The organism is Aeromonas sp. 602396 (genome assembly GCF_049173735.1).
Classification (GTDB): Bacteria; Pseudomonadota; Gammaproteobacteria; order Enterobacterales; family Aeromonadaceae; genus Aeromonas; species Aeromonas veronii_A.
Genome location: NZ_JAAKSD010000007.1, coordinates 55,978 through 111,975, shown reverse-complemented (window position 1 = coordinate 111,975; position 55,998 = coordinate 55,978). Strand labels below are relative to the sequence as shown.

Annotated in this window: 56 protein-coding genes and 1 tRNA gene (2 of these 57 cut by a window edge); 32 read left to right on the top strand and 25 right to left on the bottom strand. The window is 58.1% G+C overall.

All coding sequences use genetic code 11. The annotated features are described in order from the left end of the window. Window positions 1–475: the 5' portion of a peptide deformylase gene (gene def / locus G5229_RS10855; RefSeq protein WP_216952294.1), read on the bottom strand. It extends 38 nt beyond the left edge of the window; the window shows 475 of its 513 coding nt (coding positions 1–475); the start codon lies at window positions 473–475; its stop codon lies beyond the left edge, outside the window. Window positions 476–583: 108 nt separating this feature from the next. Here def and G5229_RS10850 point away from each other — a divergent pair, with 108 nt between their 5' ends. The 9 genes from G5229_RS10850 to G5229_RS10810 all read left to right on the top strand — a co-directional run bounded on the left by G5229_RS10850 (window position 584) and on the right by G5229_RS10810 (window position 7,351). Further along, window positions 584–1,678, top strand: coding sequence for a LysM peptidoglycan-binding domain-containing protein (locus G5229_RS10850; protein WP_421209097.1), 1,095 nt, complete (start codon window positions 584–586; stop codon window positions 1,676–1,678). Between the two features lies 1 nt (window position 1,679). After that, on the top strand, window positions 1,680–2,795 hold the full coding sequence (gene dprA, locus G5229_RS10845; RefSeq protein WP_421209096.1) for a DNA-processing protein DprA: 1,116 nt from the start codon (window positions 1,680–1,682) through the stop codon (window positions 2,793–2,795). Next, a complete protein-coding gene (locus G5229_RS10840; protein ID WP_227341765.1) occupies window positions 2,788–3,261 on the top strand; it encodes a DUF494 family protein in 474 nt (157 codons plus the stop codon). Before dprA ends, G5229_RS10840 begins: the two co-directional genes overlap by 8 nt. 55 nt (window positions 3,262–3,316) lie before the next feature. Then, complete coding sequence (locus G5229_RS10835) at window positions 3,317–3,874, top strand: type I DNA topoisomerase (RefSeq protein ID WP_005339702.1); 558 nt, start codon at window positions 3,317–3,319, stop codon at window positions 3,872–3,874. Between the two features lie 74 nt (window positions 3,875–3,948). Further along, window positions 3,949–4,452 (top strand): 5-(carboxyamino)imidazole ribonucleotide mutase, encoded by a 504-nt coding sequence (purE, locus tag G5229_RS10830; protein WP_005339704.1) that lies wholly within the window; start codon window positions 3,949–3,951, stop codon window positions 4,450–4,452. 135 nt (window positions 4,453–4,587) lie between these two features. Then, on the top strand, window positions 4,588–5,148 hold the full coding sequence (locus G5229_RS10825; RefSeq protein WP_421209095.1) for an L-threonylcarbamoyladenylate synthase: 561 nt from the start codon (window positions 4,588–4,590) through the stop codon (window positions 5,146–5,148). A 112-nt stretch (window positions 5,149–5,260) separates the two neighbouring features. After that, the gene (hemF, locus tag G5229_RS10820; RefSeq protein ID WP_421209094.1) at window positions 5,261–6,169 is read left to right on the top strand and encodes an oxygen-dependent coproporphyrinogen oxidase; all 909 of its coding nucleotides are present in this window, start codon (window positions 5,261–5,263) and stop codon (window positions 6,167–6,169) included. A gap of 103 nt (window positions 6,170–6,272) precedes the next feature. Next, window positions 6,273–7,094, top strand: coding sequence for a shikimate dehydrogenase (gene aroE, locus G5229_RS10815; RefSeq protein ID WP_421209093.1), 822 nt, complete (start codon window positions 6,273–6,275; stop codon window positions 7,092–7,094). Then, window positions 7,091–7,351 carry a DUF1488 domain-containing protein gene (locus G5229_RS10810; protein ID WP_019445781.1) on the top strand — a complete coding sequence of 87 codons (261 nt, stop codon included), beginning with the start codon at window positions 7,091–7,093 and terminating at the stop codon, window positions 7,349–7,351. Before aroE ends, G5229_RS10810 begins: the two co-directional genes overlap by 4 nt. A 776-nt stretch (window positions 7,352–8,127) precedes the next feature. Here G5229_RS10810 and yihA read toward each other — a convergent pair. Next, entirely contained in the window at window positions 8,128–8,784 is a 657-nt protein-coding gene (yihA, locus tag G5229_RS10805; protein WP_421209092.1) for a ribosome biogenesis GTP-binding protein YihA/YsxC, read from the bottom strand. 142 nt (window positions 8,785–8,926) lie between these two features. On the opposite strand from yihA, the gene G5229_RS10800 reads away from it, so the two are divergent. From G5229_RS10800 to hemN, 4 genes are all read left to right on the top strand, one after another. Beyond that, window positions 8,927–9,544, top strand: a complete 618-nt coding sequence (locus G5229_RS10800; protein WP_005339710.1) for a c-type cytochrome — start codon at window positions 8,927–8,929, stop codon at window positions 9,542–9,544. 836 nt (window positions 9,545–10,380) lie between these two features. Then, complete coding sequence (gene yihI / locus G5229_RS10795; protein ID WP_421206328.1) at window positions 10,381–10,968, top strand: Der GTPase-activating protein YihI; 588 nt, start codon at window positions 10,381–10,383, stop codon at window positions 10,966–10,968. 11 nt (window positions 10,969–10,979) lie between these two features. Beyond that, window positions 10,980–11,420 carry a DUF2489 domain-containing protein gene (locus G5229_RS10790; protein WP_216954465.1) on the top strand — a complete coding sequence of 147 codons (441 nt, stop codon included), beginning with the start codon at window positions 10,980–10,982 and terminating at the stop codon, window positions 11,418–11,420. A 31-nt stretch (window positions 11,421–11,451) separates the two neighbouring features. Further along, window positions 11,452–12,825 carry an oxygen-independent coproporphyrinogen III oxidase gene (hemN, locus tag G5229_RS10785; RefSeq protein WP_216952278.1) on the top strand — a complete coding sequence of 458 codons (1,374 nt, stop codon included), beginning with the start codon at window positions 11,452–11,454 and terminating at the stop codon, window positions 12,823–12,825. A 718-nt stretch (window positions 12,826–13,543) separates the two neighbouring features. Here the strand turns inward: hemN and G5229_RS10780 are convergent. The 3 genes from G5229_RS10780 to G5229_RS10770 form a co-directional block, all read right to left on the bottom strand. Continuing rightward, window positions 13,544–13,912 (bottom strand): CopG family transcriptional regulator, encoded by a 369-nt coding sequence (locus G5229_RS10780; protein ID WP_216952276.1) that lies wholly within the window; start codon window positions 13,910–13,912, stop codon window positions 13,544–13,546. 1 nt (window position 13,913) lies between these two features. Then, entirely contained in the window at window positions 13,914–14,561 is a 648-nt protein-coding gene (locus tag G5229_RS10775; RefSeq protein WP_216952274.1) for an AAA family ATPase, read from the bottom strand. Between the two features lie 106 nt (window positions 14,562–14,667). After that, on the bottom strand, window positions 14,668–14,844 hold the full coding sequence (locus tag G5229_RS10770; protein WP_421209091.1) for a hypothetical protein: 177 nt from the start codon (window positions 14,842–14,844) through the stop codon (window positions 14,668–14,670). 747 nt (window positions 14,845–15,591) lie between these two features. On the opposite strand from G5229_RS10770, the gene arcA reads away from it, so the two are divergent. The 4 genes from arcA (at window position 15,592) to G5229_RS10750 (ending at window position 20,415) form a co-directional block, all read left to right on the top strand. Then, window positions 15,592–16,812, top strand: coding sequence for an arginine deiminase (arcA, locus tag G5229_RS10765; RefSeq protein ID WP_043850716.1), 1,221 nt, complete (start codon window positions 15,592–15,594; stop codon window positions 16,810–16,812). A gap of 62 nt (window positions 16,813–16,874) precedes the next feature. After that, entirely contained in the window at window positions 16,875–17,801 is a 927-nt protein-coding gene (arcC, locus tag G5229_RS10760; RefSeq protein WP_005339719.1) for a carbamate kinase, read from the top strand. 79 nt (window positions 17,802–17,880) lie between these two features. Further along, complete coding sequence (gene argF / locus G5229_RS10755; protein ID WP_421209090.1) at window positions 17,881–18,885, top strand: ornithine carbamoyltransferase; 1,005 nt, start codon at window positions 17,881–17,883, stop codon at window positions 18,883–18,885. 123 nt (window positions 18,886–19,008) lie between these two features. Continuing rightward, on the top strand, window positions 19,009–20,415 hold the full coding sequence (locus tag G5229_RS10750; protein WP_120416203.1) for a YfcC family protein: 1,407 nt from the start codon (window positions 19,009–19,011) through the stop codon (window positions 20,413–20,415). A 131-nt stretch (window positions 20,416–20,546) separates the two neighbouring features. Here G5229_RS10750 and G5229_RS10745 read toward each other — a convergent pair whose 3' ends face one another. The 5 genes from G5229_RS10745 to G5229_RS10725 all read right to left on the bottom strand — a co-directional run bounded on the left by G5229_RS10745 (window position 20,547) and on the right by G5229_RS10725 (window position 23,456). Further along, the gene (locus tag G5229_RS10745) at window positions 20,547–21,038 is read right to left on the bottom strand and encodes an arginine repressor (RefSeq protein ID WP_005339728.1); all 492 of its coding nucleotides are present in this window, start codon (window positions 21,036–21,038) and stop codon (window positions 20,547–20,549) included. Window positions 21,039–21,238: 200 nt separating this feature from the next. Next, window positions 21,239–21,703, bottom strand: a complete 465-nt coding sequence (gene pyrI / locus G5229_RS10740; protein ID WP_005339730.1) for an aspartate carbamoyltransferase regulatory subunit — start codon at window positions 21,701–21,703, stop codon at window positions 21,239–21,241. A gap of 15 nt (window positions 21,704–21,718) precedes the next feature. Then, window positions 21,719–22,639, bottom strand: a complete 921-nt coding sequence (gene pyrB / locus G5229_RS10735; protein WP_005339735.1) for an aspartate carbamoyltransferase — start codon at window positions 22,637–22,639, stop codon at window positions 21,719–21,721. Next, window positions 22,620–22,814 (bottom strand): hypothetical protein, encoded by a 195-nt coding sequence (locus G5229_RS10730; protein WP_133249581.1) that lies wholly within the window; start codon window positions 22,812–22,814, stop codon window positions 22,620–22,622. Before G5229_RS10730 ends, pyrB begins: the two co-directional genes overlap by 20 nt. Window positions 22,815–22,913: 99 nt before the next feature. Next, window positions 22,914–23,456 (bottom strand): hypothetical protein, encoded by a 543-nt coding sequence (locus tag G5229_RS10725; protein ID WP_335865244.1) that lies wholly within the window; start codon window positions 23,454–23,456, stop codon window positions 22,914–22,916. A gap of 201 nt (window positions 23,457–23,657) precedes the next feature. On the opposite strand from G5229_RS10725, the gene G5229_RS10720 reads away from it, so the two are divergent. Then, window positions 23,658–23,734, top strand: a tRNA-Trp gene (locus tag G5229_RS10720). A gap of 144 nt (window positions 23,735–23,878) precedes the next feature. Here the strand turns inward: G5229_RS10720 and G5229_RS10715 are convergent. Beyond that, complete coding sequence (locus G5229_RS10715; RefSeq protein ID WP_421206333.1) at window positions 23,879–24,751, bottom strand: LysR family transcriptional regulator; 873 nt, start codon at window positions 24,749–24,751, stop codon at window positions 23,879–23,881. A 100-nt stretch (window positions 24,752–24,851) separates the two neighbouring features. On the opposite strand from G5229_RS10715, the gene G5229_RS10710 reads away from it, so the two are divergent. Next, a complete protein-coding gene (locus tag G5229_RS10710) occupies window positions 24,852–25,349 on the top strand; it encodes a lactoylglutathione lyase family protein (RefSeq protein ID WP_005339743.1) in 498 nt (165 codons plus the stop codon). A gap of 207 nt (window positions 25,350–25,556) precedes the next feature. Beyond that, the gene (locus tag G5229_RS10705) at window positions 25,557–27,449 is read left to right on the top strand and encodes a methyl-accepting chemotaxis protein (RefSeq protein WP_421206335.1); all 1,893 of its coding nucleotides are present in this window, start codon (window positions 25,557–25,559) and stop codon (window positions 27,447–27,449) included. A gap of 65 nt (window positions 27,450–27,514) precedes the next feature. Here G5229_RS10705 and G5229_RS10700 read toward each other — a convergent pair whose 3' ends face one another. The 6 genes from G5229_RS10700 to G5229_RS10675 form a co-directional block, all read right to left on the bottom strand. Beyond that, window positions 27,515–27,979 (bottom strand): gamma-glutamylcyclotransferase family protein, encoded by a 465-nt coding sequence (locus G5229_RS10700; RefSeq protein WP_042031904.1) that lies wholly within the window; start codon window positions 27,977–27,979, stop codon window positions 27,515–27,517. Then, entirely contained in the window at window positions 27,976–28,623 is a 648-nt protein-coding gene (gene pcp, locus G5229_RS10695; protein WP_421206337.1) for a pyroglutamyl-peptidase I, read from the bottom strand. The genes G5229_RS10700 and pcp overlap by 4 nt, the downstream gene beginning before the upstream one ends. 14 nt (window positions 28,624–28,637) lie before the next feature. After that, a complete protein-coding gene (locus G5229_RS10690) occupies window positions 28,638–29,561 on the bottom strand; it encodes a DUF979 domain-containing protein (RefSeq protein WP_216952266.1) in 924 nt (307 codons plus the stop codon). Then, window positions 29,561–30,256 carry a DUF969 domain-containing protein gene (locus G5229_RS10685; protein ID WP_005341931.1) on the bottom strand — a complete coding sequence of 232 codons (696 nt, stop codon included), beginning with the start codon at window positions 30,254–30,256 and terminating at the stop codon, window positions 29,561–29,563. Before G5229_RS10685 ends, G5229_RS10690 begins: the two co-directional genes overlap by 1 nt. A 417-nt stretch (window positions 30,257–30,673) precedes the next feature. Further along, complete coding sequence (locus G5229_RS10680; RefSeq protein ID WP_005356301.1) at window positions 30,674–31,186, bottom strand: lipocalin family protein; 513 nt, start codon at window positions 31,184–31,186, stop codon at window positions 30,674–30,676. Window positions 31,187–31,203: 17 nt separating this feature from the next. Next, a complete protein-coding gene (locus G5229_RS10675) occupies window positions 31,204–32,106 on the bottom strand; it encodes an AraC family transcriptional regulator (protein ID WP_421206339.1) in 903 nt (300 codons plus the stop codon). 157 nt (window positions 32,107–32,263) lie between these two features. Between G5229_RS10675 and yqhD the strand changes: the two genes are divergently transcribed. The 7 genes from yqhD to G5229_RS10640 all read left to right on the top strand — a co-directional run bounded on the left by yqhD (window position 32,264) and on the right by G5229_RS10640 (window position 42,358). Further along, window positions 32,264–33,427 carry an alcohol dehydrogenase gene (gene yqhD, locus G5229_RS10670; RefSeq protein WP_040070066.1) on the top strand — a complete coding sequence of 388 codons (1,164 nt, stop codon included), beginning with the start codon at window positions 32,264–32,266 and terminating at the stop codon, window positions 33,425–33,427. Window positions 33,428–33,934: 507 nt separating this feature from the next. Beyond that, entirely contained in the window at window positions 33,935–35,461 is a 1,527-nt protein-coding gene (pntA, locus tag G5229_RS10665; RefSeq protein WP_040070064.1) for a Re/Si-specific NAD(P)(+) transhydrogenase subunit alpha, read from the top strand. 11 nt (window positions 35,462–35,472) lie between these two features. After that, window positions 35,473–36,957, top strand: coding sequence for a Re/Si-specific NAD(P)(+) transhydrogenase subunit beta (gene pntB / locus G5229_RS10660; RefSeq protein ID WP_005339759.1), 1,485 nt, complete (start codon window positions 35,473–35,475; stop codon window positions 36,955–36,957). Between the two features lie 98 nt (window positions 36,958–37,055). Further along, entirely contained in the window at window positions 37,056–37,832 is a 777-nt protein-coding gene (locus tag G5229_RS10655) for a substrate-binding periplasmic protein (protein ID WP_421209089.1), read from the top strand. A 279-nt stretch (window positions 37,833–38,111) separates the two neighbouring features. After that, window positions 38,112–39,398, top strand: a complete 1,287-nt coding sequence (locus G5229_RS10650; protein ID WP_421209088.1) for a serine dehydratase subunit alpha family protein — start codon at window positions 38,112–38,114, stop codon at window positions 39,396–39,398. Window positions 39,399–39,531: 133 nt separating this feature from the next. Continuing rightward, the gene (locus G5229_RS10645) at window positions 39,532–40,932 is read left to right on the top strand and encodes an L-cystine transporter (protein WP_005341918.1); all 1,401 of its coding nucleotides are present in this window, start codon (window positions 39,532–39,534) and stop codon (window positions 40,930–40,932) included. Window positions 40,933–41,029: 97 nt separating this feature from the next. Next, a complete protein-coding gene (locus G5229_RS10640) occupies window positions 41,030–42,358 on the top strand; it encodes a CoA-disulfide reductase (RefSeq protein WP_421209087.1) in 1,329 nt (442 codons plus the stop codon). 72 nt (window positions 42,359–42,430) lie between these two features. Here the strand turns inward: G5229_RS10640 and arnF are convergent, their stop codons facing one another. The 7 genes from arnF to arnB are packed head-to-tail and all read right to left on the bottom strand — an operon-like array spanning window position 42,431 to window position 49,857. After that, window positions 42,431–42,838, bottom strand: a complete 408-nt coding sequence (arnF, locus tag G5229_RS10635; RefSeq protein ID WP_421209086.1) for a 4-amino-4-deoxy-L-arabinose-phosphoundecaprenol flippase subunit ArnF — start codon at window positions 42,836–42,838, stop codon at window positions 42,431–42,433. Continuing rightward, window positions 42,835–43,179, bottom strand: coding sequence for an EamA family transporter (locus tag G5229_RS10630; RefSeq protein WP_216952259.1), 345 nt, complete (start codon window positions 43,177–43,179; stop codon window positions 42,835–42,837). The genes arnF and G5229_RS10630 overlap by 4 nt, the downstream gene beginning before the upstream one ends. Further along, a complete protein-coding gene (arnT, locus tag G5229_RS10625; RefSeq protein ID WP_421209085.1) occupies window positions 43,179–44,822 on the bottom strand; it encodes a lipid IV(A) 4-amino-4-deoxy-L-arabinosyltransferase in 1,644 nt (547 codons plus the stop codon). The genes G5229_RS10630 and arnT overlap by 1 nt, the downstream gene beginning before the upstream one ends. A gap of 31 nt (window positions 44,823–44,853) precedes the next feature. Then, entirely contained in the window at window positions 44,854–45,753 is a 900-nt protein-coding gene (gene arnD / locus G5229_RS10620; RefSeq protein WP_421209084.1) for a 4-deoxy-4-formamido-L-arabinose-phosphoundecaprenol deformylase, read from the bottom strand. Then, complete coding sequence (gene arnA, locus G5229_RS10615; RefSeq protein WP_421209083.1) at window positions 45,746–47,737, bottom strand: bifunctional UDP-4-amino-4-deoxy-L-arabinose formyltransferase/UDP-glucuronic acid oxidase ArnA; 1,992 nt, start codon at window positions 47,735–47,737, stop codon at window positions 45,746–45,748. Before arnA ends, arnD begins: the two co-directional genes overlap by 8 nt. Next, window positions 47,734–48,714 carry an undecaprenyl-phosphate 4-deoxy-4-formamido-L-arabinose transferase gene (arnC, locus tag G5229_RS10610; RefSeq protein WP_421172616.1) on the bottom strand — a complete coding sequence of 327 codons (981 nt, stop codon included), beginning with the start codon at window positions 48,712–48,714 and terminating at the stop codon, window positions 47,734–47,736. The genes arnA and arnC overlap by 4 nt, the downstream gene beginning before the upstream one ends. A gap of 6 nt (window positions 48,715–48,720) precedes the next feature. Then, window positions 48,721–49,857 carry a UDP-4-amino-4-deoxy-L-arabinose aminotransferase gene (gene arnB / locus G5229_RS10605; protein WP_216952254.1) on the bottom strand — a complete coding sequence of 379 codons (1,137 nt, stop codon included), beginning with the start codon at window positions 49,855–49,857 and terminating at the stop codon, window positions 48,721–48,723. Between arnB and G5229_RS10600 the strand changes: the two genes are divergently transcribed. The 3 genes from G5229_RS10600 to G5229_RS10590 all read left to right on the top strand — a co-directional run bounded on the left by G5229_RS10600 (window position 49,839) and on the right by G5229_RS10590 (window position 53,295). Then, entirely contained in the window at window positions 49,839–50,132 is a 294-nt protein-coding gene (locus G5229_RS10600) for a hypothetical protein (protein ID WP_421209082.1), read from the top strand. The two genes, arnB and G5229_RS10600, sit on opposite strands and share 19 nt — an antisense overlap. Window positions 50,133–50,258: 126 nt before the next feature. Beyond that, window positions 50,259–51,626 carry a UDP-glucose dehydrogenase family protein gene (locus tag G5229_RS10595; RefSeq protein WP_421209081.1) on the top strand — a complete coding sequence of 456 codons (1,368 nt, stop codon included), beginning with the start codon at window positions 50,259–50,261 and terminating at the stop codon, window positions 51,624–51,626. Beyond that, window positions 51,613–53,295: an ArnT family glycosyltransferase gene (locus tag G5229_RS10590; RefSeq protein WP_323913234.1), complete on the top strand. Its 1,683-nt coding sequence runs from the start codon at window positions 51,613–51,615 to the stop codon at window positions 53,293–53,295. The genes G5229_RS10595 and G5229_RS10590 overlap by 14 nt, the downstream gene beginning before the upstream one ends. A gap of 290 nt (window positions 53,296–53,585) precedes the next feature. Here the strand turns inward: G5229_RS10590 and G5229_RS10585 are convergent, their stop codons facing one another. Beyond that, window positions 53,586–54,341: an outer membrane protein assembly factor BamD gene (locus tag G5229_RS10585; protein WP_421209080.1), complete on the bottom strand. Its 756-nt coding sequence runs from the start codon at window positions 54,339–54,341 to the stop codon at window positions 53,586–53,588. Between the two features lie 117 nt (window positions 54,342–54,458). Here G5229_RS10585 and rluD point away from each other — a divergent pair, with 117 nt between their 5' ends. Together rluD and pgeF are read left to right on the top strand one after the other, a co-directional pair. Further along, window positions 54,459–55,439 (top strand): 23S rRNA pseudouridine(1911/1915/1917) synthase RluD, encoded by a 981-nt coding sequence (rluD, locus tag G5229_RS10580; RefSeq protein WP_005339771.1) that lies wholly within the window; start codon window positions 54,459–54,461, stop codon window positions 55,437–55,439. A gap of 112 nt (window positions 55,440–55,551) precedes the next feature. Then, on the top strand, window positions 55,552–55,998 hold the 5' portion of the coding sequence (gene pgeF / locus G5229_RS10575; protein WP_421209079.1) for a peptidoglycan editing factor PgeF. The gene runs 291 nt beyond the window's last position; only the first 447 of its 738 coding nucleotides appear in the window; the start codon lies at window positions 55,552–55,554; its stop codon lies beyond the right edge, outside the window.

The window sequence follows — 55,998 nt, the reverse complement described above, 5'->3', positions numbered from 1 at the left end:
GCTTCTGGCGAATGCGCTGGCGCTTGAGCGGGGACAGGTAATCCACGAACAACTTGCCCATCAGGTGGTCCATCTCGTGCTGGATACAGATGGCGAGCAGGTCGTCCGCTTCCAGCTCGAACGGTTTGCCGTGGCGATCCAGGGCGCGGATCTTGATCTGCTCAGCGCGAGGCACCAGAGCGCGGCTGCCAGGCACGGAGAGACAACCCTCTTCAATGCCGGTGCTGCCACACTGGGAGATCACTTCCGGATTGATCAATACCAGAGGATCTTCACGGTTTTCAGAGACATCGATCACTATGATGCGTTGATGAATATCCACCTGCGTTGCGGCTAGGCCAATGCCTTCCTCCGCATACATGGTTTCGAACATATCATCTACAATTTGTTGTAACTCGGGTGTAAAGGTCTCGACAGGGGCTGCGATAGTACGCAGACGCTCATCGGGAAAACGCAATACATCTAGAATGGCCATAGTTTTTTCTTTAGTTTCGTATAAATGCAGTCAATATTGGCGTAATTCTAGTCATTTACGCCGACAAAAAACAGCAACACTTTGCGCGCAGAGGTAACAGGGAGTGTTATGTATCTGAAGCAAACCATCCTCACCTGCCTGCTGGTGACCATGAGCCAAGCTGCTCTGGCCGATCAGCTGAGGTTGAAAGCGGGTTATCCCGAAAGCTATGTAGTGCAAAAAGGCGATACCCTGTGGGATATCTCCGGCAAATATCTCTCTGAGCCATGGCTGTGGCCCCGGCTCTGGAACATCAACCCACAGATTGCCAATCCGCACTGGATCTACCCAGGGGACGTGCTGCACCTGAGCTGGGTCAATGGTGAGCCCCGGCTGGGCAAAGCGATGCAGGGGGACAAACAGGTCATCCGTCTCGGCCCGAAAACCCGTTATGAGAGCAAGGCAAATCCTATCCCTACTCTGCCCTTCAGCGAGATAGGTCCCTTTTTGCAGACGGACCATATTTTGGCCGACAGTCAGCAGCAGAAAATGCTGCCCTATTTGCTGGGTTCAGACGAAAAGCACATTGGAATGCTTGAGGGGGACACCCTCTATGTGCAGGGAGCTCTGATACCGGGCAAGATGTATGGCATCTATCATCCCGGGGTGGTCTACAAGGATCGCGAGACAGGTGAGCTTTTGGGTCAGGAGGCCATCTTTGCAGGCGTGGTGCGTGCGGTAGCGCTGCTGGATGGTGATCGGAGCGAAGTTACTCTCACCCACAACCAGCGTGAAGTATTGCAGGGTGACAAGATTATGGAGCTGCCCCCTCAGGAGAACATGCCTGCGGTTTTCATGCCCAAGGCTGCCCCGGCGATTGCCCCTGGCTACATCATCGACTTGCCGAGCAAAGCCAGGGGAGGGGGCAAGTTTGATGTGGTCTTGATTAACAAAGGCGCTCGGGATCAACTCTCCGCGGGCGATGTGCTCGATGTTCGGCGTCCGGGGGCTGCGCTGGTCACCAAGAATGGTGCAGTGAAATACAAGGAGTTCTCCTCTGTCTACGACAAGGTGTTCTACAGTAGTGGCAACCAGAAGGCACCACTGCCCTCTGAAGCGATTGCCCGCGTCATGTTGTTCAAGGTGTATGACAAGCTGAGTTATGGCCTCATCATGCAGAGCAAGGACATGGTGAGCTCGGGTTATCAGGTCACTCACTTCTGACGTGCACTACCCCGATGAGCGCTTGGCGCTCTGGTTAACCCTCAATGCGGTTACCGGAATCGGCCCTGTAACCGCAGTTCGGCTGCTGGAGCAGATCGGCGGTTCGATTGATGCCCTGTTTCAGAGCGATGAAACACAGCTGCACGGTATGGGGCTGTCGTCAGAGCAGATCAAACAACTGCGCTGGCCCTCGCCGGTTGTTGAGCAGAGTCTGGCTTGGGCCGCGTTACCTGGCAATCTCCTTATTCCGCAAGATCACCCTGTTTATCCGCCCTTGTTGCGTGAAATTCCCGCGGCCCCCCTGTTGCTCTACTGCCGTGGCGATCTTGAAGCGCTGTCGCTACCCCAGCTGGCGATGGTGGGGACACGTCATCCCACCTATGCAGGCAAAGATAACGCGTCCCGTCTCTGTAGCGAACTGGTTAGATGCGGGTTCGCCATCACCTCGGGCCTTGCGCTCGGTATCGATGGTGTTTGCCATCAGCAGGCGCTGGCTTGTGGTGGTATCACCCTTGCCGTGTTGGGCTCCGGGCTGGATTGCCTCTACCCCAAACGCCATCAGGGACTGGCAGGTCAGATTCTGGAGAAAGGTGGTTTGCTTATCTCCGAGCTGGCGCCGGATAAAGGGCCGCTGGCTGAACATTTTCCTCGTCGCAACCGTATTATCAGTGGTCTGTCGTTGGGAACTCTGGTGGTGGAGGCGACCGAGCAGAGTGGTTCGCTGATCACCGCTCGCTATGCACTGGAGCAGGGGCGCGAAGTGTTTGCGGTACCCGGCGCCCCGCAAAACGCCCAGGCGATAGGGTGCAACAGATTAATTCAGCAGGGGGCCAAACTTGTGCTGAGTGCGGCCGATATAGTGGAAGAGTTGCCAGAGTGGTTCGCACGGCCAGATCCGTCGGCCATACCATCTGAGCAACAGCATAATAGCGAATTGCCTTATGCTGATTTGTTGGATAACGTAGATTACGAGACCACGAGCGTGGATACCGTTGCCGAGCGGACCCAGCTTCCTGTCGAAGTGGTATTGGGCAGGTTGGTAGAGCTGGAGCTGGCCGGTGCAGTGATGGCGGTAGCCGGTGGATACGTCAGAGCGAGGAGGGCGAATCATGTTTGATGTATTGATGTACCTTTTCGAGACCTACATCCACAGCGATGCAGATGTGATGGTCGAGCAGAATGAACTCACCGACGAGTTGAGCCGAGCCGGTTTTGACAAGGAAGAGATCGACAAGGCGCTCGACTGGTTGGAGCGACTGGCCAATCTGCATGATAGCGAGCGGGAGGTCTATGTGGCCGCCAGCGCGCAAGGCTCGATGCGTATCTATGCCCCGCAAGAGCTGGCACGCCTCAGCACCGAGTGCCGCGGTTTCCTGCTCTTTCTGGAACAGGCCCAGGTGCTGAATGCCGAAACCCGCGAGATCTGTATCGAGCGCCTGCTCGAGCTGGACAAGCCGGATATCGAGCTGGATGACCTGAAGTGGGTCGTCATGATGGTGCTGTTCAACGTACCGGGCAGTGAAAATGCCTACCAGCAGATGGAAGAGCTGGTGTTTGATGAGTCAGACGGCGTCATTCACTGACAGTCCGGTGCCGCGCTGGTAGAATTCAGGCCATCTGGATTTCAAGGCGCGGCCCATGTCAAAAATCGATCATCACCTCTTTTCAGCCCACGAACATGCCTTCGAGCGCGAGCCGTGCCCGCAGTGCGGGGCCGAGCTGGTGATCCGCCAGGGCAAACATGGCCCCTTTCTCGGCTGTTCTGCCTATCCTGCCTGTGATTACATTCGCTCCCTGACGCCATCCGGCCGTGACATCGAAAAGGTGCTCGAAGGCTCTGCCTGTCCCGATTGCGGAGAGCCGCTGGCGATCAAGAAGGGGCGTTATGGTCTGTTTGTCGGTTGTACCCAGTATCCGGCCTGTCAGCACATCGAATCCCTGCAGGAGAGCGATGATACCCAGATCCTCTGCCCCGAGTGCGGCAAGGGTCATCTGGTGAGCCGCACCTCCCGCTACGGCAAGCAGTTTTACTCCTGTGATGGCTATCCACACTGCAAATATGTGGTGAACGACAAGCCGATCCCCATGCCTTGTCCCGCGTGTGGTTGGGGCATCATGGTAGAGAAAAAAGTGAGGGGAACTCTGCGTTGGGTCTGTCCGCAAAAGAAATGCGGCCACCAAAGTGAGCAGGTATAATCCCGCCGCCGCAAGCGGATTGAAACGTTTTCGGTGAACTTCAACCCCCCACTTGGAGTAAGGAAATTCCCACCATGAATAAACCCTTTGTTGCCGTATTGATGGGCTCTGATTCTGATTTCCCCGTGATGCAGACTACCCTCGAGGTGCTCAAGTCATTTGATATCGCAGTGGAAGTCAAAGTCACCTCCGCGCACCGCACGCCGGCTGCGACCCATCAGTATGTGACCGATGCCGAGGCCCGTGGCTGCAAGGTCTTTATCTGTGCTGCCGGTCTGGCTGCGCATCTGGCGGGTGCCGTAGCCGGCATCACGACTCGTCCCGTGATCGGGGTGCCCATCGATGGTGGTCCGCTCAAGGGGCTGGATGCGCTGCTCTCCACCGTGCAGATGCCGGGTGGTGTACCGGTGGCGACCGTGGCGATCGGCAAAGCCGGTGCCAAGAACGCAGGTTATCTGGCAGCCCAGATGCTGGCAGTAGCCGATGATGAACTGGCGGCCAAGGTTCGGGCCGAACGCCAGAAGAATGCCGAAGAGGTGATGGCCAAGGATGCCGCCCTACAGGCTCAACTCAAGTAAGTGAATAGGTGGCGATCCGGATGTGTCGTATTTTTCCTGTGCAACAGCAACACGTCACTTTGCCATGGTCGCCGCCATACGGATTCAACTTGCTACTAAGTGACGAGGCGGCAGCCAGGCTGCCGCATTTTTCCTATGCCAAATGAATTTGAACAGGCGGTTGCCGCCCTCCAGCAGGAAGGGGTGATTGCTTATGCGACCGAGGCCGTGTTTGGTCTGGGGTGTGATCCCGACTCCGAAGTTGCGGTGCAGCGACTGCTGGCCATCAAACAGCGTCCGGTGGAGAAGGGGTTGATCCTGATTGCTGCCGACGTGGCGCAATTGCAGGATTACATCGATCTGAGTCAGCTCAGCGGTGAGCAACTGGCTCTGGTTGAAGCCAGCTGGCCCGGTCCTTTTACCTGGATCATGCCTGCCCGCGGGACGACGCCGGCTTGGCTGACCGGGCAGTTCGAGACCATCGCGGTACGCGTGACGGCTCATCCTCAGGTGCAGGCGCTGTGTCGCGCCTTTGGCAAGCCGCTGGTCTCTACCAGCGCCAACCTGACCGGTGAGGAGCCTGCCCGTCGGGTGGCCGATATCGGTGAGCGGCTGGCAAGCAAGTTAGCCTATATCCTGCCCGGTGAAGTGGGTGGTCAAGCTAACCCATCCGAGATCAAGGACGCCCGAACCGGCGCCATTATTCGCCCCTCCTGAGCAGGCGGATACGTCATGATTTGCTATCAATCCGCTGAGCGGTGAGCTCATCGGATTGATTTAACTATAAAAATGGACAGGGCGTTCACGATCCTGCCTGACTGGAGACAAGATGAGCAAACCGGATGTGGCCCAGGTCAAGGCCTTCCTGTTGCAGTTGCAGGACGATATCTGCCGTGGTCTGGAGCAGGCCGACGGCAGTGGACACTTTGTAGAAGATGCCTGGAGCCGTGAAGGCGGTGGCGGTGGGCGCACCCGTGTGCTGCGCCACGGCGCGGTGATCGAGCAGGGGGGCGTCAACTTCTCCCATGTCTATGGCGATGCCATGCCTGCCTCTGCTACAGCCCATCGGCCCGAGTTGGCCGGTCGCAAGTTCGAGGCGATGGGCGTGTCGCTGGTGATCCATCCGCACAACCCCTATGTGCCGACCAGCCACGCCAATGTACGTTTCTTCATCGCCGAGAAGGAAGGCGAAGAGCCCATTTGGTGGTTTGGCGGTGGCTTCGATTTGACGCCCTTCTATCCGTTTGCCGAGGATGTGCAGCACTGGCATCAGGTCTCCCGTGATCTCTGCCAGCCGTTCGGTGATGAGATCTACCCCGAGTTCAAATCCTGGTGCGATCGCTACTTCTTCCTCAAGCACCGCAACGAGACTCGGGGGGTGGGCGGTCTCTTCTTCGACGATCTGAATCGCTGGCCCTTTGCCGACTGCTTTGCCTTTATGCAGGCGGTAGGTCGGGGTTATCTCGATGCCTACCTGCCGATCATCGAACGACGCAAGGCACTGCCCTATGGCGAGCGGGAGCGGGAGTTCCAGCTCTATCGTCGCGGCCGTTATGTGGAGTTCAATCTGGTGTATGACCGTGGCACCCTGTTCGGGTTGCAGACAGGCGGACGTACCGAGTCGATCCTGATGTCGATGCCTCCGCTGGCACGTTGGGAGTATGACTGGCAGCCGGAGGCGGGCACTCCTGAGGCCTTGCTCTACACCGATTACCTCACGCCGCGAGAGTGGCTGTGACCCGAGGGACCATGATGGTCCCTTTTTACTGGCCGATATTCGGCTTGTTCCCGAGTGCGAAAACCCGTTAAATCGGAATATTGCCCTCTGATGGAACTCTTTGATGGATCGTTATCTGGTTTTTGGCCACCCGGTGCGCCACAGCAAGTCCCCCTTCATTCACACCCTGTTTGCCAGACAAACCCAGCAAGAGCTGGAGTATGGGCTGGCTGAACCCGCCGTCGACGAGTTTGCCCACGCCCTGCGCACCTTCTTTGACCAAGGGGGCAAGGGATGCAATGTCACCGTTCCCTTCAAGGAGCAGGCATTTACTCTGGTCGATCGCTTGAGCCCCAGGGCCAAGCGGGCGGGCGCGGTCAATACCATCAAGCTGACCGATGATGGCATGTTGCTGGGGGATAATACCGATGGCGCCGGTCTGGTCGCCGATCTCAAGTCCCATGGTGTGACGCTGGCGGATAGCCGGATCCTGCTGCTGGGTGCCGGTGGCGCGGCTCGTGGTGCATTGGCGCCGCTGCTGGCAGAGCTGCCGAGCGAGCTGGTGATCGCCAACCGCACCCACACAAAAGCGCAACAGTTGGCTGCCGAATTCTGCGATCTGGGGCCTGTGACTGCCCAGACCTATGAGCAGTTGGCAGGGCCATTCGATCTCGTCATCAACTCTACCTCCGCCAGCCTGCAAGGGGAGCTGCCGCCGTTGGCCCCTGCCCTGATCCACACTGATATTGCCATCTACGACATGATGTATGGCGCCTCGGATACGGCGTTTATCAGTTGGGCCAAACAGCATGGGGCCCGTCAAACCATGGATGGACTCGGCATGCTGGTGGAACAGGCCGCCGAAGCGTTTACCGTGTGGCGCGGAATTCGTCCCGGGACTAAACAGGTATTGAGAGAGTTGAAGCGTAACTTGGGGGTGATATGAACCAGGGTATTCTGTTTCCCGACCTGATGGAGTGGCAGGCTGACGAACAGCGGGTGCGTTTTCCTGCCCAGCAGATGGGGGCGCTGATAGATTGTTACATCAGCCAGCGGCGACTGGAGAGAATGACAGGTCTGGCGCTGACGAGAGAGGATGACATCGTCAGAGCCTTCGAAAGTGTACGTTTTGATATTGAAGACATGGCTGAAAAACTCATTGAAGAACAAGAGTTTGCTGAAGATGGCGCTATCTATCTCTGATTTTTCAAAGTTTTTTTGTTTTGTAGCGGAACTACTTTGAAATGGCGCTGACTAACTAGATAGTTGAGGAAGTGCTAGCTAGTCACCTTTATAACTCCCCGGTATTCGTACTGGGGATTTTTTTATCTGCATGAAAGTAAAAGGTTTTTTCTTAATCTGTAAGTTGTGAAACTAAATTACATAAATTACTTTCACTTTCTGCTGCTTTGCTGTACAGTTGTCTGCGTAGGGTACAGAGGTAAGATGTTCTATCTTTCAGACCTTTTATTTCACGTAATTGAATGTGGCTGAATAGCTGCCCCGATGAGGTTCTCGTCGGGGTGTTTTTTTATGCGCATCATTTAGAGTAAATGCTTTAAATTGGCGATGCATTTGATAGAATGAGGCTGCTTCTTGAGGAATACCTGTCGTCTGGTACTCAAGATTCAGCTTCTTCCCAATTTTTTGAACTTATTATTTCAGGCTGGATGGCATCACTGTCGTCCGGCCTCATTTTTATCCCTTTCGGTTAGATTTTGTAATTAAATTTCATTTTTGTCTCTTTTTGTAATTACTGTTCGTTTTGAAAGAACGAATTTGAAAACGCTATCAACGCCTCCTTAAGTTAATTCCCATCATGAATTAACGATCTATCTATATGAACTGTAAGCGGTAATGGATATAACTGGGGAGGCGAATGCGGGGTATTTGTCGTGAGGCAGGTGAAAGCGGCAATCTGAAACCCTTTCAATCAGCGGAGGAGTGCTCCGCCAATTGCAAGGAGAGCGAGGAGTGGATTACTCCTCGACAGGTTGCTGTTCGTCAGCGTCCAGCAGGTCGGTATCGTCACCACTGACGTACCATTCGGTCAGGGTTTGCGCCAGCTTCTCCACACCGATGTTGGTGAGGGAGGAGAACGCTTCAACCTGGATCTGGGAACCGAGGTTGGCAACAGCCTGGCGCACCTTGATCACCTGGTTGTTGCGCGGACCTGGGCTCAGTTTGTCAGCCTTGGTCAGCAACAGCATGACGGGCAACTGACGGTGTGAACTCCACTCCAGCATGTTCATGTCGGTATCTTTGAGCGGGTGGCGGATGTCCATCAGGATCACCAGACCTTTCAATGACTCACGACGCTGCAGATACTCTGCCAGTGACTTTTGCCACTTGAGCTTCATTTCGAGCGGAACTTGCGCATAACCATAACCCGGCAAGTCGACCAGACGCTTGCCCGGTTCCAGCTCAAACAGGTTGATCAGCTGGGTACGACCGGGTGTCTTACTGGTGCGCGCCAGGTTCTTGTGTTTGGTTAAGGTGTTCAATGCAGATGACTTACCGGCGTTGGAACGGCCGGCAAACGCGATCTCGACACCCCCATCATTTGGCAGGTGACGGATGTCGGGTGCGCTGGTCACAAAATGCACCTTATTGAAATTCAGAGTTTGTGTTTCCAACGTAAATTCCCCATGGAGATAGAGGGTTATAGAGTTACTTTTTTGTAAAATGGTGTAAAATAGCGTCGCTTAAACGCGTTTATTTTAACATGCCTTCAGCGGCATGGGATCTGGAAGCCTAATAACGAAAAGTTGGAACGCCATGAAGAACCTAGTCATTACTCTTGCTCTGATGGTTGGCGTAACGGGGATGGCACAAGCCAAGGGCGATGCCGCTGCGGGACAGACCAAGGCTGCCGTTTGTGCGGCTTGTCATGGACCGGACGGAAACAGCCTGGTTGATATGTACCCCAAAATTGCTGGTCAGCACGCATCATATATCAAAAAGCAGTTAGTTGAACTGAAGGCTGCCGCTTCTGGTCAAATTGGCCGGGTTGCGCCAGTGATGGGGCCGATGGCGTTACCTTTGTCGGAACAGGACATGGATGACCTGGCGGCTTATTTCTCCAGCCTGAAGGTTACCCCTATCGCTGTCCCTGACGACGTGGTCGAAGCGGGCAAGGCTCTCTATATGGGTGGTGACATGAGTCGCGGTCTGGCAGCTTGTACGGCTTGCCATGGTCCTCGTGGCTCGGGTGTCGAACAGGCGAAGTATCCCAACCTGTCCGGCCAGCATCCTGCCTATATCAAGGCTCAGCTCACCGCATTCCGTGCCGGGACGCGTGACAACGATCCGAATGGCATGATGCGGGATGTTGCCAAGAAACTGACTGATCAGGATATCGAAGCCCTCTCCAAATATGTGGCGGGTCTGCACTGATATAGTCGATACGGTCGATTTGAGTTGAAACGGGGAGCCTGGGCTCCCTGTTGTTTTTATGGCTTTCAGATAATTCTCGGTTTAATCCCCCCGTTCTGTAAGAGATCTCCCATTCTCAAGGCAGGCCAAGGCTCATAAAATTGCATAAAATATTAAATAATCATTATTTATCAGTGAATTATATAAATATTGATATTTTTCGACATGTTGAGAATGTTTTGAGTGGATTGAGCCGCTTTATAGAGTTGGTACAGTAGGCTTAATGGATTCACCCACGGATTGGGTGACGGTTTCACGACAGGGTGTTGTGAGCAGAGGATGGCTGGCGTGGCGGGATGCCATGGGCTCGGATGAGCTGGCAAAGGATTGAAGGATCAGGATGGTGACCATCTCCGGAGCGGGATGGGGTTACGGGATGCAGACTCCCCGGCACGATGGCAGGATGCGGTCGAGACGGGTCAAACAGGCACACGCACATTCAGGAACGACCAATATAAGGTCAGGATGACCACACAACGATATGATGCGGCGACAAGTTGTCATGGAGAGGACGAAACAGACTGTTTTGCCATTCAGGATGGCGCACGCATGAACATATCAAGGCAGCTTCGGCTGCCTTTTTTCTTTTGGGTCATTAACCCGATTAGCCATTCTGTGTCAAAATACCAGCAACATGCCCAGAGGATACCGATCCTGCGGTGTTCAGTGGCCTGATTGGGCCTGATTGGTGCGGGATCCTGCTCTTGTTCCAGCCTTACTGTTCCTCGCATCGTATCCCACCGGGTGAAATCATCCCGGGTACGGGTCAAACCAGTTATTTTCGGAGTTAGCCATTCATGTCTGCCAAACAACCCACTCGCAAGCCTACTGGCAAGCGCAAAGAATCTGATGTCAGTGCTCAAGAAGGCCGTGAGCGTAAACGGGCTGCCAAGCGCAAAGGCCTGAAGGCTGGTTCTCGTCAGCAAGTTGAACAGCCGAAGAGCAAGTCTGGCAACAGCCAGTCCAAAGATCCGCGTATCGGTTCCCGCAAGCCGGTGGTACTGGTGGTGGATGACAAACAGAAGAAGCCGACAGCCCCCAAGGCGGTGAAAGAGAAGAAGCTGGTGATGACGCCCGAGCAGGAACTGGCTTCTATCGAAAACGATGACCGCTTGAATGATCTGCTGGATCGTCTGGATGCCGGTGAAACCCTGGAAGCGGCCGAGCAGGCCTGGGTTGATCAGCGCGTCGACCGTTATCAGGAGCTGATGGATGAGCTGGGCATCATCGACAACGACGATGATGAAGATGATGATCTGCCGTTTGATGATGGCGATGACGCCGAGTTCGACGAGCAGAAACCAGCCTCCGAAGAGGAGTTGTGGGACCGTTTCAACCAGGTCGATTTCAAGCCGGAACCCAAGCCTGAGCCGAAGAAAAAGTGATGAGTGGATGGATGCTGGCCGCCCTGTTGGGCGGCCTGATTTTGTCAGGGTTGGCCATCTATGCAGGCATGCTGCTGGCCAGGCTGAGACGACAGCAAGCGATGCAGTGGCAGGCGATTACCGCTCGCAATGAACGAATTCTGGAGAGCGTGCGGGTCATTGCCCATGCGGTGCGGGAGGGGCAGTGTGATTACTCCGAAGGCGCCATTCGGCTGACCAATCTGCTGGATGCGTTGCAGATCAAGGGGGGACGGGCGTTTGTTGCCGAGTTCCCGGGTCTGTACGGGCTGTATGAGAAGGTGAAAGATATGCCGACTCATGAGGCCAGACGTGCCCTCAAGCGCAATGAAGTGATGAAGATGGATCTCGAACGCAGCGGCTACGAGGCCGAGCTGGAGGCTCAGATCCTCAAGGATGTGGCCCAGCTGAAGGATTTTCAGTTAGGTCGGTGAGCCAACAATAACAACAAGAGAGGAAGCGAGCGTGCAAGCAGAACAGATTGTGTGGGATCAGGCCCTGATCGAAAAATATAACTACAGTGGCCCGCGATACACCTCTTATCCCACTGCGCTGGAGTTCAACGAGAGCTTCGGCTATCCGGATTTTGTCCACGCTGCTGGCCAGTATCCCGAGCGCAATCTGTCGCTCTACGTGCATATCCCTTTCTGTCACAAGCTCTGCTACTACTGCGGCTGCAACAAGGTCATTACCCGTCATCAGCACAAGGCTGACGAGTACCTCGACTACCTGGAGCAGGAGATCAAGGCGCAAGCCCCGTTCTTCAAGCATCGTCTGGTCACCCAGCTGCACTGGGGTGGCGGTACACCCACCTATCTGGATGAAGCGCAAACGCGCCGTCTGATGGCCATGCTGCGTGAGCACTTCCATTTCGCCGAAGAGGGGGAGTTCAGCATCGAGGTCGATCCGCGCGAGATTGCCATTACCATGCTGGATGTGCTGCGAGATGTCGGCTTCAACCGCATCAGCCTTGGGGTGCAGGACTTCAACAAGGATGTACAGGTCGCAGTCAACCGCGAGCAGGACAACGACTTTATTAAAGCCATGTTGGAACGGGCCCGTGAACTAGGCTTCCGCTCGACCAACCTAGACCTTATCTATGGCCTGCCGCATCAGGATCGTGTCAGCTTCCACCATACGCTGGAAGAAGTGCTCAAGACGGATCCGGCGCGCCTCTCCATCTTCAACTATGCCCATCTGCCGAGTCGCTTTGCTGCCCAGCGCAAGTTGAAAGAGGTTGATATGCCTGCGCCGCAGGAGAAGCTGGCCATGCTGCAGGACACCATTGCCTTCCTCACTGGCCAGGGTTACCAGTTCATCGGCATGGACCATTTTGCCAAACCCGATGACGAGCTGGCGGTGGCGCAGCGCGAGGGCAAGCTGCACCGCAATTTCCAGGGCTATACCACTCAAGGTGATTGCGATCTGCTGGGGCTGGGGGTCTCCTCCATCAGCATGATCGGTGATGCCTACTCCCAGAACCAGAAAGAGCTCAAGACCTATTACGCACAGGTTGCAGAGCTGGGTCATGCCCAGTGGAAAGGCTGCTCGCTCAATCAGGATGACCTGATCCGCCGTGAGGTGATCAAGCGGCTTATCTGTGATTTCCGTCTGAACTTTGCGTCTGTCGAGCAGGCGCACGGTCTCAATTTCAGAGAGTATTTTGCCGACGATCTCAAGCTGCTGCAGACCTTCATCAACGATGGATTGGTGCGTATGACGGAGGATGGCCTGGAGGTCTCCTCCACGGGGCAGCTGCTGATCCGCAATATCTGCATGTGCTTCGACGTGTACCTGCGCAACAAGGCGCGTCAGCAGCAGTTCTCTCGCGTGATATAAGCTTGTTTGCCGATTAGAAAACAGAAAAGGGTGCCATAGTGGCGCCCTTTCATATGTATTTTGCTTAGGCAGCGGGTCGGGAAGGTTCTGGCAAGAAGGCCGTGGGCTGAGGCAAGCGATAGGGCTGTGAAACGCAGATAAAAAGATGGGGGCGACTTGCGTCGCCCCCGGTAGTCGTATCGCTCAGATCCTTGAACGAAGTTGCTCCCTGCAATCCCTGACTGTTTACCTCTTCCTTTAGGTTTCCCCTTCCCAATCCTTTGGGGTGTCCTTTAGCCATCTTGGCCTGACGAGTCATCCTGTCCCGTCGCACTTTCTCCGTCCTGGGAGGTGTCCTTTACCACATCCTGTGGTGAGTCCATTTGCCCAACCCTGGCAGCCAGCCTTCCTGACCGACTTCATTGCGTCCGTGCATGAGTAACTATAAGGATTTTATAACCGGCTACAACGCCAGATTGGAAAACGTTTTTGTCATTAGCTATTTCGAAAGTTATGGGTTTCGATTTTTTCATTTATAAACAGCTGGTTAAGTTAATCATCTTCATGTTTTAAGATCTTATCTTCCGATTATCTCGGGGATCTTTTCGGCTGTTTACTTACATGTGGAATGGCAGATCTCTTACGCGGGATTTTGGTTACTTTGGAAACAGATTCTGTGCTCTGATGGTGATCACCCAATGTGGGTGTGACGGCAGGAAAAGAGCAGTGAATGGGGTATTTATAGGTGCTGGTTGAGGCGCTCATAGATGGTTTGGCGCTCTTCAGGGGTGAGCGAAGAGAAGTAGTGGGTAAAGAGGCGCAGTAGCAGGGACTTGTTCATGCCGTCTTGTTGGGTCAGATTACCCAGCTCATCGATGGCCACTGTACTCATGGAGAAGGTCGCTTTTTTAAAGCTGGGCTTCAGATGCTCACCACTCTCGATAAAGGCCAGTGCCGACAAGGCTTCATCCCTATGCAGACTCAACTCAAGGCTGACAACCTTGGGTTTACCCTTGGCGTAGAACTCAGCATCTTCGATAAATTCATCGACAGTGAACTTCTTCTGGTGATGCAGCTGATGCTTTTTCTTCAGGTCCGCCAAGCCCATCTCATACCCCCACTTTCAGGAACTCTTTGGCGATGGCCCGGATCTCTTCGGCAGATTTGCCATCCGGTTCTATCTCCATCACCGATAATCCCTTTTCCTCACTATCGTCGTAGACGTTGCGGCCATAGGTGATGGAATTCAGTACGTCGACTCCGAACGAGGCACATACCTCTTTGGCCTCGAGAATCCGCTTTACCTGATTGGGCAAAGATGGACATTGGGTCAATACAACGGCTGCATTGAGGGTCGGATTGACCATCTTGCAGGTGGTGATCAGATCTTCCATGTGGGGTAGGGTCTTGAGGTCGCGGCGTTTCGGGCGCAAGGGGATCAGGGCGTGGGTGGCGACAGCCATGGTGGAGCGCAGTGCCCGGTTGTCTTGCCCGCCGCAATCGACGATGACGTAGTCATAGCGATTTTTCAGGCTAAGCAGATCGTTGCGAATATTGCCATAGAGCTGAACGCAGTTGATTTGTGGCAGATCCGGGTTGTCATTGCGTTCCTGAATCCAGTCCGAGGTAGTGCGTTGCGGGTCGCAGTCGACCAGTAACACCTCTCCCTGAAATTGGGATCTGAGGTAGACCGCCAGATTTTGCGCCAGGCAGCTCTTGCCACTGCCACCCTTCTCCCCACCGACCAACAAGATCATGACGTTCCCCTATCCATGAGAAAACCGCTGATTTCAGTATAGGAGGGGGTTGGCTCATCACAAGGCGAGAAAGGCGAGAGGAGTGATGCTCCTCTCGTTCTGCAGGTTAATAGTGAACACTGCCGCCATGCCAGCGGCAGACATAGTCGGGCACCAGTATCTGGGGGGCCTTGTCGACATTGCAGACCACCATGGGTATGGCAGGGGCTCCTTCAGCCTGACTGAGGGTGGGGAGAGCAGAGAGCAGCAAAGTCGCGAGCAACAGCATGGGTTTCATCTTCATAACAACTCCTTGGTAGTGCCATTCCTGTGTGATCCGGATCACTTTCTGAGTTAAGTCGAGGTTGGCGCCAGCGCAAGGTGAGGTGAATAAATTCAATTAATGAAAAAAGTATCAAAAGGCGTTGTGGTGACCGACGAGGATGGCTGCCCACCTTGATGCGGACTTTGTGCATATTAAGTTGAACTGCACAAAGAGGTGATGACTTATAAGGCCGAGCCTGATGGGGTTGGCATCAATGCCATGATCTGGAACAAGAAAAGATTTATGCAGTGAATGTGGTAGATGTGAGTATTTATTTCTCCCGCGTTCCTCCCGTCACGGCGATGTATTCAATACCTAGGGAGTAATATTCAAATTCTATTTGTAAGGTTATTTAAAGTGTTGATTTTTAACGGTTTTTGTTATTTGCATTTAATCACTCCAGTGAACTGGCATGAATAAAAAATGAATCAATCTGAAATATAGCAGGGTGGTTTTGCATGGTTATTCGGTGCTATTTGTTTGGAAAATGCGCAATTTGCTACCGGGGTCATAGATTGGATGGTGAATATATTCAGTTCTGAGTGAATGTGATCAATGTCTAAGTTTGTCGTGATTCGCAGGGCTAACCTCGGTCTCGAAAGGCAAGGGCAGGATAGAACATAAGCCGATTACCCTACATAAAGAATATCCCGCCTTAGCCACGAGCATGAATAGAAGGAATCTATTCAATCACTCGCAGGGACCACTGCTAGACGGAATATAATCATGAGCAAATTTTATGTAGGTTCTGAAGTTGGCCAATTGCGCCGTGTCATGTTGCACCGCCCCAACCTCAGTCTGAAGCGTCTGACTCCTTCCAACTGCCAGGATCTGCTGTTCGATGACGTCCTGTCTGTTGAACGTGCCGGTCAGGAGCACGACAAATTCGCTCAGGTACTGCGCGATCAGAATGTCGAAGTTTTCCTGCTGACCAATCTGCTGGCCGAAACACTTGATGTGCCGGAAGCCAAAACCTGGCTGTTGCAACATCAGGTCTCCGACTACCGCCTCGGCTCTTCTTTTGCCAACGACGTGCGCTGCTTCCTGGCTGACATGCCGCACCGCGAGCTGGCCCGCATTCTCTCCGGCGGCCTGACCTACTCCGAGATGCCCTACAGCGGCGTCAACATGGTAGTTGGCATGCACGCTCCGACCGATTTCATCATCGAACCGCTGCCCAACCACCTCTTCACCCGTGACACCTCCTGCTGGGTTTACGGTGGCGTCTCCATCAACCCGATGGCCAAGCCAGCTCGTCGCCGCGAGACCAACCATGTGAAGGCTATCTACCGCTGGCACCCGATGTTTGCCGGTCAGGACTTCATCAAGTACTTCGGTGATGAGGAGCGTGACTACGACAACTCCACCATCGAGGGTGGCGACGTACTGGTTATCGGCCGCGGCGCTGTGCTGATCGGCATGTCCGAGCGCACTACCCCGCAAGGTGTCGAGCATCTGGCTCGCAGCCTGTTCAAACACGGTCAGGCCAAACAGGTCATCGCCATGGAACTGCCGAAACACCGCAGCTGCATGCACCTGGATACCGTCATGACCCATATGGATGTCGATACTTTCTCCGTCTATCCGGAAGTGATCCGCAAGGATGTGCAGTGCTGGAGCCTGACTCCGGGCGGCGCCACCGGCATGAACATCAAGGAAGAGGGTTACTTCGTCACTGCTATCGAGAAAGCACTGGGCGTGGATCAGCTGAAGATCATCACCACTGGCGGTGACAGCTTCGAAGCCGAACGCGAGCAGTGGAACGACGCCAATAACGTGCTGACCGTACGTCCCGGCGTGGTGGTGGGTTACGAGCGCAATACCTACACCAACGAGAAATATGACAAGGCCGGTATCACAGTTCTCTCCATCCCGGGTGATGAACTGGGCCGTGGCCGCGGCGGCGCCCGCTGCATGAGCTGCCCGATGGAACGCGACAGCATCTGATGAGACGGCGTGGCGCCGGCAGAAGCTGGCGCCACACAGAACCAAACTCGAGATTAACCACTATGAAAAAACCAACTGTCGTCGTCGCTCTGGGTGGCAATGCACTGCTCCGTCGTGGTGAGCCACTGGAAGCGGATATCCAGCGCAAAAACATCGCCACTGCGGCCAAGACCATCGCCCTGATCGCTCAGGAGTACAACGTGGTGCTGGTGCATGGCAACGGCCCGCAAGTCGGTCTGCTGGCCCTGCAAAACAGTGCCTACACCAAGGTATCCCCCTATCCGCTGGATGTGCTGGGTGCCGAGTCCCAGGGCATGATCGGTTACATGCTGATCCAGGAGCTGAAAAACCTGATGCCGAGCCGCAACGTCACCGCGCTGCTGACTCAGGTGCAGGTCGATCCCAAGGATCCGGCGTTTGCCAATCCGACCAAATTTATCGGCCCCGTCTACGAAGAGGCTGAAGCCCGCACCCTGGCAGAAGAGAAGCACTGGGTGGTCAAGGCTGACGGCAAGTTCTTCCGCCGCGTAGTGCCCTCCCCGCTGCCCCAGCGCATCGTTGAAGGCGACGCCATCGAAACTCTGATTGCCCAGGGCCACCTCATCATCTGTACCGGTGGTGGTGGCATCCCTGTGACCTGGGATGGCCAGAGCCTGACCGGTATCGAAGCCGTCATCGACAAGGACATGTCTGCCGCCTACCTGGCCAAGCAGATCAAGGCCGACGCCCTGCTGATCCTGACTGATGCCGATGCCGTCTATCTGGATTGGGGTAAACCGACCCAGCGTCCGCTGCGAGTCACCAGCCCGGACGAGCTGGCCGGAGTCAAGTTCGACGCAGGTTCCATGGGACCGAAAGTCGAAGCCTCCTGTGAATTTGTCAAAGCGACCGGCGGCATGGTCGGCATCGGCTCGCTGGAAGATGGCCTCGCCATCCTCAAGGGTGAAGCCGGCACCAATATCGTCGCCACCCGCACCGTACATGCGTAATTACCGATATCTGTACTGAGAATGCGTAGTCAACACTACTGCCCGAACTGGTCTGAAACATATATAGAGAGAACTCATCATGGCTTTTAATCTGCGTAACCGTAACTTCCTGAAACTGCTGGACTTCACCCCGCGCGAAATCCAATACATGATTGACCTGGCCATCGACCTGAAGAAAGCCAAATACGGTGGCTACGAGCGCAAACACCTGGCCGGCAAAAACATTGCCCTGATCTTCGAGAAGACCTCTACCCGCACCCGTTGTGCATTTGAAGTGGCGGCCTTCGACCAGGGCGCACAAGTCTCCTACCTTGGCCCAAGCGGTTCCCAAATCGGTCACAAGGAGTCCATGAAGGACACCGCCCGTGTACTGGGTCGCATGTATGACGGTATCGAATACCGCGGCTACGGTCAGGAGATCGTGGAAGAGCTGGGCGCCTACGCCGGTGTTCCGGTCTGGAACGGCCTGACCAACGAATTCCACCCGACCCAGATCCTGGCTGACTTCATGACCATGCTGGAGCACGGCAAGGGCAAGCGTCTGGATCAAATCAAGTTCGCCTACCTGGGTGATGCCCGCAACAACATGGGTAACTCCCTGATGGTCGGCGCCGCCAAAATGGGCATGGACATCCGTCTGGTCGCGCCGAAAGCCTTCTGGCCGGAAGAGGAGTTGGTTGCCAAGTGCCGCCTGATCGCCGAAGAGACCGGCGCACGCATCACCCTGACCGAAGATGTGAAAGAGGGTGTGCTGGGTGCTGACTTCCTCTACACCGACGTCTGGGTATCCATGGGTGAAGCGAAAGAAGCATGGGATCAGCGCGTCAAACTGATGACTCCGTATCAGGTCAACATGGATGTCATCAACGCCACCAAGAACCCGGATGTGAAATTCATGCACTGCCTGCCGGCGTTCCACAACGACGAGACCACCATGGGCAAGGAAGTAGCTGACAAATATGGCATGAAAGGCCTGGAAGTGACCGAGGACGTGTTCGAATCCGAGCACAGCATCGTGTTCGACGAGGCCGAAAACCGGATGCACACCATCAAGGCAGTGATGGTTGCTACGCTGGGCGACTAAGGTCGCAGTAGTGGTGCCGGGGGGCGACCCCCGGCTTTTCGACCATGTGACAGCGGCATAATACCTCTAACCCTACAACCCGCAGCCTGCATGGATACCACACCCACAGAAGGAAGCTGGACCATGACCAAATTCAAGTTCCCGTCAGCCTACACGATACTGTTTGTGCTGATCGCCCTGGTGGCAGCCCTGAGCTGGATAGTGCCGGCCGGCAAATATGAGATGACCATGAACGAAGCCCTCGGCAAAGAAGTGCCGGTGGCGGGTACCTACAAACTGGTGGAGGGGAATCCCCAGGGGATCGTCGACGTGCTGCTGGCACCTATCGATGGCCTCTACAACCACGACACCTATGAGGCAGGCGCCATCGACGTCTCCCTCTTTATCCTGATCATCGGTGGTTTTCTTGGCATTGTGACCAAGACCGGTGCCATCGATGCCGGTATTGAGCGTGTGACCGACCGCCTGCGCGGCCGGGAAGAGTGGATGATCCCGATCCTGATGGCGCTGTTCGCCGCAGGGGGCACCATCTACGGGATGGCCGAAGAGTCGCTGCCGTTCTACACCCTGCTAGTGCCGGTGATGATGGCCGCCCGCTTCGACCCCGTGGTGGCTGCTGCAACCGTATTGCTGGGTGCCGGTATCGGTACTCTCGGCTCCACCATCAACCCGTTTGCGACCGTTATTGCGGCCAACGCCGCGGGTATCTCCTTCACCGACGGTATCTGGCTGCGCGTCGCCATGCTGGTGGCTGGTTGGCTGCTCTGCGTCGCCTACGTCATGCGTTACGCCAAGATGGTGCGCAGCGATCCGAGCAAATCGCTGGTGGCTGACAAGTGGGAAGAGAACCGTGCCCACTTCCTTGGCAACAAGAGCGACCAGATGCTGGAGTTCACCCTGACCCGTAAAATCGTACTGGGTATCTTCGTCGCCGCCTTTGCCGTGATGATCTACGGTGTGGCCGTGCTGGGCTGGTGGATGGCGCAGATCTCCGGTGTGTTCCTGGCAGCCGCCATCATCGTTGGTCTCATCTCCCGCATGAGCGAGGAGGAGCTGACCTCCAACTTTATCGATGGTGCTCGCGACCTGCTGGGGGTGGCGCTGATTATCGGTATCGCCCGCGGTATCGTGGTAGTGATGGATAACGGCATGATCACTCACACCATTTTGCACAGTGCAGAAGGGATCGTGACCGGCCTCTCCACCATCGTCTTTATCAACGTGATGTTCGTGCTGGAAGTGGTGCTCTCCTTCCTGGTGCCGTCCTCCTCCGGTCTGGCCGTACTGACCATGCCGATCATGGCGCCGCTGGCCGACTTCGCCAACGTGGGCCGCGATCTGGTGGTGACGGCTTACCAGTCTGCCTCCGGTCTGGTGAACCTGGTGACCCCGACTTCCGCCGTGGTCATGGGCGGCCTGGCCATCGCCAAAGTGCCTTATGTGCGCTGGCTGAAGTGGGTGGCTCCGCTGCTCGGTATCCTGACTGTGCTGATCGTGATCTGCCTGAGCCTGGGCGCCGTGCTCTCCTGAGGGATAACAAGCAAGATGAAAAGGGAGCCTACTGGCTCCCGTTTTTTATGGGCGCAAGAAGTGATGGGTACAACATAACTGGCAACAAAAAGGCGACCCGCAGGTCGCCTCGATGCATTCGATGGAAGGGGTTAGCGGGCCTGCGCCAGCGTGCGCACCACGGCGGCATGGGCCTGACGGGTACGGCTGATATGGCGCGGCGCGACCAGCACTACATCATTGCCCGCGACGGCGCCCATGATCTCGGGATTGGCGTTGCGATCCAGCAGGCGAGCCACCACGGTGGCGGCCCCCGGAGTGGTGTGGATCAGCACCATCTGCTGGTTGTGTACCACTTCGCGCACCATGTCGTGGATCGAGCGGGTACTGCCGGCGGGTTCCAGCTGCTCATCGACCAGGGTGTAGACCTTCTTGCCGTTGGCATTCTGCGCCTTGGCGACGCCGAGGCGGCGCAACAGACGGGAGATGGTGGACTGGCTGATGTCGGCAAAGCCGCGCTCCGACAGCTCGCGACGGATCTCTTCCTGGGTGCTGTAGCAGTGCTGACCGATGATCTGGCGACAGGCATCCAGCTGGGCCAGATCGGGCTCTTGGGCAACGGGACGACTGAGGGTTTTGACCACGGCGAATTCCTTTGATGATGACCGGAGGTAAACGCGCGATATCTGCCATAGCAGTCAGTTATCAGGTAAAAACACTGATAATCCATCTATATGCAGGGAATGAGCGGGCATTACCATCTTGCGATGGCAAATTATAGCTGACTGGAAATTCGGTGATGTGACAGGGTTCAAAAATGGGCCCCGCGGGGCCCAATCAGATATCAGTAACGCTCGCTGACGATGTCCTGAGTGAAGGACTTCTCGCAATATTTGCACTTCATCCGCACCACGCCTTTCACTTCGCGCACCCGGAAGTAGCTGTCCACCGGCTCGTTGTGGGAGATGCAGTTGGAGTTGGGGCAGTGGAACACCCCGGCGATGAACTCCGGCAGCTCCAGCTGGTGCTTCTTCACCACATTGAAGTCTTCGATGATGTTGACGGTCGCTTTAGGGGCGAACAGCGCAAGCTGGTTGGCTTGTTGCTCGGTCAGGCGGGTGTTCTCAATCTTGATGAGATCCTTCTTGCCCAGTGCGCCGGATTTCAGGTTGAAGCCGACGGTGATCCGCTCCTGGGTTTCGACCAGCTGGAACAGCTTGAGGATCTTGATGCCCTGGCCAGCGGGGATGTGATCGATGACGGAGCCGTGACGGATGGCTTCGACTTGCAGTTGGTTCTTGTCAGACATGATATTCCCCTAAGCTCAGACAGTTTCGTTCAGTACCAGTGCCAGCAGCGCCTGGCGTGCATAGACCCCGTTCTCCGCCTGCTGGAAGTAGCAAGCGTGGGGAGTCTTGTCGACCGCCACATCGATCTCGTCGACGCGGGGCAGGGGATGCAGGATCTTCATGGTGGGCTTGGCCCCTTCCAGGGTTGCCAGCTCCAGAATGAACTTGGCGGCCATGTGCTTGTATTCGGTCTCGTCGAAGCGCTCTTTCTGGACGCGGGTCATGTAGAGGATGTCCAGCTCCGGCATCACCTCTTCCATGGTCTGGTGGACGCTGAACTGGATACCCTTCTCTTCCAGCTCTTCGCAGATGTAGTCCGGCATCGCCAGCGCTTCCGGGGAGATGAAGAAGAAGCGGCAGTTGAACAGGCTGAGGGCCTGGGCCAGCGAGTGCACGGTGCGGCCATATTTCAGGTCACCGACGAAGGCGACGTTGAGGTTGTCCAGACGACCCTGGGTCTCATGGATGGTGAACAGGTCGAGCAGGGTCTGGCTCGGATGCTGGTTGGAGCCGTCGCCGCCGTTGATGACCGGCACGCGGGAGAATTCGGAGGCTAGACGGGCCGCACCCTCTTTCGGGTGGCGCATCACCACCGCATCCGAGTAGGAGCCGATGATCTTGATGGAGTCAGCCAGCGTCTCGCCCTTCTTGGCGCTGGTGTTGCCACCGTCGGCGAAGCCGATGATGTTGCCGCCAAGGCGCTGTACCGCGGTCTCGAAGGAGAGGCGGGTGCGGGTGGAGGCTTCGAAGAAGCAGCTGGCAACCAGCTTGTCTTTCAACAGGCTGGTGTCAGGTTCAGCCTTCAACCGTTGTGCGGTTGAGACTACCAGTTCCATTTCTGACCGGGTCAGGTCCGAAATGGAGATGACATGTTTCTTATAGAGTGGATTGGTCATCGTCTGCATTCCCTTTGACATCATTGGAGGTTTTTCGGGCACAAAAAAAAGCCCCTGAAACAGGGGCTTTTTTTAAAAATAACTGGGGATCTTTGGGGTGGGAACCGGAAACAACGGGGCCGCTCTGGTGCGCACCACCCGTCTGCAAGGCTGTTTTCTGAATCAAAAACTGCATCGTTTCGTCCCGACCTTTTTCAAAACCGGACAGATTATAGGGCCGCTTTTTTAATTGTCAAAATTTTATTTACGATGCCAATTTCAGCATGAAAAACGTTTAAGTGACGGAAACATGACGACAAATCCACACCTTGTGCGTCTCTTGCAGCGATTCCCCATCGCGGGCCATGGCGCGCAAATAACCGAGTCTGTGGTGTCCTTCCAGCAGGCAGTAGGGGCGGGGTAGGGGATGACCGTTCGGGTAGCTGGCTCCCTCTTCCGGCACCAGCACGATGACAGGTTCGGGCCAGGTGCCGTCGTTTAGCATCTTCTCGCCGAGCCAGGAGCGGCGGACATAGCGGTTGCTGCGCAGCATCTCGCCCCAGCGCTCGATCACCTCCATATGGCGGGAGTCTATCTGCTCGATAATCTGCGCGGTGGGCCAGCTTTCGCATGCGAACTGGTGGCTGGCGAGATCGATAAAGCTCCAGTTGGACTCAAAACCGCGCCAATGACGGTAAATCCACTGGGAAAGCACATTTTCGGGGATGAAGGGCACCAGCGGGGCGACCCGGGCCAGGTAGTCGGGCAGGGACTCTGTTTTGCGTTCGTCCCTGAAGTTGAGGGGCGCAAGTTGTTGGAGCAGTCGGTAATTGAGCATAAGTGGCCTCCCGGTACCTGATTTCACCCTACCCCCATTTATGCCCCATTCCTACCCCGCTGAGTCTGGAAATACAGCAAGTTACCCCTCGTTGCTGCACAAATCGGCGCGACTTGTTCGGGATTTGTGCAATCGCATTAAAAGTGTGAAAAAAGCCTTTACCTTTGAAACCCGCTTTGTATACTACGCCTCGTTTGTTGCAGGGGCGTAGTTCCAATTGGTAGAACAGCGGTCTCCAAAACCGATGGTTGCGGGTTCGAGTCCTGCCGCCCCTGCCATTTTCAGAAAGGCCAGCTCATTGAGCTGGCCTTTCGCATTTCCGGCGTTCGCCAATTTATCCCTCTCTCCTTTCTCTTCTCCTTCTTGCCGCTAGCTCTCGGTGACTGTGGCCACATTGATCTCTATGTCTGCCGCAAGAGCGTTCAATGTGCAGCAACCCGCTGTTTCAGGACGGTGACCAGCCGCTGGTGGCGGGCGGGGAGCGGCCACTCGGCGCGGTAGATCAGCCAGAGGGTGTCGATCACCTCAATACTGCTCTGGATCACCCGGATTTTCTCCTGTTGGGCAAAGGCGGTGACGGCGAAGCGGGGCAGCACGGTAAAGCCGAGGCCGCGGGCGACCGGCTCCAGGATCAGGCCGATCTGGTTGGTAAAGCCGCGCTGCGGGATCTCGTCAACGCGCTGGCCGGGGTAGCGTCGTCCCAACAGGCGTTGTGCCATGCTGCGGCCATCCGGGTGGTCGATAAAGCCGAGCTGACAGAGGTACTGCCAGCTCGGCTCCTTGCCATCGTTGGGCACCACCAGACAGAGGGGTTCGCGGGCGAAGGGCTCGGCGGCGATGCTGAGGTGTTCAGGCGGCTGATCCACCAGTCCCAGATCGCTGCGCCCCGCCAGTACCGCCTGCACTATGTCGGGGGTGGGGGCAAAGCGGTGCTGGATGGTGAGTCCGGGGTGCTCTTGTTGCTGGTCGAGCAGCAGGGGATAGAGCAGCAGACCAATGCTACCCGGGGTGGACAGGGTGATGGCGCCGTGGTGAGGGTCGTCGTCCGAGAGGCGTGCCCGCAGCTGTTCGGCGGCCTGCTCCTGCTGGCGGGCGAAGTCGAGCAGCACCAGCCCGCGCGGGGTGAGCTCCAGCAGACGAGGCTTGCGCAGCAGCAGGGGGCCAAATTCGGCCTCGAGGCGCGAGATATGCTGACTGACGGCGGCCTGAGTGAGATCCAGCCGATCGGCGGCACGGGTAAAACTGCCGGTTTCATGCACCACCACCAGGGTGTGGAGCCAGAGTGGATTAACCATAAATTTAATTTATGCCTTCCATTAGTTTGACCTTATTTTTCATTATGGCTCTCCTTCCTATCATGTCACCTGTTTCCCACACACAATTTCAAGGTGACTTATGACTTACCCACGCAACTTCTCCCACATCGGCATCACGGTGACTGACCTCGACAAAGCGGTCGAGTTCTATACCAAGGTGATGGGCTGGTATCTCATCATGCCGGCGACCACCATCACCGAGGATGACTCCGCCATCGGCGTGATGTGCAACGACGTGTTTGGCCCGGGTTGGGGCTCCTTCCGCATCGCCCACCTCTCCACCGGCGACAAGATCGGCATCGAGCTGTTCGAGTTTCCCAACAGCGAGCGCCGTGAGAACAACTTCGAATTCTGGAAGACCGGAGTGTTCCACTTCAGCGTGCAGGATCCGGATGTCGAGGGGCTGGCGGCGCGCATCGTCGCGGCGGGCGGCAAGCAGCGGATGCCGGTGCGCGAGTACTACCCGGGCGAGAAGCCCTACCGCATGGTCTACATGGAAGATCCCTTCGGCAATATCGTCGAGATCTACAGCCACAGCTATGAGCTGACCTACTCCGCCGGTGCATATCAGGGGTAAGTAACAGGCCGCCTTAGGGCGGCCTGCTGCTTTGTTGTTACAAGAGTCAGTAGCATGGAATAGCGATCTGGTTCACACGAATAGCGCGTTCTGTTGTTGATAGATGGGAAAATATACAGATTCACTAAAGTCTGTTCATATTGCGGCCGATAGCCTTTGATACATCAGGGTTTTCCCTGCCTGACACAACAACAAGGATTCGTCGTCATGACCCTCTCTCTGCGCGGCAAGCTGCTGGCCACCAGTCTTGGCGTAGTGCTGCTGATGGCATCACTGCTCGGCATCGTTGCCTTTCACACCCTAAAATCCCGCACCATGAGCGCCATCCAGAGCGAGGCGGTCAACTATGGCCACGCCTACTCGGTCGCCATCGGCGAATGGATGACGGATCGCAAGAACACCGTCCATGCGCTGGTCAACCTGATCAGCGATAACCCCCAAGCCGAGCTGGTGCCGCACCTGAAGCAGGCCTACACCTCCGGCGGCTTCGGCCTCACCTATTTTGGCTCCGCGCAGGGGGTGATGACCCGGCAGGATCCCTCCCTCAACACCGGCAACTATGACCCGCGCGAGCGCCCCTGGTATCAGGATGCGGTGAAGGCGGGGCAGCTGATCGTCACTGCCCCCTATGTCAGCGTCACCATGCAGAAGCTGGTGGTTACTCTCTCCGAGCCGGTGCGCCATCAGGGCGAGCTGGTCGGCGCCGTGGGGGCCAACCTGGCGCTCGACAAGCTGATCGATGAAGTACTGGCGATGAAGGTGCAGGGTGAGGGCTACGCCATGCTGCTCGACAGCAGCGGCCTCATCGTCGGCCATCCGCAGAAGGATCTGGCACTCAAGCCCATCGCCGAGCTGGCGCCGGGACTCTCTGCCGCCACCTTCCAGCAGTGGGGCCGCGAAAACAGCGAGCTGCACGCCGCCACCCTCGACGGGCGGGATGTGCTGCTGGCGGTACAACCGGTGCCGGGCACCGACTGGCTGCTGGCCATGGTGATGTATCGCGATGTGCTGGAGGCGCCGCTCAGCAGCCTGCTGTGGGAGCTGGTGGGGCTGACCCTGGTGCTGATGCTGGTATTCAGCGCTCTGCTCACCGCCACCTTCAAATACCTGTTCGCCGATCTCGGTCGGGTCGCGCACGCCCTGCACGACATTGCCCACGGCGAGGGGGATCTCACCGTTCACATCAACACCCACAGCAAGGATGAGGTGGGCCAGCTGGCCCAGAACTTCAACCAGTTCGTGGCGCGGCTGCATGGCATCGTCAGTCGGTTGCGGGATGTGACCATCGAGCTGGCGGCACAGTCCCGTGCCCAGGCGGCCGGGGCGCAGGCCCGCAGTCAGCGGGTACGCCAGCAGCAGGACGAGATCGTGATGGTGGCGACCGCGGTGACCGAGATGGCTTCCGCTACCCAGGAGATCGCCGGTAACGCCGAGTTTGCCGCCACTACCGCCACCGATGCGGTTGCACTGGCGGTCGCCGGTCAATCCCAGGTTGGCCAGAGTCAGCGCAGCATTACCGGTCTGGCGGACGAAGTGGCCGATGCCAGCCAGATCATCAATGAGCTCGACAACCATGCCCAGAAGATCAGCGGCATTCTGGCGACCATCAGCGGCATCGCCGAGCAGACCAATCTGCTGGCGCTCAACGCCGCCATCGAGGCTGCCCGGGCCGGTGAGCAGGGCCGCGGTTTTGCGGTAGTCGCGGACGAGGTACGGGTGCTGTCACGCCGCACCCACGACTCCACCGACGAGATCCAGCAGATGATCGAGACCCTGCAGCAGACCACCCGTCGCGCCGTGGGTGGTATGGAGACCAGCCGTCAGCTGGCGGGTACCAGCGTCGAGGATGCGGAAGCGGCCAACCAGAGCCTTGCCCGGATCAACGAGGCGATCGGCTCCATCAGCGACATGGCGACCCAGATCGCCGCAGCGGCCGAGGAGCAGACCTCGGTGACCGGCGAGATCAGCCGCAATACCGAGAATATCCGCCACGTCTCGCAAGAGCTGGCCGAGCAGGCGGGCAACGAGGCGGCTCAGGCGGCCGAACTCAAGTCGCTGACCGAGCGGCTGGAGCAGGAGATCGGCCGCTTCCGGCTCTGATCCTCAGGCCATCTTCCATGAAAAAGGGCAGCCCGCGGGCTGCCCTTTGTTATTGTCGCTGACCGTCAGGCGGCGCTCTCCAGTTGCGCCAGATGGAAAGCGCGCCAGTTGCCGTCGGGCAGGTAGTGCTTGCCCTGTTGCCACTTGGGATCGTGCTGCACTACGTAGCGGTAGTGGTAGGCCTGCTGTTGGCCGACATAACGCCCCTGCGCCGGGTCGAAGATCTCCACCTCGATGAGCTGGCGCAGATATTCGCTCTGGGGATCATCCTCGCCGTGGAAGTTCTCCATCTCGTCGAGCGCCGCGATGGCGGCAGGGAAGTCGTCCAGCACAAACAGCTCGCCATAGACCCAGTCATCCCCCTGCAGCAGGGCGGGGTAGCCCTTGTGCTGCAGGTGATAGAGAGCGCCGCGCACCCGGGCGCGCCGGGGCGTCTGGCTCACGTGGTGAGCCAGATAGCGGCGGTAGTTGAACAGCCCGTCCATCAGGCTGCCGTAGACGAACAGCGGGCGTGGCTGGCAAAGGCTCATGAGATCTCGCCGCCCACGACTTTGATATCGCCATCCTGCTGCAGCACCACCGCCTCGATGGCCAGCGCCAGCGCGCGGGTAATCTCGCTCATGGCGAGGCAGGGCTGGTTCACCTTGTCCGCTACCTGCTCGGTGATGTAGGGAACGTGAATAAAGCCGCCGCGCACCGCCGGGAACTCTTTTTCAATCAGGTAGTGCAGCTGGTACATGATGTGGTTGCAGACGAAGGTGCCGGCAGTGTTGGAGAGCGCCGCCGGAATGCCGTTCTCCTTGATGCGCTGCACCATTCCCTTGAGGGGCAGACGGGAGAAGTAGGCCGGTGCGCCATCGGCCTGAATCACTTCATCGATGGGTTGCTGCTGCTCGTTGTCGGGGATACGGGCATCGTCGATGTTGATGGCGATGCGCTCCGGGGTAATGGCGAAGCGACCGCCCGCCTGTCCGACGTTGATCACCACGTCGGGCTGGTGCTGACGCATCAGCTCCGCCAGCAGGGTGGCTGACTTGCCAAAGACGGTGGGGAGCTGCGCCTTGATCACGGTGGCGTCCAGAATGGTCTCTGGCAGGCGTTTGACCGCCTCCCATGCCGGGTTGATGGGCTCGCCGCCGAAGGGGTCAAAACCGGTAATCAGTACTTTCATCATCTTCTCCCGAATGGTCAGAATGCCCAGAAATACATGAGGGCGATATGGATCAGCACCAGCGTCAGCGCCATCGGTACCTGCACCTTGATCACCTTGTTGAGATCCTTCATCTCCAGCAGGGCGGCGGGCAGGGCGTTGAAGTTGGCGGCCATGGGGGTCATCAGGGTGCCGCAGAAGCCGGCGGTCATCGCCAGCGCACCGGCCACCACCGGGTCACCGCCCTGGGCGATGACGAAGGGGATGCCGATGCCGGCGGTGATGACCGTGAAGGCGGCATAGGCGTTGCCCATGATCATGGTGAAGACCATCATGCCGAGGCAGTAGGCCACCACCCCGACGAAGGGGCTGCCGACCGGCACTACGGTGGAGATGCCGTGGGAGATGACATCGCCGACGCCGGACTTGTTGAAGATCACCCCGAGCGCGGCCAGCAGTTGCGGCAGAATGCCGGTAATGCCGACCTGCTGGATCATCCGGTCGGAGTCACCCACTACGGTAGAGGGGGTGGCACGAGTCAGCAGTACCGTGATGACGAAGGCGATGACCGCCGCCAGACCGATACCGACCTGACCGCCAAGGGGGGTGAACTGGGCGATCACCACCGCCAGCACGGCCAGCAGGATGCAGGGGAGGAAGATCCGGTTGCCGATGCGGCTGGCGTGGCGCTGGGACTCCTCCTCGCTCGCCTGCTCCAGCTTGCCGATCTTCACCTGCTTGAGCAGGGTGATGACCCCCATGGCGAGGATCAGCACGCCATTGATGACATTGGGGATATAGCTGCCGAAGGCAAACAGTACACCCAGAATGGTCCAGAACAGGGCGGTACCGATTTTGGCCGGGTGGCTGGGGTCACGCAGGACGCGCCAGGCGCTGCTGAACAGGATGACGCCGATCAGCACATAAAAGAATTCGAGCATGTTGGGGATGAGGGTCGCCATTATTGTTGCCCCTCCTTGTCGCTGCTCACGGTATATGTCTTGGCCATCTGACGGTCAAACCACATATTGGAAATAGCCACCATCAGCAGGGCGATAATGGCGATCGGCATGGATGCCTTGGCAATATCGACGGCAGAGACGCTATATCCAAGAGATTCAAATGTGCCGACGATCAGCAATACCCCGGCTGAGGCGACGAAGGTATTCTGGGCAAAGAAGTTGCCGTAGTTTTCGGTGGCGGAAACCCGCGCCTTGATATATTCCTCGTCCTCTTCGCTTAATTTGCCGTGCACCTTGGTGGCGGCTGCCTGAGTCATGGGGTTGACCAGCGGACGAATAAATTGGGTGTGACCCTGAACCCGCACCGAGAAGAGACCGGCCAGTTCGCGGATAAACATATAGAGGGTCATGAACTTGCCCGGGGTGAGCTTCTTGATCCGTTCGATCAGGGTGACCGCCTGCTGTTTGAGGCCGTAGCGTTCACAGATGCCGATCATCGGCAGGGTCAGCAGAAACAGTGTCACCATGCGGTTGGAGACGAAGGCTTCCCCCAGCAGGGAGAGGCAATCGGTCATGGAGAGACCGGAGACCAGCGCCGTGGTGACGGCGGCCACCAGTACGACGGCCAGAGTGTCGAGTTTGAAATAAAATCCCAATAAAATAATAAGAATTCCGCTTAATTTAATAAATTCCAATTAATCACCTCGTTAAAGTGAATATTTATATGCATTTTGGGGTGGCCGAGCTGTTTATCATCTGGTTACTGCGATGGCAACAAAAAATCCCCAAAAAGGGATTCGATTGGTTTTCTATTGGGGGTTTTTGCCGGTTTATTGTTCGCTGGTAAATGGTGAGTCCTGCACCGTCCAGGCTATTTTTTGCCCCCTAATCAGTCATTCAGATTATTTTGGGGTGCCTGGCGACAATATTGGGCTGACAATATGATCGCTATTCTCTTCCGTTGGTGGGTGATGGGGATTGTTGCGCAATGTCTATCTGGCAACCGTCAGCGAATGGCTGGGTATGACTGTGGTTGTGCGGAGCTGGGGTGAGGAAAGTGAAAGGGAGAGGCGAAGAGAACCGGTGGCGACGGCATCGCCACCGGTGCTGTCTCAGGGGGTCTGCTTGACCCAAATCAGCTGGTCGGTGGCAAAGCCCAGCGACTTCGCTTTGGCGACCAGCGCATCCACTTTCGCCTTGGGCGGGTTGGGTGAGCGGGAGAGGATCCAGAGGTAGTCGTGGTTGTAGCTGGTCACCAGCGAGAGCTGGTAATCGGGGTCGAGGTCGATGACGTTGTAGCCGCCGTAGAAGGGGCCGAAGAAGCTCACCTTGAGCCGCGCCTCGTCCGGGTTGCCGACGAAGTAGGCCTTGCCCTCCGCCTCACGCCAGCTGCCATCGCTCTGCTTGCCGCGGTTGAGCACCTTGACGCCGCCGTCATCGCGCAGGCTGTAGGTGGCGCTCACCTGCTCCAGCCCCCGTTCGAAGCTGTGGTCGAGGCGGGCGATTTCGTACCAGGTGCCAAGATAACGATCGAGCTGGAAGCCGGTAACGGGGCGGATGCCATCGGCAATCCCGGTACAGGCCGTCAGCAGCAAAGCGGTGAACAGGCAAAGCAGTGAACGCATAAGTAATCCCTCTCTTGTTATCCCTCGATGATGCGCAGCTGGCCATCCCGAAAGCGGGAGGCCTGATCCGTCGGCGTGCTGCCGAAGAAGCGCTTGTACTCCCGACTGAACTGGGAGTTGCTCTCGTAACCGACTCTGGCCGCCGCGGTGCCCGCCTTGATGCCGTCGTGCAACATCATCATCCGCGCCTTGTGCAGGCGAAACGACTTGATGTACTGCAGCGGCGAGGTAGCGGTGACCGCCTTGAAGTGGTGGTGAAAGGCGGAGACGCTCATGTTCACCTCCCGCGCCAGCTCCTCCATGGTGAGGTTGTCGGCATAACGGGACTCTATCATACGCAGCACCCGGGCGATCTGGCCCACATGGTTGTGGCGATTGGCGAGCGCCTGCAGCGCCGGGCCGCCCCCCTCGGTGAGGGCGTGGAACAGCATCTCCCGCACCGTCTGCGGCCCCAGCACCCTGGCGTGCAGCGGGTTGTCCATCAGCTCGATCAGTCGCTCGGCGGCGCAGAACATGGTTTCCGACAGGGGGACCGAGTGGACGCCGCTCTTTTGCGGCGCGGGGGCGGGCAGGGCATCGCCCAGCTCCAGCAACAGCTCCTGCAGGATGACCAGATCGATCTCGATGGAGAAACCGATCAGGGGCTGCTCGGGGGAGGCGAAACACTCGCACTCGCAGGGCAGCGGCAGGGTCATCAGCAGGTAGTGGTTGGGGTCGTAGCGAAATACCTGATCCGCCAGATAACCCACCTTGTGTCCCTGCAGGATAACGATCATCCGCGGTTGGTAGAGCACCGGGGTGCGGCCATGGTGCTCGGTGGTATAGATGAGGTTGACCTGTTTCACCGGTGATGGGGTGATGCCGGGGGCGGTGACGTGGCGGGTCAATCTGGTTGCGAGGTCGCTGTAACGGTTTTGCATGGGCGCTCTTTGATTCGACAGTTCCGGTTTTCGCTGCTTTGTAGAAATAGGCAAGAATAAAGCAGGATGTTGTCTTGATGGTAGGGTGGTTCTGGAGAAAAATGCAATCACGATTTCGCGGCCAGGCCGCCCTGACTATCAGAAGAAGGCAATGTCGATGAACAACTTTACTCTCCATACCCCGACCAAAATCCTGTTCGGCCAAGGGCAGATCGCCCAGCTGCGCGAGCAGCTTCCGAGCGATGCCCGCGTCATGATCACCTACGGTGGCGGCAGCGTGGTACGCAGCGGCCTGCTGGAACAGATCCGCAACGAGCTGGCTGGCATGACTCTGTTTGAATTTGGCGGCATCGAGCCGAACCCGGCCTACGAGACCCTGATGGGCGCCGTGGAGCTGGCCCGTGCCGAGCGGGTCGACTTCCTGCTCGCCGTTGGCGGTGGCTCCGTGCTCGATGGCACCAAGTTTATCGCCGCTGCTGCGCACTACGATCTGGCCAAGGATCCCTGGCACATTCTCGAGACCGTCGGCAGCGAAGTGCGCTCCGCCATCCCGCTCGGTTCCGTGCTGACCCTGCCGGCGACCGGTTCCGAAATGAACATGGGCGCCGTCATCACTCGTCGCAGCAGTGGCGACAAGGTGCACTTCTTCTCGCCGTTCGTGATGCCGCGCTTCGCCGTGCTGGATCCGGTGCTCACCTACACCCTACCCGAGCGTCAGGTGGCGAACGGGGTGGTGGATGCTTTCGTCCACATCGTGGAGCAGTACCTCACCTATCCGGTCAATGCCAAGGTGCAGGATCGCTTCGCTGAAGGCTTGCTGCTGACCCTGATCGAAGAGGGCCCCAAGGCGCTGGCCGAGCCGCACAATTACGAGGTGCGCGCCAACATCATGTGGAGCGCCACCATGGCGCTGAACGGCCTGATCGGTGCCGGTGTGCCGCAGGATTGGGCCACCCATATGCTGGGTCACGAGCTGACTGCCCTGCACGGCCTCGACCACGCCCAGACTCTGGCGGTGGTGCTGCCTGCCCTGCTGCAGGCCAAGCGCAAACAGAAACATGCCAAGCTGCTGCAATACGCAGAGCGGGTGTGGGGCTTGAACAGCGGCAGCGAAGCGGAGCGCATCGACGATGCCATCGCCGCGACCCGCGACTTCTTCGAGCGGATGGGGGTCAAGACCCGACTGCGCGACTACGGTCTGAAAGATCTGGGTATCGACACCCTGATCGGCAAGCTGGGTGAGCACGGCATGACCCGTCTGGGCGAGCACGGCGACATCGATCTGGTGCAGAGCCAGCATATTTATGAAGCGGCCTGGTAAGGGCCGCCAATCGGTGCCAAACGGGCGAAACGATTGAATTGCCGGGGCCATCTCCCGCCATATGGCGGCTGAGCGGCCCCGCTTTTGTTGGGAAAATGTTACTTTTCGGCGTTTTGCTGCGTGAAGTGAGACGAACGCGGATTTCGTAAGAACAAAAAACGCTAAGATAGAGGGCCGGTAAAACATTTTTTTTGACTGGTTGGATCACTTTTTTCAGCCGTTTTTACTGGTATAAGCCTCTAATTTGGTTTGTTTTTTTTAATCGTAGCCAGGGATGGGCTGAATTCTGTACGAGTGCCGTCGGGACTGCGGTTGTAATAAAACTCCAAAATTTGATACTAATCACCTTCGCGCCTGAAAAGCGGGGGCCTGACCATGACAGGAGGTTGAGGTAAAGCCTACTGATTTTCATAACAAAGAGCCCTGGACCTGCACTTTGGTCATGTCTTGTTTCGTCAGAAGTGAGACACTGGGCAGCGATTGTTTATTAACCATCAGGGAATAGTCATGCAGATTGGAATACCGAGAGAGAGTCTCGCCGGTGAGACCCGGGTCGCAGCGACCCCGGCTACCGTCGAGCAGCTGAAAAAGCTCGGCTTCGAGGTCGCCATCGAGACCGGCGCAGGCCTGTCGGCCAGCTTCGATGATGCCGCCTTCGAGGCTGCCGGTGCCAGCGTGGTGCCGAATGTCTGGCAAGCCGACCTTATCTTCAAGGTCAATGCGCCGACCGATGCCGAGATCGCACAAATTAAAGATGGCGCCACTCTGGTGAGCTTCATCTGGCCTGCCCAGAACCCTGAGCTGGTCAAGAAGCTGTCCGAGCGCAACATCAATGTGATGGCGATGGATATGGTGCCGCGGATCTCCCGTGCCCAGTCCCTCGATGCCCTCTCTTCCATGGCCAACATCGGTGGCTATCGCGCCGTGGTTGAAGCTGCGCACCAGTTCGGTCGCTTCTTCACCGGTCAAATCACCGCAGCCGGTAAAGTGCCGCCTGCCAAGGTACTGGTGATCGGTGCCGGCGTAGCCGGTCTGGCCGCCATCGGTACGGCCGGTTCCCTCGGTGCCATCGTGCGTGCGTTCGATACCCGTCTGGAAGTGGCCGAGCAGATCGAATCCATGGGTGGGGAATTCCTCAAGCTGGACTTCGGTGGCGAAGACGGTGCATCCAGCGATGGTTACGCCAAAGTCATGTCCGATGAGTTCATCAAGGCCGAGATGGAGCTGTTCGCCCAGCAGGCCAAAGAGGTGGATATCATCATCACCACCGCCCTGATCCCGGGCAAGCCTGCTCCCAAGCTGATCACCAAAGAGATGGTCGACAGCATGAAGCCGGGCTCCGTCATCGTGGACATGGCAGCTCAGGCTGGCGGCAACTGTGAATACACAGTGCCTGGTGAACTGCATGTCACCGCCAACGGTGTCAAGGTGATCGGTTACACCGATCTGCCGGGCCGTCTGCCTGCCCAATCCTCCCAGCTCTACGGTACCAACCTGGTCAACCTGATGAAGCTGATGTGCAAGGAGAAGGACGGCAACGTTGCCATCGACTTCGAAGACGTGGTTCAGCGCAACATGACGGTGATCCAGGCCGGTGAAGTGACCTTCCCGCCGCCCGCCATCTCCGTCTCTGCCGCCCCGCAGAAACCGGCCGCCGCCAAACCGGCCGCCAAGAAGGAAGAGGCCAAGCCTTCCAACAAGAAGTTCGTGTTCGGTGCCCTCGGCATCGCCGCCTTCGGCTGGATCGCCTCCGTTGCCCCGGCAGCCTTCCTCTCCCACTTCACCGTATTCATCCTGGCCTGTGTGGTCGGTTACTACGTGGTGTGGAACGTCTCTCACGCCCTGCACACGCCGCTGATGTCGGTCACCAATGCCATCTCCGGCATTATCGTGGTCGGTGCCCTGCTGCAGATCGGGCAAGGGTCGACCCTGGTCACCGCGCTGGCGTTCATCGCCGTGCTGATTGCCAGTATCAACATCTTCGGCGGTTTCACCGTCACTCAGCGCATGCTGAAGATGTTCCGTAAGGATTAAGGGGGTTTAACGTGTCTCAAGGACTGGTAACAGCATCCTATATCGTTGCCGCCGTGCTCTTCATCCTCAGTCTCGCGGGACTGTCGAAGCAAGAAACGGCCAAGCATGGCAACCTGTTCGGTATCGCGGGTATGGCTATCGCCCTGCTCGCCACCGTATTCAACCCGGAGACCAGTGGCGTTCACTGGATCATTCTGGCCATGGTGATCGGCGGTGCCATCGGCGTGCGTCTGGCGCTCAAGGTCGAAATGACCGAGATGCCCGAGCTGGTGGCCGTGCTGCACAGCTTCGTGGGTATGGCGGCAGTGCTGGTGGGCTTCAACAGCTTCATCGATCTGCACCCCTCTGCACCTGCTGAGGTGGTCGTCTCCGTCGGTTCCAATCTGGATGCCACCCTGGCAGCCGCCCGTGCGGCGTTCGAGCAGGCCAACAGCGTTGCTCAGGTCGAGCACCTGACCGGCGCCATGCTGAACATCCATCTGGTCGAGATCTTCCTGGGCGTCTTCATCGGTGCCGTAACCTTTACCGGTTCCGTGGTTGCCTTCGGCAAACTGCGCGGTCTGATCTCCTCCAAGCCGCTGATGCTGCCGCACCGCCACAAGCTGAACCTGCTGGCCGTGGTCGCCTCTTTGGCCCTGATGGTCTACTTCGTCAACGCCGGTGGCTCCACCTTCGCTCTGCTGGTGATGACCCTGATCGCCTTCGCCTTCGGCTGGCATCTGGTTGCCTCCATCGGTGGCGCAGACATGCCGGTGGTGGTCTCCATGCTGAACTCCTACTCCGGTTGGGCGGCAGCGGCGGCGGGCTTCATGCTCTCCAACGACCTGCTGATCGTCACCGGTGCCCTGGTGGGTTCCTCCGGTGCGATCCTCTCCTACATCATGTGCAAGGCGATGAACCGCTCCTTCATCTCCGTGATCGCCGGTGGCTTCGGCTCCGACGGCGTAGCCTCTACGGCTGATCAGGAGATGGGCGAATACCGCGAAACCAGCGCCGAGGAAGTGGCTGACCTGCTGAAGAACTCCAGCTCCGTCATCATCACCCCGGGCTACGGCATGGCGGTGGCGCAGGCCCAGTATCCGGTGGCTGAAATCACCCAGAAGCTGCGTGATCGTGGCGTCAAGGTGCGCTTCGGTATCCACCCGGTTGCCGGTCGTCTGCCTGGCCACATGAACGTGCTGCTGGCGGAAGCGAAGGTCCCGTATGACATCGTGCTGGAAATGGACGAGATCAACGACGACTTCGCCGATACCGATACCGTGCTGGTGATCGGTGCCAACGACACCGTCAACCCGGCTGCGATGGAAGATCCGGGCAGCCCGATCGCCGGTATGCCGGTGCTGGAAGTGTGGAAAGCGCAGAACGTCATCGGCTTCAAGCGTTCCATGAACACTGGCTACGCCGGTGTCCAGAACCCGCTGTTCTTCAAGGAAAATACCCAGATGCTGTTTGGCGATGCCAAGGCCAGCGTCGAGGCAATCCTGAAAGCACTGTAAGCGCCATTCAGAGAGTGAATAGCAAGGAGGCTTCGGCCTCCTTTTTTATTGCTCATCCCTTGTATATCCTCAATCCATACGGACCATGAGGGATCTCCATGATGTGGTGTCAGGGTTGGCGAAGGATCGGGTTGTACGGCTGGCTGCTGGCATCTCTTCTCATCGGTGGCATGGCTATGGCTCATGACAAGCCGACCCTGACCATATTGACAGAACTGTGGCCCCCCTATGTGATGCACAGCGACAAGGGGGAGCTGGTGGGCGCAGATCTCGAGCTGGCTCGCACCGTGCTGCAGCAGCTCGGCTATCGCACCGAGGTGAAGGTGCTGCCATGGAAGCGGGTGTTGCAACAGGCCCGCCTCGGGCAGGGGGATGCGGTACTCGACGTCTTCTATAACAAGGATCGCCAAGAGTGGCTCCACTATCCCGAAGAGCCGCTCTCTCGTAGTGGCGAAGTGCTCTTCTATCCGGTGGATCGTCCGGTGAAATTCGAGCAATTATCCGACCTCAAGGGGTTGCGGATCGGCATTCAGGCCGACTATGCCTACAGCCCCGATTTTCTGGCCGATGAAGGGGTGATCAGGGTCGCCATGACGGGCGATGGCAAGATGGTCAAGCAGTTGCATCTGATGATGGCCGGCCGACTGGATGGTGTCGTGCTCAATGAACAAGTTGGTCGTTATCTGCTGCGTACCCAGGGGCTGCAGGATCAGGTGGTCAATGGTCGCCGCCTGCTGACCGACGATAACCGCAACTTTCTCGGATTTACCCACAAGCCCGGCCATGACCAGTTGGCGAGGCGCTTCTCGGCCGCCTTGAAACAGTTCAAGCAGACCCCGGCCTACCAGCAGCTGCTGGCCCGCTATCATCTCTAGGTGACTCCATCGTCTGTGCGTTGCATCACAAATTGTCGCGCTTTGTTAAAAGACGGGCATAATGGCGCTAAAAAAGCGATGTTGCGCAACTTAATTTGATTTTATTGATATTAGAATCAAATTAAGTTGATTTGCATGGGGCAGTCATCAGACGGCCACCTCTCTCGCGACGCCTTGGCGACGCGCTCCTGCTTGATGTTGATCCCGTGTCACCCTTTTTTGCCATGCTGTTGCCTGTGGCGATGACAGGCATTGCGCCACCAAGATGAGAATGCACAGATGAAACCACAATGGACCGACTTTATTACCCTGCTCAAGCGTGAAGTGGTGCCGGCCCTGGGCTGTACCGAGCCGATGTCGGTGGCGCTGGCAGCGGCCAACTGCCGCAAGCTGCTGGGGGAGACCCCGACCCGCATCAGCGTCTGGGTCAGTGGCAATCTGTTCAAGAACGGCATGGGCGTCGGGGTGCCGGGCACCGGCATGATCGGTCTGCCGGTGGCCGCTGCGGTCGGCATCACAGGGGGCAACCCCGATGCCGGGCTGGAGGTGCTCAAGACCCTTACACCAGAACAGGTGGAAGCGGCCAAGACGTTGCTGCCGGTCATCAAGGTGGATGTGAAGGATGTGCCGGACGTGCTCTACGCCGAGGTGCTGGCCGAAGTTGAAGGGCACAGTGCCCGGGTGGTGATCTGTACCGACCACACTCGCATCATCCTGATGGAGAAGGATGGCGAGGTTCTGATGGAGCAGGCCAGTGCCCCCGGCGTGCAGATCCAGCCAGCCAAATCCGCCAAACCGGCCATGACCCTGCGGGAGATCGTCGATTTTGCATTGGAAGTGCCGCTGGCGGAGATCGACTTTATCCGCGAGGCCGCCACCATGAATCAGGCGCTGGCGGACGAAGGGTTGCAGGGTTACGGCCTGAAGATCGGCAAGATCCTCACCGAGCAGGTGGAGCGCAAGCTGCTCTCCGATGACCTGATGACCCTGGCGATGCGCCTCTCCTCCGCTGCCTCCGATGCGCGGATGGATGGCGCCATGCTGCCCGCCATGTCCAACTCCGGTTCCGGCAATCAGGGCATTGCCGCCACCATGCCGGTGGTTGCGGCTGCCCGCTTCCTCAAGGCGAGCGACGAGCAGCTGACCCGGGCACTGGTGATGAGCCATCTGGTGGCCATCTACATCAAGACCTATCAGAACAAGCTGTCGGCCCTCTGTGCCGCCAGTACCGCCGCGATGGGATCTGGTGCCGCCATCACCTGGCTGCTGGGCGGCCAGTATCAGCAGATCAGCCACTGCATCAACAACATGATTGGCGATGTCTCCGGCATCATCTGCGACGGCGCGGGCAGCGCCTGCTCCATGAAGGTCTCCACTTCCACCTCGGCGGCGGTAAAGTCTTCGCTGATGGCCATCAACAACCTGCATGTCCCCCAGAGCGAGGGGATCGTTTCCGATGATGTGGACCAGACCATCGCCAATCTGGGCCGCCTCTCCAAAGAGGGGATGCTGGATACCGACATTGAAATCATCAACATCATGCGAGCGAAACAGCAGAAGCAGTGAATCTGTGACAAGGGGGCGATAGACCCCCTTGTTCTTGTCACGACGGCGCAGACCGTCTGACACGGTTGCCAGGGCAAGCATGGCGCTTGCTCTTGTTTCTCGGGCCCAAGCCCGCTTTTTGGGGAGTCATACCATGACATTTAGCGTTATCGGCAATCTGGCCATCGCCGCCATCTTGCTGTTCTTTCTCTACCGGTTACAGGAAAAACATGTGAGCTTCACCCGCCGGGTATTTGCCGGTCTGGGGCTCGGTATTCTGTTCGGCGCCGCGTTGCAACTGCTTTACGGTGCAGGTTCGCCCGTCATTGTTCAGACCATCGACTATCTGGATATCGTGGGTAGCGGCTATGTGAAGCTGCTGCAGATGATCATCATCCCGCTCATCATGGTCTCCATCATCAGCGCTATCTTGAAGCTCAATGGCGGCACCGCGCTGGGCAAGATCAGTGCCATGACCATAGGCGTGCTGATCTTCACCACCGCCATCGCCGCCGGGGCAGGCATCCTGATGTCCAACCTGTTTGGCCTGACCGCTGAAGGGCTCACCTCCGGTGCCGCCGAGAGCGCCCGTGGCGCTGCGCTGCAGACCACCCTCGGTAGCGTCGAGAGCATGTCGTTCGCCAAGATGATGCTGGAGTTCATTCCGGCCAACCCCTTCCTCGACATGACCGGGGCGCGCAAGACCTCCACCATCGCCGTGGTGATCTTCTCCATCTTCATCGGCCTTTCCGCTACCGGCATCGCCCGCAAGAAGCCGGAGATCTTCGCCAGCTTCAGCCACTTCGTGGCCGTGGCTCATGCCATCGTGATGCGGATGGTGACTCTGGTGCTGCGCCTGACCCCGTTTGGCGTACTGGCGCTGATGACCAAGGTGGTCTCCGGCTCCAACTATGCGGATATTCTCAACCTGCTCAGCTTTGTGATGGCCTCTTACGGCGCCATCGCCATCATGTTTGTCGTGCACCTGCTGCTGGTGAGCATGGTCGGCATCAACCCGCTGCGCTTCCTCAAGAAGATCACTCCGGTGCTGGCGTTTGCCTTCACCTCGCGCACCAGTGCGGGATCCATCCCGATGAACGTGCAAACCCAGACCAAGTCGCTGGGTATTCCTGAGGGGATCGCCAACTTCGCCGCCTCCTTCGGTTCCACCATCGGCCAGAACGGCTGTGCCGGTATCTATCCGGCCATGCTGGCCGTGATGATTGCCCCGACCGTCGGGGTCAACCCGATGGATCCCGGCTTTATCATGACCCTGATCGCCATCATCACCGTCAGCTCCTTCGGGGTGGCCGGGATTGGCGGTGGCGCTACCTTTGCCGCGCTGATCGTGCTCTCCGCGCTGGACTTCCCGGTGGCGCTGGCCGGTCTGCTCATCTCCATCGAGCCGCTGATCGACATGGGCCGTACCGCGCTCAACGTCTCCGGCTCCATCACCGCAGGGACGGTCACCAGCCGCCTGATGGGCGAGACCGACATGCATGTGTTCAACAGCGATCACGAAGTGAGTCTGGACGGCGAAGAGTCCACCGTCTGATTTGCGTCGGTTGATCTGCCTGTGGAAAGGGGCGACCCTTTCCCGTCATAGACCGCAGGGAGGGCATGCCCTCCCTGCGCCATTGAGAGGAAAAACAATGAGAATTCTGATCATCGGTGGCGAAGCCGCCGGTATGAGCGCGGCGGCCAAGGCACGCCGTCTGGCCAAAGAGGCCGAAATCGTGGTGTATGAGACCTCCGAGGTGATCTCTTTCGGTGCCTGCGGCCTGCCTTACTTCGTCGGTGACGAGTTTCAGGAGCCCGGCTACATGGCCGAGTTCACCCCCGAGCAGTTCGCCGCCAAGGGGATAGAGGTCAAGATTGGCCATCGGGTGCTGAGCATCGATGCAACTGCCCAGACTCTGGTGGTGGAGCATAACGGCGACACCTTCACCGATCGCTACGATCGCCTGATGATCGCCACCGGCGCCCGCGAAGTGATGCCCCCCATCCCCGGTTTGCAGCAGCAAGGGGTATTCGGTCTGCGCCGGATGGCCGACGGGCTGGCGCTCAAAGCTGCGGTGCAAGACAAGAATAATCGCCGCGCCGTGGTGATTGGTTCCGGCTTTATCGGGCTGGAAGTGGTCGAGGCGCTGGTCCATCAGGGCAAGGAGGTGCGTCTTATCGAGCTGGCGGATCGGGTCATCCCCGACGCGTTTGATGGCGAGATCACCCAGCACATCGAAACCGAACTGCGCGAGCAGGGGGTCTCTCTCCATCTTGGTGAGCGGGTCGAAGCGCTGCTGGGGGATGGCCGGGTGACCGGCGTGCGAACCAGCCAGGGCGAGTACGAGGCCGATATCGTGGTGGTCTGCACCGGGGTGAAGCCCAACACCGAGTTTCTGGCCGATACCGGCATCGAGCGGCTCGGCAACGGCGCCATCAAGGTGGATCGTCAGGGACGCAGCTCGCTGGCCAACGTCTGGTCGGCCGGTGACTGTGCCAGCGTCTGGCACAGCGTGAAGCAGCAGCAGGTCTATGTACCGCTCGCCACCATTGCCAACAAGCTGGGTCGTATGGTGGGTGAAAACCTGGCCGGGGCCGAGCAGACGTTCCCGGGCACCCTCGGCTCTGCCGCGCTCAAGGTGTTGGGGCTGGAGGCGGGCCGTACCGGTCTTTCCGAGCAGGAAGCCAGGGCGATGGGGATCGACTATCGCACCGTGGTGATCAAGGACAAGTGCCACACCAACTACTGCCCGGGTCAGTCCGACATTCACGTCAAGCTGGTCTACGAGGCGGGCAGCAAGCGGCTGCTGGGCGGCCAGATCCTCGGTCGCAAGGGGGCGGTACACCGCATCGACGCGCTGGCGGTTGCCATCACCATGGGGGTGACCACCGAGCAGCTAGGCATGCTGGACTTTGCCTACGCGCCCCCCTTCTCCCGCACCTGGGATGCCCTGAACGTGGCGGGCAACGTCGCGAAGTAACAGGCGCTGGTCAGGCGGAAAATGAGAAGAGGCGGCACAGAGTGCCGCCTCTTCTTTTTGTTTAAAGCTGCCTCAAGGATTGGCAGGGGGATCTTGCCGCTCCGGCTTGCCTGTCGCCGGTTTGCTGCCGACCAGCACGGCGCCGAAGAAGATAAGCGCAACACCTGCCGCCTTGCTTGCCACCAGCGGTTCGGCAAAGACCGGCATGCTCACCGCCAGCAGATAGACCAGCCCGTAACTGGTGCTGAGCAGTGGGTAGGCGATATTGAGCGGTGTGGAGTGCAGCGCGGCCAGCCAGCAGAGCAGCGATAGCCCGTAGCAGAGGATGCCGATGACGATGGTGAGGAGTGGCAGGGGGTGAGCCAGCATCACGGCGGGATCGGCTTGCCACTCAGGGAGGCTTATCGCCCCCCACTTCATGCAGAGCTGCGCCACCGTCACCAGCACTATGCTGCCTAACACGTAGAGATAGCCCTTCATCGCAGGCCTCCCAGCAGCAGGGCGCCGACGATGATGGTGGCAGCCCCCAGCCAGTTGTGGCTGCTCACCGGCTCGTGGAAAAAGAGGCGTGAGCCGAGCAGCACCAGCACCAGATTAATGCTGAGCATGGGGTAGGCCATGCTCAGCGGCAGTCGTTGCAACAGATAAATCCAGAGCAGCATGCCACTGCCAAGTGCTGCCACGCTGGCAACAAGCCAGGGGGAACGCAGCTTTTGCAGGTGGTTACAGGGGTTACGCTGCCAGCAGATAACGGCCTGCTTTTGCAGCATCTGGCCGCTGCTGGTCAGCAGGCACACCAGTAATAGCAGCACTATATCCATCAGCGTACTCCATGGTAGATGAGCAGGGTCAGCCGGTGGCTGACGAGGGTCTCGTCGGCAGGGGGCAGAGGGCCGGTCTCTCCGTCGTGATCGGTCTTCATCAGCAGGGCAACTTGCCCCTTCTCGCGCGCTTGTGCCAACCATCTCGGGAACTCTGCACGGGCAACATAGCGGCCCTTGGCATCCGGATAGCCCAGGCCGTAAGCTAGCTCTCCTTTGTCGTCGAACAGCATGATCTCGCCGCGCCGTGTGCTCCGGGCGAGAGCGGATGCCAGTCCCGGATCGCTGGCCAGCAGAGTCTCTGAACCCTGCAGCACGGCCTGATTGGTCTCGATGAAACGCTCTGGCAGCTTTGAGTCGATCAGTGATTGCGGCAGCGCCCAGGGCAGGCCGATGGCCAGTATCATGGGGCAGAGCGCGCTCAGGACCCAGCGGCGACTGACCGCCTGCAACTGGATGAGTCCGAGCAGGGACCAGCCGATAAAGATGGCCATGGCCACCGACAGTGCCCCGTGATCCTCTTCACCGTAGATGGCTTGGTCGCGGGATAAAGCCAGCACGGTCAGCACTACCAGTCCGATGAGGCCGAACAGGCCGTTCAGCCAGGCGTTGAGTTTGAAGGCCCGCTCTTTACCTTCCTTGATTTTGTCCACGGCGCTGGTGGCCATCAGCATGGCCAGCGGGGCGAAACAGGGCAGGATATAGGTGAGCAGCTTGCCTTTGGCAATGCTGAAGAAGAGCAGCGGCAACACCACCCAGGCCAACAGATAGAGGGTTTCCGGGCTGTTCTTGCGCGCTTGCCATCCTTGCTTCAGTGCCCCCGGCAGCAGGCCGAGCCAGGGCAGGGTGCCGAGCAGCCCCATCGGCAGGTAGTACCAGAATGGCGCCTTGTGCTGCGCATCTTCCGAGGCGAAGCGCTGGATGTGCTCAATCCAGAAGAAGTAGTGCCAGTAGTCCGGCTCGCGCAGGTGTACGGCGATGGCCCAGGGGGCGACCAGCAGAGCCGCGCTAAGGATGGCCAGCGGCCCGAAACATACCAGCTCGCGCAGGCGGCGCTGATAGATGGCGTAGGGCATGATGGCTACCACGGGTACCGCTAGTGCGATAAAGCCTTTGGTGAGAAAGCCCATGCCACAGGCGAGGCCGAACAGCAGATAGCCTGCCACTCTGCGACCGGGCGGCCCTTCTTGCCGGATGAGGTAGAAGCTCACCATGGCGGCATTGAGCCAGAGGGTGACCATGGCATCCAGCACGCTGTAGGTGCCGATGCCGTAGACGATCAGGGTCGAGAGATAGATCAGGCTGGCGAACCACGCTGTACGCCGGCACTGCCACAGCTGCAGAGCGAACCAGAAGATCAGCAGGGAGCTCAGGCCGGTGGCTGCGGCCGAGGCGAAGCGGACCGCAAAGTTGCTCTCGCCAAACAGCAGCTGGCTGAGGCTGTTGAACCAGTAACCGGCGATAGGTTTCTCGAAGTAGCGCAGGCCAAGGAAGTGGGGCACCACCCAGTCACCCGTGGTGATCATCTCCCGACTGATCTCGGCGTAACGGTTTTCGTCCGGGCTCCACAGCATCCGCTGGTTGAGCAGCAGCAGGTAAAAGGCGAGGAAGAAAAGGGGCAAGGCCCATCGGGTCATCTTCATGAGATTCTCTGTTGCAATCTGGCGAGCGGGTTCATGGCGTCATCTTGCAACCGAGCCACCCTTCGCGTCCTGGCAAGGAGCCGCGCAGCAGATGGCCGGTCGGCAAGAGGGCTGGGTCGGGGGGGAGCAGGTTGCCAAGGGGGATGAAGCGGATGCCGCGCGACCTGGCTTCATCGAGCAGGAGATCGAACTGCTCGGCCATGACGATCCCTTCCACCTCGGCGTGGATGGTGTAGACATGGGGGCCCGGTTGCGGTGCCGCAGTCAGCTGCTCCAGCAGGAAGTGGTTGAAGCGCTCGGCCGTCACCTGGCTGCCAATCACCTCGTCAAAGGTGGGCAGGTTGACCGGGATCTGCGGGGTGCCGGGCCGACCATCCTCCAGAATGGGACGGAACAGGCCGCAGCCACGGCAGTCACTGTTGTAGCGAAAGCCGAACTGCTCCTTGGCCTGGGTGGTGAGGGGATCGGCTCGCCAGCCGGCGGCGGCGGAGCAATCCACTTCGCGCCCCAGGATCTCGCTAAGGGCATCGACTCCGAGCCGGGTCTGGCGGATCAGTTCGGCTTCGTCCCAGCGACCGGTATTGGCCTGCCAGCCGTGGTGATCCCAGGCATGCAGCCCCACCTCATGGTGCGCCTTATCGGTGTCGCGCATCAGGGAACCCAGCTCTCTGCCGATGGACTTGCCGGGCCAAGCGGTGCCAGCCAGCAGGATATCGAGCCCATAGAGGGATGCGGCGTTGGAACGCAGCATCTTGAGCAGGAAGCGGGGTTTTAGCAGGCGCCACAGGTGGCGCCCCATGTTGTCCGGACCAACCGAGAAGAAGAAACTCCCCTTCACCTGATGCTTGTCGAGCAGTTGCAGCAAGCGGGGAACCCCGTCACGGGTTCCCCTGAAGGTATCGACGTCGATCCGCAGACCCACTTCAGTCATGCTCGACTCCCGTCGTGACCGCCCCCTGCAGGAAGAAGTCCAGCGTCTTGCCGATGGTCTCTTCCATCTCGATGGTCGGTTCCCAGTCGATCAGCTTGCGGGCATTACGGATGCTCGGGCGGCGGTGGGAGACATCCTGATAGCCGTCGCCGTAGAAGGACTTGCTCTCCACCAGATTGAAGCCGGCAAATGGCGGGAAGTGGTGGCGCAACGGGTGGGCCTCGAACTTGGCGAGCAGCACCTCGGCCATCTCGCGAATGCTCGCCTCGTTATCCGGGTTGCCGATGTTGATGATCTGGCCGTTGCAGCGATTGCCCCTGTTTTCGACGATGCGGAACAGGGCTTCAATGCCATCCTCGATATCGGTGAAGCAGCGTTTCTGGGCGCCGCCATCCACCAGCTGGATCGGGGTGCCGTCCACCAGATTGAGGATCAGTTGGGTGATGGCGCGGGAACTGCCGATGCGGGCAGAGTCCAGGCTGTCGAGGCGTGGTCCCATCCAGTTGAAGGGACGGAACAGTGTGAAGTTGAGCCCCTCTTTTTTGCCGTAGGCCCAGATCACCCTATCCAGCAGCTGCTTGGAGACCGAGTAGATCCAGCGCTGTTTGTTGATGGGGCCGACGATGAGGCGGGATTCATCTTCGTCGAAGCTGTGGTCGTCGCACATCCCGTACACCTCGGAGGTGGAGGGGAAGATGATGCGCTTGTGGTACTTGACGCAGTAGCGGACGATCTTGAGGTTCTCTTCAAAGTCGAGTTCGAACACCCGCAGCGGGTTGCGGGTGTACTCGATGGGGGTGGCGATGGCCACCAGCGGCAGGATCACGTCGCACTTCTTGATGTGGTACTCGATCCATTCGGTGTGGATGCTGATGTCCCCCTCCACGAAGTGGAAGTGGGGGTGGCCGATGAAGCGTTCCACTGCGCTGGAGCCAATATCGAGGCCATAGACCTCGTAGCCGCCATCCTTGAGCAGACGCTCGGTGAGGTGGTTGCCGATAAAGCCGTTGACGCCGAGGATCAACACCCGGGTCAGCCGTGCCTTGCGCATGGCCTTGCTCGCCTTGTCGCCGATCTTCATCCCTTCCATCAGCCCCAGCTCGCGGGCAAGTTGGGCGCCGCGTACATAGAGCCCTCCTTCGGCCTGGCCTGTCAGGATCTCCAGCACCCCTTCACCACAGGCCACCTGCAGCGGGTCGTGGGAGAGAATGGTGCCCGGCTGCTGGTCGCTCTGGATCGCCAGCGGCTTTGCCTGCCAGACCGTCAGCTTGCGATCACCGGCGAAGCTGAAGGCTCCCGGGTAGGGCTGGGTAACGGCACGTACCAGGTTATAGAGATCCCTGGCGGGCTTATCCCAGCGCAGCTCGCCATCGGCCGGGGTGCGGCGACCATAGTAGCTTGCCTTGCTCTCGTCCTGCGGGGTGAAGGTGGCGTCACCGCGCTTGAGTTTGACCAGCTCCCCTTCCAGCAGGGCGCGGGCTGCCTGGCGCATCTTGCCATGCAGGGTCAGCGCGGTGTCATCGTGGGCAATGGTTACTGCCTGTTGGGCAAGGATATCGCCGGCATCGGCACGGGCTGTCATCCGGTGCAGGGTCATGCCGGTTTCGCGTTCGCCGTTGACCAGACACCAGTTGATGGGCGCCCGGCCACGATAGGCAGGCAGCAGGGATCCATGCAGATTGAAGGCCCCGACGGTCGGGATATCGAGGAGTTCCTGCTTGAGCAGGTTGCGGTAGTAGAAGGAGAAGATGGCCTCGGGCGCCAGTTCGCGGATACGCTCGACCCAGAGCGGGTGGTTCACGTCTTCGGGAGAGTAGACCGGCAGGTCATGTTCGGCGCAGAGCTGGGCCACCGAACCGAAGAAGCGGTTCTCGCCCGGATCATCGGCGTGGGTGAAGACCGCCTGGATCTGATAACCGGCCTGAAGCAGGGACTCGATACCGGTGCAGCCGATATCGTGATAGGCAAAGACGACAACGTTCATGATTGAGTTTCCTGTTGCGAAGCATCCGGTGTGGAGCGAACGATTTGGTGAATGAAGTAGCGGGGGCGGGCGCGCACATCGGTATACATGCGGCCTATGTACTCACCCAGCAGCCCCATCCCGATCAGCTGTACGCCGACAAAGGTGAAGAGAATGGCAAACAGGGTGAAGACGCCATCTGCTGCCCAGTCGGCGCCCAGTAACAGACGCAGCAGCAGCAGCAGGATCGAGAAGGTGAAGCCGATCCCCGCCACCAGGCTGCCAACGATGCTGAGCAGGCGCAGCGGGGCCGTGGTCATGCAGGTGACCAGGTCGTACATCAGGTTGATAAGGTGCATCAGGCCATATTTGGATTCGCCGTGGGCCCGCTCGGCGTGGCCCACCTCCAGCTCGGTGGTGCGGCGGGCAAAGCTGTTGGCCAGGATGGGGATGAAGGTGCTGCGCTCCTGACAGCAGAGCATGGCGTCGATGATGTGGCGGCGATAGGCACGCAGCATGCAGCCGTAGTCGCTCATCTGGACGCCGGTGGCCCGCTGTACCGACTTGTTGATAAAGCGTGAGGCTGTCTTGCGAAACCATGAATCCTGCCGGTTGCGGCGGATGGTGCCGACCACGTCATACCCTTCCATAGCGGTGGCGACCAGCCGCGGGATCTCTTCCGGCGGGTTCTGCAGATCGGCATCCAGGGTGATCACCAGATCCCCTGTTGCCGTCTCGAAGCCGGCCATGATGGCGGCATGCTGGCCATAGTTGCGGTTGAGCAGCACGGCGACCAGCTTGCTCCCTTCGCGATTGGCGGCTTCGCTGATGATGGTGGCGGATCGGTCGTTGCTGCCGTCGTCGATCAGGATCACTTCGTAATCCTGGCTCAGCTGCTCGCAGGTGTCGGTCACCCGTTGCAGCAGTTCCGGCAGGCTCGCCTCCTCGTTGTAGACGGGGATGATGACTGAGACCCGTTTGATGTCGTTATGGTTCACGTATTGTTACTCCAGTATGTCGGTCAGGGCTGCCACAACCCGATCCACGTCGGAGAGCGTCATGTCGGGGAAGAGGGGCAGGGTGCAGAGCCGTGACGAGTTCCACTCTGTGTTGGGTAGCGAAAGATCCGGATAGCGCTCCCGGTAGTACTTCTGGGTGTGGGCGGCGCGAAAATGCAGGCCACTGCCGATGCCTCGCTCCTGCAGCGCCTGCATCAGCTGATCGCGATCGAGGCCGCACTGCTCGGGGTCGACCCGCACCATGAAGAGGTGCCAGGCATGCAGATGGGGGTAGGTGGGGATGGCCAGCGGTGCCAGCGGCAGGTTGGCCAGACGTTCATGGTAGCGAGACACCAGTTCGACCCGCTTGGCATTGAGCTCGGGCAGGCGGGCCAGCTGCACCAGGGCGATGGCGGCGTTGATGTCGGCCAGGTTGTATTTGAAGCCCGGCATGATCACCTCCGCCTGCGGCTTGCGTCCCTGCGTCATGCGGTCGAAGGCATCGACTCCCAGGCCGTGAAATTTCAGCATGCGAGCCTTGTCGGCCAGCGCCTGGTCATCGGTCACCAGCATTCCTCCCTCGGCACAGGTAAGATTTTTGATGGCGTGGAAAGAGAAGATGGCGGTGCCGGTTTCCCCGACCCAGCGCGCGCGATAGCGGGTGCCGACTGCATGGGCGGCATCTTCGATGACTGGAATATCGTGCTGGCGACCCAGGGCGAGGATGGGGTCGAGGTCGACCGGTGCCCCTGCGTAGTGGACCGGGATGATGGCCCGGGTGTTGGGGGTGATGAGCGGCGCTATCTGGTCGGCGCTGACCATCAGAGTATCCCTGTCCACATCGACAAAGACCGGGGTGGCCCCCAGCAGGGTGATGATGTTGATGGTGGAGACCCAGGTCTGGGAGGGCGTGATCACCTCGTCACCCGGGCCAATCCCCAGCGCCATCAGGGTGACATGCATGCCCGCGGTCGCGGAGCAAAGCGCGACCGCATGCTGGCAGCCAAAGGTCTCGCAGAAACGCTGCTCCAGCTCATGATTTTTCGGGCCCGTGGTGATCCATCCCGATTGCAACACCTCGCTGACGGCACGGATCTCGGCCTCGCCCATGGCAGGCTTTGAGAATGGCAGAAAGTCTTTCATACGACTCCGGTCTTAATGTCGCAAAAAATAAAATGACGATGAAAATCTGCATTGCTGATTTTCACTGGAAATATGCCTGGGGAAAGTGTCGAGATTGCTCGATATATTTTGAAAGTAGCCGAATAACGAGTTTTTATTCAAGCGCACAGCAACACTTGGTAACAATTACTGCCGTTTTGATGGCGTGGCTTAATATGGAAATATCTCGTAACAAAAAATCGCTTGGCTTTATTTTAGGTTGGTGTTTAGCCACTTTTTTGACTGTCGCCACCTAAATCATCTGCTATTGCTCAACAGGTTGGGTGTCATTCAGAATTGACATTGCTTGTTACAAATTGCCCGTAGTGCAATTGAGTAAAGGATGTAAAGTTTCCATCATTACGCATTATGGAAAAATCGTTATGAATATCACAGTGTTTGGCAGTGGCTATGTCGGACTGGTACAGGCAATTGTATTGGCAGATGTAGGGCACCAGGTTGTTTGTATCGATCTCGATGCAGATAAAATAAATAGATTATCCCATGGCGAATTACCAATATATGAGCCGGGACTGGATGTGTTATTACACCAGACATTGCAAAATGGCTCGCTGACATTCACCACGGATATTCCCATGGCGGTTACCCATGGTGACGTGCAATTTATCGCCGTCGGTACGCCCCCTGATGAGGATGGTTCGGCCGATCTGAGCGCCGTCAGGGCGGTGGCGAGATCGATTGCCCAGCATCGCGCAGATGAGGTGATCATCGTCAACAAATCCACCGTGCCGGTTGGTACGGCAGACAAGGTGTTTTACTGGGTCAGGGAGCAGCAGGCCGAACTTGGCAAGCAGTTTGAATTCGATGTGGTCTCCAATCCGGAATTTCTGAAAGAGGGGGCGGCCGTCAGGGATTGCCAGCGCCCGGATCGCATTGTTATCGGCACCGGCAAGGAGCGTTCCAGAGCCGTGATGCGCGAGTTGTATGAGCCATTTAATCGCAATCACGACCGCATTCTGTTTATGGATGTTCGCAGTGCCGAGCTGACCAAGTACGCCGCCAACTGCATGCTGGCCACCAAGATCAGCTTTATCAACGAGATGGCCGGGCTGGCCGAGCGGGTCGGTGCCGATATCGAGCTGGTGCGGCAGGGGATTGGTGCCGACCAGCGCATCGGCTACCAGTTTATCTATCCCGGTTGTGGTTATGGCGGATCCTGTTTCCCCAAGGATGTGAGGGCATTTCTGGCGACTGCAGCGGCCCTCGACTACGACACGCCGCTTATTCGTGCGGTGGAGCGGGTCAACGAGCGGCAGAAGTTCAAGCTCTTCGACACCCTGGCCTGCCACTTTCACGAGCGAGGCGAGTCGCTGGCGGGCAAGACCATCGCCATCTGGGGACTCGCCTTCAAGCCCAATACGGATGACATGCGCGAAGCGCCGAGCCGGGTGTTGATGGAGGCGCTCTGGCAGGAGGGGGCCCGGGTGCAGGCCTTCGATCCGGTGGCGATGAAGGAGGCACAGCGTATCTATGGTTGCCAGCCCGAGCTGTCGCTGATGGGGACCAGGGAGGCAGCGCTGGCGGGGGCGGATGCGTTGGTCATCTGTACCGAGTGGAACGAGTTCAAGGCGCCCGATTTTGCCCAGATCAGGAAGATGCTGGCGCACTCCCTCATCGTCGATGGTCGCAATCTCTACGATCCGCTCAAGATGAAGGGGCTGGGCTTTTCCTACTATGCCATCGGGCGTGGGGAGACCATTACAGAAGGTATGAGCCATGCAGAGTGCTGATATTTCGGAGCGCACGCTCTGCTGGATGTTGCTGCTGGTTACGCTGGTGCTGCTGTTTGGCCAGTTTGACCATCAGCTCTGGACCCCTGACGAGCCGCGTGAGGCAGCCATTGCACTCGAGATGTACCGCAATGGCGATTGGGTGGTACCGACCCTTGGCGGGCACAGCTTTATCGAGAAGCCGCCGCTCTTCTATATGGCCGCTCTGCCGTTTCTTGATGGGTTTGAATCCTGGCTGGGGGTGACCAATAGCCTGCGGTTGGCGGGCGTGGTCTGGGCGGCGGGTATGCTGCTCTTTACCGGCCTGCTGGCCTATCGTCTGCTTGGCAATAGATCGGCCGCGATCTGGTCGGTGATCGCACTGGGCACCATGGAAGGATTTATCATCAACACGCACTGGATTAGAACGGACAGTGCGCTTGCCTTCTTTGTCATATTTACCCTTTGGGCATTTTCAGAATATTACCTTGTAAGCCGTCGGTGGATGGCGATACTGGCCGGAATAGGGTTGGCGGGCTGTTTTATGGCAAAAGGTCCTATTGGGCCACTGACAGTTTTTTTTGGCTGGTTCCCGCTATTCTTCTTCGCTGCAAGATGTGCCGCCATCGACAAAAAACTGCCAGGATTTATCTGGCAGCATCTGCTGATGCTGCTCTGTTTTATATTGCCAGTGGCAGCGTGGATTCGTGAATTAATTAATCATGTCGATGGCGATGCTTTATGGAATGAGTGGTTCTGGCAGAATCAGGTAGGCCGCCTGACAGGCACCTCGACCGAACTCGGCCATATCAAGAAAGGGGCATATCTTTATTATTTATGGGGGATGGCTGAATATACCATCCCCTGGTTGCCATTCATTTTCTATTGGGGTTGGCAAACCATCAAACAGCGACGCTGGAGTCGTGAGAGGTTATTTCTGTTGTGCTGGGCAGTGGGCACCCTTTTGCTGTTAACCCTCTCATCCACCAAGCGCACCCTCTATCTTTTTCCGTTGTTGCCGGTATTTGCCATCATGCTGGGTCAGGTCAGCCTGAACTGGCCGGGATGGACGGCTCGCTATGGTCGGGGATGGCTCTGTTTCATGCTGCTGTTCTGTGTCGTGGTCATAGGGCTACCTCTGCTGGGCCCTTCACTACCGGTGGCCAGTCATGTTCCGGCAGACGTGCTACAGGTCGCCAGCAAGCTGGGGTGGCGTTATATCCCCGCCAGTATGCTCTTCGTGATTGCGCTGGCGCTGTTGTTGCGGCGCAAGGAGGTGCATGGCGCTACTCATGTTGCCAGCTCGGTGGCCATCATGTTTCTGCTCACCTTTACACTGGTTTACCCCTTGATCGATGCCGCCAAGGGAGTATCGGGAAAGATGGCCCGGTTGCTTGAGGGAATACCGCTCGAGAAGCGGGATCGCATCGCCGGCTGGCAATTGGGGGAGACGGAGCTTGGTCTGCTCTCTGCCTATGAGCAGATGCAGGTAATGAATCTGGACAGGGAGAAAGTGAGGGATGTGGTTGCCTGTCGTGATGCCCGGTTTGATGCCGTGTTGGTCAATGGTACGGCCGGGGAGAGGGTCAAGCTGCTGGAGGGGATTCCCTATCAGTTGCTGGCCCAGACCGCTCTGCGCTCGGACAAGGGGCAACTGCTGACTCTGGTGACAGGATTACAGTGCCATTGAGCCATCTATTCCCATTCAGGGGCACTGTATGAGGTAATATGGCCGTGTGGTGACGGTTCCGCTCTTCCCGGCCTAGCGTCGGGCTGACAGCGGGTTTGCAACCCTTGGTGATAAGCGAACTTCACGATGCGGCCATCTCGCAGGTGGCTAATGAATGGGATAGATGGGGTGTGAGGGGCCGCGACCGCTATGGGTTGCAGGAACTTCACCCAGCCGGATTGGTGGATTGCAAAGATAAAAAAACCGATGCCTTGGCATCGGTTTTTTTATTACCGGTTTATCCGTATCACTCAGCCACGGCCGAGGCGGTTCTCCGGGTAGTTCTTGGCCAGCACTTCGCGGGCATGCTTGGCCAGCTGCGGCATCTTCAGGGCGTCGTAAGACTCGACCATGATCTCCAGTGCCTTCTCGGTTTCGGCTGTGTCGGGGTAGGTCTCGACAATCAGCTTGGCCCGGTTGGCGGCCGCGACCAGTGCATCACGCTTCACGTAATACTCGGCCACGCTCAGGTCATATCGGGCCAGACGATTCTTCAGGCCAATCATGCGAGCGCGGGCATCGGCGGCATAGGCGCTGTTGGGGTAGTTCTGCAGCAGGGTCTTGAAGTCCTGGAATGCCTGACGGGCATAAGCCGGGTCTTTGTCGTCACGACCGATACCGAACAGGCTCTGGAAGAAGTTGTAATCCGCCGCCATGTTGGTCAGGCCGCGCATATAGAAGACGTAATCGATATTTTTATGCGCCGGATTAAGGCGGATAAAACGGTCGATATTGGCGATCGCCTGAGCGGTATCATCTTGCTTGTAGTAGGCATAGATGAGGTCAAGCTGCACCTGATTAGAGTAGGCGCCGAACGGGTAGCGAGAGTCCAAAGCCTCCAGCAATTCAGTGGCTTGCACGTAATTGCCAACGTCCAGTTTGAGGCGTGCTTTCTGGTACAGGGTCTCCGGCGGTTCGTCGGGTACCTTGGGTTTGGTGCTGGAACAGCCTGTGATCAAGGTAGCGACCAAGGCGAGCGACATCAGCAGGTGAGACTTCTTTCCCATCAACAACATCCGGTCCATTTCCACGAAATTGGCAAAGTATCCGTTATGCTTGGCTAAAAGAAAAGCTAGAATACCCGGATTATTTCGAATTGATACCCCCCGCTCAAGAGACCATACATGAGCCAGCATATTGAACTGACAGGCGAATTCCAGGATCACCAATTCGGGCAGCGACTCGACCAGGCCCTGGCCGAATTGTTTCCAGACTACTCCCGCACCCGCATCAAGGAGTGGATTTTACAGGACAGAGTGACCCTGGACGGTCAGGTTGCCAACACCCCGCGTGAGAAGATTCTGGCCGGGCAGCAGGTGCATGTGAATGTCGAGCTGGAAGATGATACTCGCTGGGATGCCCAGGATATCGAGCTCAACATCGTTTATGAAGATGAACACATTCTGGTGATCGACAAACCGGCCGGTCTGGTGGTTCACCCGGGCGCAGGTACGCCGGATGGCACCATCCTCAACGCCCTGCTGCACCGCTACCCCGGCATTGCCGAGGTGCCCCGCGCCGGTATCGTGCACCGTCTGGATAAAGACACCACAGGTTTGATGGTGGTTGCCAAAACCGTACCCGCACAGACCCATCTGGTGGAAGCGTTGCAGGCGCGCCAGATCACCCGTGAGTACGAAGCGATCGCCATCGGTCACATGACCGCAGGTGGTACCGTTGATGCGCCTATCGGCCGTCACCCGACCCAGCGTACCCATATGGCCGTGGTGCCCAATGGTCGTCCTTCCGTGACTCACTACCGGGTTCACGAGAAGTTCCGTGGCCATACCCGTCTGCGTCTGCGTCTGGAGACCGGTCGTACCCACCAGATCCGTGTGCACATGGCCCACATCAAGCACCCGCTGGTGGGCGATCCCGCTTACGGTGGCCGTCTGCGCCCGCTGCGCAACGCGACCCCCGAGCTGACCCAGGCACTGCGCAACTTCAACCGTCAGGCGCTGCATGCCACCATGCTGCAACTGGCTCACCCCATCACGGGTGAAGTGATGCAGTGGCATTCAGCTACACCGCAAGACATGGTGGAGCTGATGGAAGTGCTGCGCGCGGATACTCTCGCCAATCCGGATGATTTAGTCTGGAACTGATGCGATAGGGCCTGCTGCGTCGGTTTCTGGCGTCATCCGGTCCGAACAGATGCCAAACGGGGTTCCCTTGCAGGAGCCCCGTTTTTATATCGGTGAATTGAAGGAGTCACAGATGAAATGGATCGAACCCGACTGGCCAGCCCCGGCGTGTGTCAGGGCGTTGTCGACCACCCGGGATGGTGGTGTTAGCGAAGGGGCCTTTGCCGGTCTCAATCTGGGGGCCCATGTGGGGGATGAACCGGTGCGAGTCGAGGCCAATCGTGCTCGCTTGCAGCAGGCGGCCGCCATCCCGGGGCCCCTCAACTGGCTCAATCAGGTGCACGGCACCGTGGTTCATCAGGTCAGCAGCCATTATCAGCAGGCGCCGGATGCCGATGCCGCCTGCACCCATGAGGCGGATCAGGCCTGCATCGTGATGACCGCTGACTGTCTGCCGGTGTTGTTTTGCGATCGGGCAGGTACCGTGGTCGCAGCGGCCCACGCAGGCTGGCGCGGGCTGCAGGGGGGCGTGCTGGAGGCGAGCATCGCCGCCATGGGCTGCGAGCCGGGCGAGATCCTA

Excerpts from the sequence above, each read along its gene's own strand:
- G5229_RS10585 (WP_421209080.1), bottom strand. The coding sequence starts at position 54,341 with ATGGGAAAGAAGTCTCACCTGCTGATGTCGCTCGCCTTGGTCGCTACC.
- G5229_RS10715 (WP_421206333.1), bottom strand. The coding sequence starts at position 24,751 with ATGGTTAATCCACTCTGGCTCCACACCCTGGTGGTGGTGCATGAAACC.
- G5229_RS10680 (WP_005356301.1), bottom strand. The coding sequence starts at position 31,186 with ATGCGTTCACTGCTTTGCCTGTTCACCGCTTTGCTGCTGACGGCCTGT.
- rluD (WP_005339771.1), top strand. The coding sequence starts at position 54,459 with ATGAGCCAGCATATTGAACTGACAGGCGAATTCCAGGATCACCAATTC.
- pyrB (WP_005339735.1), bottom strand. The coding sequence starts at position 22,639 with ATGACCAATCCACTCTATAAGAAACATGTCATCTCCATTTCGGACCTG.
- G5229_RS10810 (WP_019445781.1), top strand. The coding sequence starts at position 7,091 with ATGAACCAGGGTATTCTGTTTCCCGACCTGATGGAGTGGCAGGCTGAC.
- G5229_RS10690 (WP_216952266.1), bottom strand. The coding sequence starts at position 29,561 with ATGGCGACCCTCATCCCCAACATGCTCGAATTCTTTTATGTGCTGATC.
- G5229_RS10590 (WP_323913234.1), top strand. The coding sequence starts at position 51,613 with ATGCAGAGTGCTGATATTTCGGAGCGCACGCTCTGCTGGATGTTGCTG.
- purE (WP_005339704.1), top strand. The coding sequence starts at position 3,949 with ATGAATAAACCCTTTGTTGCCGTATTGATGGGCTCTGATTCTGATTTC.
- G5229_RS10675 (WP_421206339.1), bottom strand. The coding sequence starts at position 32,106 with ATGCAAAACCGTTACAGCGACCTCGCAACCAGATTGACCCGCCACGTC.
- G5229_RS10790 (WP_216954465.1), top strand. The coding sequence starts at position 10,980 with ATGCTGGCCGCCCTGTTGGGCGGCCTGATTTTGTCAGGGTTGGCCATC.
- G5229_RS10800 (WP_005339710.1), top strand. The coding sequence starts at position 8,927 with ATGAAGAACCTAGTCATTACTCTTGCTCTGATGGTTGGCGTAACGGGG.
- G5229_RS10835 (WP_005339702.1), top strand. The coding sequence starts at position 3,317 with ATGTCAAAAATCGATCATCACCTCTTTTCAGCCCACGAACATGCCTTC.
- G5229_RS10780 (WP_216952276.1), bottom strand. The coding sequence starts at position 13,912 with ATGGGCTTGGCGGACCTGAAGAAAAAGCATCAGCTGCATCACCAGAAG.
- hemF (WP_421209094.1), top strand. The coding sequence starts at position 5,261 with ATGAGCAAACCGGATGTGGCCCAGGTCAAGGCCTTCCTGTTGCAGTTG.
- arnD (WP_421209084.1), bottom strand. The coding sequence starts at position 45,753 with ATGACTGAAGTGGGTCTGCGGATCGACGTCGATACCTTCAGGGGAACC.
- G5229_RS10770 (WP_421209091.1), bottom strand. The coding sequence starts at position 14,844 with ATGAAGATGAAACCCATGCTGTTGCTCGCGACTTTGCTGCTCTCTGCT.
- aroE (WP_421209093.1), top strand. The coding sequence starts at position 6,273 with ATGGATCGTTATCTGGTTTTTGGCCACCCGGTGCGCCACAGCAAGTCC.
- G5229_RS10595 (WP_421209081.1), top strand. The coding sequence starts at position 50,259 with ATGAATATCACAGTGTTTGGCAGTGGCTATGTCGGACTGGTACAGGCA.
- G5229_RS10640 (WP_421209087.1), top strand. The coding sequence starts at position 41,030 with ATGAGAATTCTGATCATCGGTGGCGAAGCCGCCGGTATGAGCGCGGCG.
- arnB (WP_216952254.1), bottom strand. The coding sequence starts at position 49,857 with ATGAAAGACTTTCTGCCATTCTCAAAGCCTGCCATGGGCGAGGCCGAG.
- yihI (WP_421206328.1), top strand. The coding sequence starts at position 10,381 with ATGTCTGCCAAACAACCCACTCGCAAGCCTACTGGCAAGCGCAAAGAA.
- arcC (WP_005339719.1), top strand. The coding sequence starts at position 16,875 with ATGAAAAAACCAACTGTCGTCGTCGCTCTGGGTGGCAATGCACTGCTC.
- G5229_RS10710 (WP_005339743.1), top strand. The coding sequence starts at position 24,852 with ATGACTTACCCACGCAACTTCTCCCACATCGGCATCACGGTGACTGAC.
- argF (WP_421209090.1), top strand. The coding sequence starts at position 17,881 with ATGGCTTTTAATCTGCGTAACCGTAACTTCCTGAAACTGCTGGACTTC.
- pntA (WP_040070064.1), top strand. The coding sequence starts at position 33,935 with ATGCAGATTGGAATACCGAGAGAGAGTCTCGCCGGTGAGACCCGGGTC.
- G5229_RS10630 (WP_216952259.1), bottom strand. The coding sequence starts at position 43,179 with ATGGATATAGTGCTGCTATTACTGGTGTGCCTGCTGACCAGCAGCGGC.
- pcp (WP_421206337.1), bottom strand. The coding sequence starts at position 28,623 with ATGATGAAAGTACTGATTACCGGTTTTGACCCCTTCGGCGGCGAGCCC.
- G5229_RS10705 (WP_421206335.1), top strand. The coding sequence starts at position 25,557 with ATGACCCTCTCTCTGCGCGGCAAGCTGCTGGCCACCAGTCTTGGCGTA.
- G5229_RS10645 (WP_005341918.1), top strand. The coding sequence starts at position 39,532 with ATGACATTTAGCGTTATCGGCAATCTGGCCATCGCCGCCATCTTGCTG.
- arnT (WP_421209085.1), bottom strand. The coding sequence starts at position 44,822 with ATGAAGATGACCCGATGGGCCTTGCCCCTTTTCTTCCTCGCCTTTTAC.
- G5229_RS10725 (WP_335865244.1), bottom strand. The coding sequence starts at position 23,456 with ATGCTCAATTACCGACTGCTCCAACAACTTGCGCCCCTCAACTTCAGG.
- arnA (WP_421209083.1), bottom strand. The coding sequence starts at position 47,737 with ATGAACGTTGTCGTCTTTGCCTATCACGATATCGGCTGCACCGGTATC.
- yqhD (WP_040070066.1), top strand. The coding sequence starts at position 32,264 with ATGAACAACTTTACTCTCCATACCCCGACCAAAATCCTGTTCGGCCAA.
- G5229_RS10840 (WP_227341765.1), top strand. The coding sequence starts at position 2,788 with ATGTTTGATGTATTGATGTACCTTTTCGAGACCTACATCCACAGCGAT.
- G5229_RS10650 (WP_421209088.1), top strand. The coding sequence starts at position 38,112 with ATGAAACCACAATGGACCGACTTTATTACCCTGCTCAAGCGTGAAGTG.
- G5229_RS10600 (WP_421209082.1), top strand. The coding sequence starts at position 49,839 with ATGGCAGAAAGTCTTTCATACGACTCCGGTCTTAATGTCGCAAAAAAT.
- arnF (WP_421209086.1), bottom strand. The coding sequence starts at position 42,838 with ATGAAGGGCTATCTCTACGTGTTAGGCAGCATAGTGCTGGTGACGGTG.
- G5229_RS10730 (WP_133249581.1), bottom strand. The coding sequence starts at position 22,814 with ATGCAGTTTTTGATTCAGAAAACAGCCTTGCAGACGGGTGGTGCGCAC.
- G5229_RS10850 (WP_421209097.1), top strand. The coding sequence starts at position 584 with ATGTATCTGAAGCAAACCATCCTCACCTGCCTGCTGGTGACCATGAGC.
- pyrI (WP_005339730.1), bottom strand. The coding sequence starts at position 21,703 with ATGTCTGACAAGAACCAACTGCAAGTCGAAGCCATCCGTCACGGCTCC.
- G5229_RS10750 (WP_120416203.1), top strand. The coding sequence starts at position 19,009 with ATGACCAAATTCAAGTTCCCGTCAGCCTACACGATACTGTTTGTGCTG.
- arcA (WP_043850716.1), top strand. The coding sequence starts at position 15,592 with ATGAGCAAATTTTATGTAGGTTCTGAAGTTGGCCAATTGCGCCGTGTC.
- G5229_RS10775 (WP_216952274.1), bottom strand. The coding sequence starts at position 14,561 with ATGATCTTGTTGGTCGGTGGGGAGAAGGGTGGCAGTGGCAAGAGCTGC.
- G5229_RS10655 (WP_421209089.1), top strand. The coding sequence starts at position 37,056 with ATGATGTGGTGTCAGGGTTGGCGAAGGATCGGGTTGTACGGCTGGCTG.
- G5229_RS10825 (WP_421209095.1), top strand. The coding sequence starts at position 4,588 with ATGCCAAATGAATTTGAACAGGCGGTTGCCGCCCTCCAGCAGGAAGGG.
- G5229_RS10700 (WP_042031904.1), bottom strand. The coding sequence starts at position 27,979 with ATGAGCCTTTGCCAGCCACGCCCGCTGTTCGTCTACGGCAGCCTGATG.